Here is a 57,671-nt window from a genome sequence, read left to right as displayed (position 1 = left end):
GAGCGCAGAAAACACAATTTCGCCCGTCTGAAAGCGGGACTTGCCGGAACCGAGGACGCATATATCCTGCCGGTTGCCTGTGAGCATTCCGATCCGAGCTGGTTTGGTTTCCTTCTGACCTGCCAAGAGGGCGTGGATCGGAACAAGGTAGTCAAATATGTCGAGGAAAAGGGCGTGCAGACGCGTATGCTCTTTGCCGGAAACCTGATCAAGCATCCGTGCTTTGATGAGATGCGGAAAGAAAACTGCGGCTACCGCGTAGCCGGAACTCTGGAAAATACCGACCGTATCATGCGCGATACCTTTTGGGTTGGCGTTTATCCGGGCATGACAGATGAAATGATTGATTATATGGCAAAGACACTTCGTGAGGCATGCCGTCAGTAGGGACGGGGACCGCGGCAATTCACAGGCGGGGAGATACTCTGCCTGTAAGAAAATGCCTGTGAAAATGAGCAGCTGTGACAGAGAATGAGCAGTTGCAGGAGAAAATGAGGGGACAACCATCATGAATGAGGAAAAATCAGAGAGCCGCAGGGCGGTCAAACTGCCGCCGTATCCGGGGCTTGAGAAGGTTCACCGGGCGAATCTGCGCCTTTTGAAGGAGATAGACCGGATCTGCCGGAAATACAAGATTTCCTATATGCTGGATTCTGGGACACTTTTGGGCGCAGTGCGTCATGAGGGATTTATCCCGTGGGATGATGATGTCGATCTGGCATTTACACGTGCCAATTATGAGATGTTTTTGAAGGTAGCGCCGCGGGAGCTGCCGGAGGGAATGTCCTTGCTGCGCCCGGAGGAGATCCGGGGTGGCAAGGTGTTTTATGATTTTACAACGCGCGTCATCTATGACAACAGCCGCGTCCATGAGGACAATGAGCAGATGCAGTTTTATGAGGGAAAATTAAACCATCTCTGGGTGGATCTGTTCGTCCTTGACCGCCTGCCGGATAGTAAGGTGGGCGCGTGGAGCGCAAAATTTCTTCAGAAGATTATTTATGGAATGGCGATCGCACACCGTGATCAGATTGATTTCAGCAAATACAGCCTGATGGATAAGCTGCGGGTTGGTGTGCTGGCAGGTGTGGGACACCTTGTCCCGATGCCGGTTTTATTTAAGCTGCAGAGACTTGCAGCGGCGAAGGATCGCAAAAAGAAAACGAAACACTGGTATTACAGCAATTACCAGCCGGATTATCTCTATGTAACGCTGGAGGGCGCATGGTGCGAGCACGCGGTGGATCTGCCGTTTGAGGACACAAAGCTGATGGTGCCGGTGGGCTATGAGCATGTGCTGGAGTGGATTTACGGCGACTATATGACGCTGCCGCCGGTGGAAAAACGGGTTCCGGCACATTCTTCGATAGCGATCGAAATTTTGGATGACCCGGATGCTTAATTGAAAGATGAAATATGAGTAAGAAAGATAAGAAAAAACGGACAGACAGCATGGAAGATAAGAAGAAAAATGAAACCAGACAGTCGACCATGCAGAACAGGATGGAAAATATGAACGGACAGAAACCAAAGACGATCTCGATCGTGATTTCTGTTTACAACGAGGAAAAGGCGCTGCATGAGTTCTATCGGGAGGCAACTCCGGTTTTTGAGGCGCTGCCGTGGAATTACGAACTGATTTTTGTCAACGACGGAAGTGCGGACGCCTCGGGGCAGATTCTGGCAGAACTGGCAGCAGCGGATCCGCGGGTACGTGTGATCAACTTTTCCCGCAACTTTGGCCATGAGGCGGCGATGCTTGCGGGGCTGGATCACAGCATCGGGGAGGGCATCGTGTGTATGGATGCCGATCTGCAGCATCCGCCGGAATGTGTGGCGCAGATAATCGAAAAATTCGAAGAGGGCTATGAGGTTATCAACATGGTCCGGACGAAAAATAAATCGGCTGGATTCATCAAAAACCTGACGTCTTCTGCTTTTTATAAATTTTTGAACAAGATTTCAGATGTGAAGCTGGAAAATAACGCATCCGATTTCTTTGCGCTGACTGCCAATGCGGCGCAGGTGTTAAAGACCAATTACCGGGAAAAAGTGCGTTTCCTGCGCGGCTATGTGCAGAATATCGGATTTAACCGGACGACCATCGAGTATGAGGCGAGAGCCAGGGTGGCGGGCGAGAGCAAGTACAGTATTCGGAAATTATTTAAATTTTCGATCAATACGATTCTCTGCTTTTCGGATCTGCCGCTAAAGCTCGGCATTTACTCGGGAATTATCGTGGGCTTTCTGGGGCTGCTCGTGATGCTGGAAACGATTTATGAGTGGGCGGTCAAAGGAACGCCCAATGGTTACGCGACGATCGTAGTGCTTTTATGCTTTATGTTCGCGATGCTGTTCGTGATTGTGGGAATTATCGGGGAGTATATCGCGATCCTGTTTACAGAATTGAAGGATCGTCCAATTTATATCGTTCATGATACAAAAGGATTTCCGGAAAAGGAAAGCTGACAGGAAGGAATCGTATGAAGAGATTAAGACGTTTACTGATAAGTTTGATGATCACGGCACTGATGGCTGCCGGAATGCCGATGACGGCATTTGCAAAGCCGGACTGGCCCTCGGATACGGGGATCGAGTCGGAGGCAGGCATTGTCATGGATGCGGACTCCGGGGCGGTTTTATTCGGGCAGAACATCCATGTGCAGAAGGCACCGGCAAGTATCACGAAAATATTGACGGCGCTCGTAGTCATTGAGAACAGCAGTCTGGATGATACGGTCACATTTTCCCACGATGCCGTTTACAACGTGGAAGATGGCAGCGGAAACAAGAACGCCATCGAGGAGGGCGACACGCTTTCGGTGCGCGATTGTCTCTACCTGCTGCTGATGCGTTCTTCCAACCAGGCGGCGAATGCGTTGGCGGAGCATGTGGGCGGAAGCCGCGACGGTTTTGTGAAGATGATGAACGAGAAGACGGCGGAGCTTGGCTGTGAGAACAGCCATTTTGCGAATCCGTCCGGTCTGAATGACGACACACAGCTCACTTCGGTGTATGATATGGCGCTGATCGCATCGGCGGCGTATAAAAATGACACGCTTTTAACGATCAGTAAGGATAAGAGCTACCGATTACCGGCGACGAAGAACAATCCGGACGGTGTGACCATCCAGCCGGAGCACAAGCTTCTTATCACGACTGACACAGAGAGTCCGAACTATTATCCATATGCGGTAGCCGGAAAGACCGGTTACACATCGATTGCCGGGCAGACGCTTGTTACCTATGCGATCAAGGATGACAGACGCCAGATTGCGGTCACGATGAAGAGTACGCAGGCGACCCATTATCAGGATACGATTGCATTGCTGGATTTCGGCTTTCTACGGTTTGAAAATGTAAATATTTCGGAAAATGAGACGGCATACACAAGCGGCGATCAGCCGGTGCAGATCGGAGACAATAGCTATCAGCCGTCCGATTTATCGATGGATACGTCGGCAGTCATCACGATCCCGAAGGATGCTTCGTTTGCGGATGCGGAGAAGACGGTGGTAACGGATCTGCCGGAGGATGCACCGCTGGGCGCGGTGGCACTGCTTTCTTACAAATACAACGACCGCAAGATCGGACAGGTGTATCTGATCAGCGCATCGGCGGCAGAAGCGGCAGCAAACGGGGAGACGGCTCCGGATGACGGAAATACGGCATCGGATCCGGCAGCATCCAATACAGGCGCGTCCGGAAAACCGAAGCAGGCGAAATCTTCGTTCCACCTGATCCTGCCGAAACTTCCGAAAGTATCGGTGAGAACGGTGCTGATTGTGGTCGTCAGTGTGCTTCTGGCAGCGGCGTGTGCGGCGCTTGTATGGTTGTTCTACCAGCGTCATCAGGAAGAAAAGAGACGCCAGGAGGAGCGGAGAAAACGGAGAAGACAGCGTCTGCAGGAGATCGGCTGTTCGCGGGAAGAGTTTGAAAAACTGCTTGAAAAGCGGATGGGCGCGTCCTACAGGGCGCCTGGCACAGCGGATGCAGATGAGAGCACAGAGCAGGCGGAGTCTGACATGGATGTGCGATCTGGTTCAGGACAGGTTCCGGCGGCAGATGCAGCCGCGTCCCGGCTGGCAGAGAGTGGAAAAGTAGGAACTGGTTCCACGGAAAAGAAGCCGCTGAAAGAAAAACCTGCACAGAAAGAGGCAGAGGATGCCAAAACACAGCAGGGTGTGCAGGAGGATGACACAGAGCTTACGGTTGAGGATTTGGATTGACAACCTGGATGCGCTAAATGGCGGTAAAATGGTCCAGATGGATTGTTTACGGGAAATTTTGGAAAGTATGAAGATTTTTTGAATTTTTCTAAAATGACTACAAAAACAAAAGGCGATATTATATAATAGCCATGCGGTTCGGGCTGGTTCCGGCTGTGAATGAGTGAATGAAGGGATAGAAGAACACGATGAAAAAACTTCTGATAATGATGGTTGCGTGTATGGCGCTGCTCAGCGGATGCACGGAGAGTACGATTGTAAAACCGACTTCTGAGACGGTAGTCGGAGATCCGAATTTTGAGACCCAGGAAAATGTTGAGATCGACTGGACACAGGTCAGCACGGACGCGGAAGACATGTTTAAGGATACAAGTACCTACGAGTACGGCCGCGATTTCCATTTCTATATGGAGCCGAACAAGAAACAGATCATGCTGATCTGGGTAGTGGCAGATGATCTGCCGGATGATCAGATAGGAACCTATGCGGAAGATTTAATCAAGGGATTCAACGACATTGTCCACACCCAGGACTTCTCGATTGAGATGTCCGGTGAAGATTCCTACGGCGGACTGTGGAAACAGTATGCACTGTCCTACAGCATCGTTCCGGAGAGCGACCAGGATAACGAGGACGCATGGTTTATCAGTGGTTCCTATGAGGCTGGCGCAGATTTCAAACTTCCGGATACCAAAGAGCTGATTTCCAAGGTGAAAGAGAAAGAAGCAGCAGGCGAGTACGATACGACTGAGGCGGAGGAAGAGACAGAGAACGCAGAATAAGAGGTTGTCTGCACAGACACGGGATATTTTCTGTGTATAATTAAGAGAAAAGTGATCAAAAAAGCTGTCATATGAGAAACAGATGAGTGTTCTTCATATGACAGCTTTTATTTACCAGGAACCGAAGTACGTGTTTTCACTCAACAGGTAGTCCGCTGTGATAAGACTCATTCCCCAGTTCAGCCAGAAGCGGCGATAAATCCTGTTTATCTAACGGCATGTTGTCTGTGACGGCGCTGTTTAAAAGCGCATAGACACGGCTGCATTTGTCCAATGTTTCATGGAAGAGATCAACAAACGATGCGGTTGAGACGCGGGTCGGATCCCACGGGTTGCCCCATGCTTCGTGGTTTAGGTTACAGCTGCTCCGGTAGTCGGTTACGGAGTCCGTTACCATTTTCGCGGAAGCAACTGGGTGGTTGACGAAGATGGATTCGACCTGTGCAATGCCGAATTTTTTCTTGCCGTTCTTGTCCGAGAGTGTCCGGCAGCCGAAGCGCAGCGCCCAGATGGAGCGGTGCACCATCGCCGGAGTAACCTGGAAGTTGTTGCGGTAGGTGATCGGATAATAGGTTTCGTTGATGCAGGAAGCCAGGAAATGGGAAATAAACTGGATTTCCTGTCCATTTAGACAGATCGTGGCGGTCTGGTTAAATTCAGACGGCTTCTTTTTTTTATATTTCCAGAGCAGGATCGCGTCGAGCTCATTTTCCAGATGTGCGTGCATCCCGTGATGCATGGAGGTCGGGGCATCCACCGGATAGCCGATGCGCCCGTACACGTAAGGATGACAGATCGAATCGGCAATGTAATGGTTCATAAATCCGGCCAGATAGGAGATGGCTTCCTCCTGCTGCTGGCGCGAGCGGATAGTTCCAATACGGCGCAGACAGCACTCAAAAAAGGCGTTTACCTTGTGTTCGTGCATATAGGAACCGACGTTGCGGTAATCGCGGTGGCGCAGGATCGGGATATTATAGAAAAACATATCCGGTCCCTGCAGACCGAGCTGGTAGAGCCAGCGGTATTTGGCGATCGTGTGTTTTAAGGGTGTGAACGGCATATCGTTGTATGCTTTCATGCCGAATATATAGTGCGTGGTAAAACCTGGCATATTGTTTTCATCCTTTCCAGAAGGACAGAGATTTGGAAATTTGTCCGCCTGTCCGATATGCTTATTGTAGCACTGCCGGTCTGGTTTGTCATGGGGTTTGCGGATGTTTACAGAAAGTGTAAGAAAAGGTGGATGGAAAGAGAGTTCTCGTAAGGCAATATCACGGCTTGGAGAATAAAATATCATAGTAAATCATAAGATTGGTTTGATAGAGTGAAAATAGATATAGAAAGGTGCTCGGATGGAAGCGCTCAGAATCGTACAGAAAATGGTGTGGGGACCGTGGCTTCTGGGACTGTTTCTGGCGGTTGGAGTCCTCTGCATGGTGCGTCTGCGGGGATTTCCGATCCGTCATATCAGAGTCTGGTGGGGAGAGACGGTTGGGAGCGGCGGGAAAGGACAGCTTTTGACGACCTGCACCGCGCTGGCGGCGACGGTCGGAACGGGAAATATCACGGGCGTGGCAGCCGCGTTGGCGATCGGTGGTCCGGGTGCTGTGTTCTGGATGTGGGCGGCGGCATTTCTGGGGATGGCGCTGGCATATACGGAGGTTTATCTGGGAATTTTGTATGGGGGCGGACCTTATGCCTATCTGGAAAATGGGGTTGGAAGCTGTTTCGCTGGAAAATGCTATGCCCTGTTTTGCGTGCTGGCGTCGCTTGGTATGGGATGTATGGTACAGGCGGGGGCGCTGGCGGATAGTCTGCGCTATGCAGCGTCCCTGCCGCCGCTTGGAACCGGTATCATACTGGCAGTTTTGACTGCCGTGGTGCTCTTTGGCGGGGCAAAACGCATCGGATGGACGGCTTCGGTGCTGGTACCGGTATCGGCGGGGCTGTATCTGCTGGCAGGTGGAATCGCCGTGTTCAGCTTTTATGATCAGATACCGGAAGTATTGGGGAACATTGTGGGCGGGGCATTTGGACTGGCAGATAATGCAGGACAGACGGCTGGAAGCAGTATTTTGAATTTTTCAGGAATTTCGGGCGGGATGACCGGGTACGGAATGGCAGCGGCGATCCGGAGCGGGGTATCGCGCGGTGTGTTTTCCAATGAGGCGGGCCTGGGGAGTCTGGCGGTGCTACATGGGATGAGTGAGGGAAAGGGGAGGCTAAGACAGAGGCAGGAAGCGCAGAAACAGGGAATGTGGGCGATTTTCGAGGTGTTTTTCGATACAATCATAGGGTGCAGTCTGACCGCTTTTTTACTGCTCTGTGTATTTCCACACAATCTGACCGAGAAGATCGATTCCCTGGGCGGCAGCGGCGCGGTGGCGGCGGCTCTGGCAGCCCGTTTTGGAAATGCAGGCGGCATAGTGACGGCGGCGTGTATGGTGCTGTTTGCCTTTGCCACGATCCTTGCCTGGTTTTACATCGGCGATCAGGCACTTGGATGGCTGATGCGGGGTGTCCCACAGAAGCGTGCCGACAAAATATGTATTTTGTATCACGGAGGTTATCTTGCCTCAGTCTTTCTCGGCTGCGTCAACCGGATGGAAGCCGTCTGGGCGGTATCTGATATTTTCAATGGGCTGATGGCGGTGCCAAATCTTGCAGCGCTGGTGCTGCTTGGCAGGAAGGTACGAAGACCGGAACGGTGAGAGAGTTGAGAAATTCAGATACAACAAAAGACCTCTCCAGCAGTGAGAGGTCTTTTGGTATTGAAAAAGGGAGGAGAGCTGATATAAACTCAGCTCGGTATTATGAAAAAAATTTGTAAGCATTGCTTGTTGCTATGGTTATAGTATAGGGAAAAATCGTGAAGAAACCATGTTAATTGTGTAAAAGGTTTTTTAATGAAGTGTGAACGAAATATGAACGCGGAACATGGATTCTATGATTACGATAAATATATCTTATGTTCGGAGGATCGAAAATGGCAGCCTGGGCAGGAAGCGCAGATATTTTGCGTGCTTCGTCTGTCAAGACTGCCATAAAAAATACGGGTATAAAGTGTGTCAACAATCCTTATTCCGCTTTTTTAACTGATAAAACGGTTCCGCTGAATGCATCCACTTCACTGACGGTTCCCGTATACGTTACGGTAACTTTATCCCCATCTTTTACATCAGAAAGCCCGTCCGGTTTCTGATCCTGCTCGAAGCTGAATTCATAATCGGTTCCGTCGGCGGTGATCGTAAACATAAAGTCTTTGATGTCGCTGATCGTACCAGTCATTGTGGACTGTTTTGCATCGGCAGTTCCTTCGGATGGAAGAACGGCGTCTTTGGCGTCTTCTTTTAAATCATCCATCGGGCTGCTTTCGTCCATGCCATTCGAGCTGGACTCGGAGGAGGCGGACTGGGACGATTCATTAGCAGTCGGTTCATTCACGTTTTTGGAAGAGCAGGCGGTTGCGAGCGAGAGGATCGCAGCCGCGCCCAGGATAGCAAAATATGTTTTTTTCATAGTACATTACCAACCTTTCTTTTGACTTAGTTTGCTCACAGATGTATGATGCAGGACAGATGATGATTCCTGAGCGCAACATTCATCTTTTCGCATAGAATGTCCATTTCGACATTGTGCTATACATCTTAAGCCATAAATGTGAACGAATTGTGAGGAGAAACTTACGAAATGTAAAGAAAATGGACAAATATGGAACGAAAAACAGTCGATTTTCGAACGTTCTTATGGTATAATGTGACCACTTAATGAGGTATTTTTTAAAATTCAGGAGGAAACATACATGAAAAATCCAGTTGTTACCATTGAGATGGAAAATGGTGATATCATGAAGGCAGAGCTCTACCCAGAGATTGCGCCGAACACAGTCAACAACTTTATCAGCCTGATCAAGAAGGGCTTTTATGATGGTCTGATCTTCCACCGTGTCATCAAGGGCTTTATGATTCAGGGCGGATGCCCGAATGGAAACGGTATGGGCGGTCCAGGGTATACCATCAAGGGTGAGTTCAGCCAGAATGGGTTTACGAACAATTTCAAGCACACCAAGGGCGTTCTCTCTATGGCGCGTGCGATGGACCCGAACTCCGCAGGTTCCCAGTTCTTCATCATGCATGAGACTTCCCCGCATCTGGATGGTCAGTATGCATCCTTCGGGAAGGTAGTTGAAGGTCTGGATATCGTGGACAAGATTGCCGGTGTCCGCACCGACTGGGGCGATCGTCCGCTGAAGGAGCAGAAGATCAAAAAGATGACCGTTGACACCTTTGGCGAGGAGTACCCGGAGCCGGAAAAAGGAAAAGAAAGATAATCTATGACAATCGAACGAGAAGTAACCATTGCGGGACAGACATACCCGGTGATTCTCTCCGATGAAAACGAAGCTCTTCAGGCTGCGAAAGCAGCCGGGAGAGCTATTGTTGGCTTATGGAGGGAAAATGAGGAAAAACAGCCGACCGACTATTCATTTTGCCTTTACCTTATTACAGACCCTGAAGACGCCGATGAAACATTCCTGGAACGCGTCGTCCGCCGCCATCTGGCTCTCCCGTGGTTCATCGCGGAAACCGACCGCCTCATCATTCGTGAATTTTCCCAGGACGATCCGTTGGAACCGGCATCCGCTGAGGATGCCGACGGAACTTTTTCTGATTGGAACAAACGCGAGGAATACCGGAAACACCAGTACCGCTTTGCCGAGTGCGGTTTGTGGGCGCTGGAACGCCGCGCGGATGGTGTGCTGGTTGGAAAGGCGGGGCTGACGGACGGAGAGCTGGGATATCATATTTATGAACCGTTCCGCCGTCAGGGCTATGCGCTGGAAGCCTGCCGGGCGATTGTGAAATACGGGTTTGAAACGTTGGAGCTGGATAAGATCCGGCTTCGCACGAAGCGTTCCAACACGGCTTCACGGATATTGGCGGAAAAAATGGGATTCATTCAGGTACCTTCATCTTGCAAGGATTCTATTGTATTTTGTATGCAAAAAGGATATAATAGCTTGTATACAAAATAATGAAAAAATACAATCTAGTGTGATTACACTAAGGGAACGATGGGAGGAATGACCGATGATCAGGCATCTGGAGCTGAAAGCATATGGAAAGATCAATCTCGGTCTGGATGTAGTCCGCCGGAGAGAAGACGGCTACCACGAAGTGCGGATGATCATGCAGACGGTGCGCGTGTACGACGCGATCGAACTGAACCGGACGGAGGAAGAGGGAATCCGTCTTTCAACGAACCTTTATTATCTGCCGGACAATGAAAATAACTTAGGTTACCGCGCGGCGAAACTTCTGATGGATGAGTTTGGAATCCGAGACGGTGTGGAGATCAAGATGAAGAAATTTATCCCGGTGGCAGCCGGGATGGCAGGCGGCAGCAGCGATGCGGCCGCAATCCTGTTTGGTGTCAACAAGATGTTCGGACTGGGGCTTTCGAAACAGGAGCTGATGGAGCGCGGCGTCCGTCTGGGGGCGGATGTGCCGTACTGTATCATGCGGGGAACGGCTCTTTCGGAGGGAATCGGGGAGATCCTGACACCGCTTCCGCCGATGCCGCAGTGCCGCGTGCTGATTGCCAAACCGGCGGTCAGCGTTTCAACGAAGCATGTGTACGAGAGCTTAAACCTGCCGTCTCTGGGTGCAGAGGCGCATCCGGATATTGATGCGATGCGGGCGGCGATCGAGAAAAAAGACCTCTCCGGCGTCGTTTCACAGCTTGGAAACGTGCTGGAAACGGTGACGATCCCGGAAAATCCGGTGATTCAGACACTCAAAGATAAGATGATGGAGATGGGCGCGGACGGCTCTCTGATGAGCGGAAGCGGTCCAACCGTATTTGGCTTGTTTACGAACCAGACGGCGGCGCAGGCGGCGTATGAGGAACTCCGCTATGGCAGCAGCCAGGATCTGGCGAAACAGGTATACCTGACTAGTTTTTACAACAGGAAGGGGCACGCAGATGGGGAACAATTTTGAGGTTAAAATGAATGAATATCTCCCACTCAGGGATGTGGTATTCAACACACTCCGCCAGGCAATCTTAAAGGGAGAGCTGGCACCGGGCGAGCGCCTGATGGAGATTCAGCTGGCACAGAAGCTGGGCGTCAGCCGCACCCCGATCCGTGAGGCGATCCGCAAGCTGGAGCTGGAAGGACTCGTTCTGATGATTCCGCGGCGCGGCGCGGAGGTGGCGCGGATTTCGGAAAAAAGCCTGAAAGATGTGCTGGAAGTGCGCCGTTCGCTGGAGGAACTGGCGATTGAGCTGGCGTGCCAGCGCATGACGGAAGAAGATATGCAGGCATTGGAAGAAGCACAGAAAGCATTTAAAGCGGCGATTGATCAGGGCGATGCGATGAAGATCGCGGAGACGGACGAGGCATATCATGACGTGATCTACCATTCGACCCGCAACAAGCGTCTGGTGCAGATTTTGAACAACCTGCGTGAGCAGATGTACCGGTTCCGTCTGGAATACATCAAGGACGAGGATAAACGGCAGATTCTGCAGTTAGAGCATGAAAAAATATTGGCGGCACTGCGTCTGCGCCATATGGCGGAGGCAAAGGCGGTAGCCAGGGGGCACATAGATAACCAGGAAATTACGGTACTTAAGAATTTAAAGGAGCGGAAGGAAGTATGACATTTAAAGAATTGTACCTGTCCGGTCAGATTCCATTTGAGGAAATCGATCGCTACATTTCCCGCTGGAATCGGTCGGATGATGAGCGGACACTGGCAAAATATCTCGGTCTCAACGCCGATGAGGAGGATGTCTGGATCGATGACAGCGACGAGGCGCTGAAAGAGATGCTGGATAAAAGAGAAAGGGTAGCCGGTACGCCGGTTACCCTTGGAAAGACGGATATTATCATCAATAAAAATGGATTTGGCGCGCTGCCAATCCAGCGTATTTCTTTTGATGATGCAAAGGTACTGCTTCGCAAGGCGTATGACGCGGGCGTCCGTTTCTTTGATACGGCACGCTTCTATACGGATAGCGAGGAGAAGATCGGTTATGCATTGAGCGATGTGCGCGAGCATATCTATATTGCGACCAAGACAGCGGTAACGACGGCGGAAGGCTTCTGGAAGGATCTAGAGACGAGTTTACATAACTTAAAAACAGACTACGTGGACATTTACCAGTTCCACAATCCGGCAGTCTGTCCGAAGCCGGGAGACGGAAGCGGTCTTTATGAGGCGATGCTCGAAGCAAAAGAGCAGGGGAAAATCCGTTTCATCGGCATCACGAACCACCGCATGAGCATTGCGGAGGAGGCGATCGAGTCGGGGCTTTACGATACCTTGCAGTTCCCATTTAATTATCTTTCCACCGAGCGGGAGATCGCGTTGGCGAAGGCCTGTGCGGAGCACAAAATGGGATTTATCGCAATGAAGGGTCTGTCGGGCGGTCTGCTGACCAATTCGGCTGCGATCTATGCCTATATGGCACAGTTTGAGAATGTACTGCCGATCTGGGGTGTACAGAAGGAAAGCGAGCTGGACGAATTTTTAAGCTACATCGGCAATCCACCGGAACTGACGGACGAGCTGAAAGCTGTTATTGAAAAAGACCAGAAAGAGCTGGCAGGTGAATTCTGCCGGGGCTGCGGCTACTGTATGCCGTGTCCGGCAGGAATCGAGATCAACAACTGTGCGCGTATGTCCCTGCTTCTGCGCCGTTCTCCGTCAGCGAGATACCTCTCCCCGGAGGGACAGGCGAAGATGAAGAAGATAGAGGACTGCCTGCATTGCGGACACTGCAAGTCGATGTGCCCGTATGGTCTGGATACGCCGAAGCTTTTGGAGGAGAATTATAAGGATTATAAAGAGGTTCTTGCAGGGAAGAGACTGTAAAGAGAGGATAAATGCAAGAGGCATTTTTCCGTTACTGGGCACGTATGCGTGAACAGTAACTAGAAATGTGGTGAAATAGACCAGGGAGGCGGAAACAATGGATATAAATCAGAAACAGAAAGAACGTCTGGAGCAGCAGTTTGCATTTATCCGGGAGATAGATAAGGAGAAATTTATCGGTCGCCAGACGTATCTGACAGACGGCGAGCGGAAGGAAAATGACGCGGAGCACGCATGGCATATGGCGATCATGACGGTGCTTCTGGCGGAGTATTCCAATGAGCCGATCGATGTGCTGAAAACGGTTACCATGCTTCTGATTCACGATCTGGTCGAGATCGACGCCGGCGACACATATGCCTATGATGAGGAGGCGAAGAAAACCCAGCGGGAGAGAGAATTAAAGGGTGCAGAGCGCATTTTCGGAATGCTGCCGCCGGATCAGGGCGAAAAACTGCGCGCTCTCTGGGATGAATTTGAAGCCGGGGAGACGCCGGAAGCACGGTTTGCGCATACGATGGACAACATCCAGCCGACGATGCTCAATGATGCTTCCAAGGGAAAGGCGTGGGCGACGCGCGGCGTGCACCTGAGCCAGATTCTTGGAAGAAATAAGAATACCGCCAAGGGCTCGGAGACGCTGTGGAACTATTCCTATGAGAATTTCATCACTCCGAGCCTCCGGGAAGGAAAGATAAAAAACGACACGTTACCCGAAGAGTAATCGAATTGTCGGAGGAAGCATGAGCTTTATCCGGCAGACTGCTGTCAGCGGAAACGGCGTGCGTGGCTGTTATTTTTGAGTTCGAAGAAGATTCTGTCGGTTCGGTGGTTATTTTGGAAGCTGAAGCTGTTCCAGAACATTCCGAGTGATTGGAGCAAGTCATCGGGTCAGCTTTAGAGGAAATCAGAGCAGTATCTTTCTTGTTTACATCAAAAATGATATGCTTCTTTTGCGACAGCCAGTTCATATCGTTATCAAAAATCAGAGCGTCAGAGACGGAATCGGCGCTCTGATTTTTTGAGTTTTCTTCCGGCATGACACCTCCGGACAGGGCGGGCGGCGGATAGAGAACACCCCACCAGTTGTCGATCACATGAGTCTGCAGGATCGGCGGGGCGATCGCGTACGCCAGGACTTCCGGCTGAATCTGGTTTCTGGTAAAACTAAGAAGAGGCAGGCAGAAAAGCAGAAATAAGAGCATGGAACATAAGGCGAGATGCGGGAGTGTTCCACCGTATAGATGGGAAGGTTTACAGGAACCGGTGGAAAAATGGCGGCATTTATTGGTGACAGGTGGATGAATCCTGGATGTGGGTGACGGACAATTTTCAGGATGGAACGAAATCATTTGATTTATCATAATGGCTCTCCTTTTACTGAACGAAATGTTACTGTTCACAGGTAGGCACTTTTGGAACCGAAAGTGCCGTAAGAAAACGTGGTGGCAGCAGGAATTTGCCGTATTTAAATGCGAAGCCACGGCAAATTCCGTTACTGGGCACGTATGCGTGAACAGTAACAACGAAATCGAATCTTCTTGTCGCAAGTATTGACAGTTATGGTATAATTTAAACTATATTTTGGAATAGCATTCCGGCGCGTGGTGAAGCAGAAGCTTCCCACACCCGGCAGAAAGGCGGATATTATGAAAAAGAGTGTACTTGTGGTATTTGGCGGACAGTCTTCGGAACATATTGTTTCATGTATGTCGGCAATCAATGTCATTAAAAATATAGATACAGAGCGCTATGATGTAACCCTGATCGGCATTACCGAAGAGGGAAAATGGCTGCTGGTTGACTCGGTCGAGCAGATCGAGGATGAGAGTTGGAGAAAGAACACGACGACCGCGATCCTTTCCCCGGATGCAACGGAGAAATCCGTGATCGTCCTGAAAGATGGTAAGGCGGAAATGATCCGCATTGATGTGGTATTCCCGGTTCTGCATGGACTCTGGGGAGAGGACGGCACCATTCAGGGCATCTTTGAGCTGGCAAAAATCCCGTATGTCGGATGCGGTGTGCTGGCGTCCAGCGTTTCGATGGATAAAGTGTATACAAAACAGATTGTTGACCACACAGGCGTGCGCCAGGCGGCATATGAGCTGGTCATCCGCAAAGAACTTGAAAAGATGGATGAGGTTGTGGCACGCATCGAGAACCGGTTCTCATATCCGGTATTTATCAAGCCGTCCAATGCAGGTTCTTCCAGAGGTGTCAGCAAGGCGTCGGATCGCGAAGAGCTGATTGCAGGCTTAAAGGAGGCGGCGCACCATGACCGCAAGATTCTGGTTGAGGAGACGATCGTCGGCCGTGAGATCGAATGTGCGGTCTTTGGAAATGGCACAGAACCGGTCATCGCTTCCGGTGTTGGCGAGATTCTGGCAGCAGCCGATTTCTATGATTTTGATGCGAAATATTACAACGCAGAGTCCAGAACCGTGGTAAATCCAGAGCTTCCGGGCGATGCGACCGAGCGTGTGCGTCAGGCGGCGAGACGTATTTTCAAGGCGGTAGATGGCTATGGTCTGTCGCGCGTCGATTTCTTTGTGACGAAGGACGGCGAGGTTATCTTCAATGAGATCAATACCATGCCGGGCTTTACCGCGATCAGTATGTACCCGATGCTCTTTGAGGCGGCCGGAATCCCGAAGCCGGAGATGGTGACAAAGCTGATTGAACACGGACTGAAACGCTACGAAGCCTAGAAATAAATAAAAATGTTTCAGAATCCTGAAACAGTGTGAATGAATCTGCTTTTGGACGTTATATGATTCGATATACACAGATGTTCGGGAAAGAATGGAGACATGACCATAAGAATTTTACCGAAAGGAAGGTAAACATGGATAGAAATGCCCCGATCGGAGTTTTTGATTCAGGCATCGGCGGTCTGACGGTAGCCCGTGAGATCATGCGTCAGATGCCGCAGGAGCGCATCGTATACTTTGGAGATACGGCGCGCGTTCCATATGGAAGCAAATCGCAGGAGACGGTGCTGCGCTATTCCCGCCAGATCATCCGTTTTCTGAAAACACAGGGAGTCAAGGCGATCGTGATTGCCTGCAACACGGCCTCGGCGTGTGCACTGGAGACGGTCAAACAGGAATTGGATATCCCGATCATCGGGGTTATCTACGCGGGCGCGCGCACGGCCGCCGAGGCAACCCATAATGGAAAGATTGGCGTGATTGGAACCGAGGCGACCATCCGGAGCGGTATTTATACCAGAGAAATGCAGAAGCTGCGCCCGGATATTGAGGTCATTGGAAAACCGTGTCCGCTCTTTGTGCCGCTGGTGGAGGAAGGACTCTTCCATGATTCGGTAACAGACGAGATTGCCTCCCGGTATCTTTCTTCGCTGAAAGAAAAATACATTGATACGCTGGTTATGGGATGTACGCATTATCCGCTGCTGCGTTCGACGCTGCACCGGCTGATGGGTGACGAGGTGACTTTGGTAAATCCGGCATATGAGACGGCAGTTGAACTTAAAACTCTGCTGCGGGACATGGATCTGACACGCAGTTCGGAGGATCTGGAACGTTTTTCGGAGGAAAACAGCCGCCGCGCTGCTGCCGGGGAGCCGATTCTTGACCAGTATCAGTTCTTTGTCAGCGACCGGGCGGAGAATTTCACGCGTTTTGCCAAGGCGATTCTGCCAAAAGAGGTAAAAGACACGAAAAAGATTAACATTGAGGAGTATTAAAATATGACGAAAGATGTGCTTGTATCCGTGCGCGGTGCCCATATTGCGGACGGGGAGACGAATAACCTGGAGGTTATCATGGCAGGCAGCTATTATTTCAAAAATGGCAAGCATTATATCATCTATGATGAGATACTGGAGGGCGAGGAAGGAAGCATCCGCAATACCATCAAAGCCAATGCGGACAGCGTCGATATGATCAAGGGAGGCGATGCGCGGGCGCATATGATTTTTCAGGAGAACCGTCCGAATGTCAGCTGTTATGTGACTCCATACGGTCAGATGATCGTGGGTGTCACGACCGACCGCATCAAGATCAATGAAGGTCCGGATCATCTGAAAATCCAGATTGATTATACGCTGGAACTCAACTATGAGCAGACCAGCCAGAGCCATATTGAAATTGATGTGAAATCGAAGGCGACGGCGAAATTGAACCTGAAAGAGCAGTAAATATAAAAGAATATAGAAACAAAGAAATAAAATCGATGAATCAAAAATCCCGGAAACGTGCAATCAGTTACATTTCCGGGATTTTAAGATCCATTATTTATTTTTCTTGGACTTGGAAGCTTCTTTCTTTGCTGCCTCTTCTGTATTTTTCTTGAAACGGTCAAAGAATTTTTTCTTCTTCGGCAGCGGCGGGATACCTCCGCGCACGCTCTTGATCTCTGTGATATAAAGACCGCTGATGACAACCTTTGCCTCGGTGCGGAGCGGTAACTGAAGGAATACCTTCTCATCCGCGATCATGGTCACAACCTTCGGTCCGATCTTAGCCTTTACGATCGGGAGCTTCGCCCACTTCATATACCATGGAGTCTGGTCAATAACCATCTTCGGGAGACCGGAATCTCCGATTTTCAGTTTCTTTTTGTCAATCGCCAGAATCGAAACTGTCTGTTTCGAAGCGTCGATCATAGTCTGCTGCTCTGCCTGACGTTTCTGCATCCGGGAACCCAGAATATACAGTACGACAAGAAGGATAGCCAGAATGACGATAATAACTAGCAGTACATTCCAAAATGACATATATATATACCTCCGTTGTAGATAGCGGCGGGACGCAAATCCAATCCCATTTCGCAGAAATAACGAAAATAGCCGCGCAATTACTATGTATTATAGCATTGGAGAGGGGAAATGGCAAGAAAAATAGACGGGTAACTATGGCTTATTCCAAATCCATCAAAAAACCACTTGACACCCATCAAATCCCATGCTAAGATGGAGAATGCACTATTGTGGAAAACTGTGTTTTCCGGGTATTCGTATGCCCAAATGACAGTGCAGCTCCGTCGGCATGAAACAAGGCTGGTTCGGAGATGGAAAAATGCAAACCATAGAGATAGAAAGAAAACAGGGGTGAAACATCGAATGGAGAAAAGCAGGATGCGTCCGGTAAAAACCGGTAAAGGTGTAAGGATGACCTTCTCAAGACAAAAAGAAGTTCTGGAAATGCCGAATTTGATTGAGATTCAGAAAAACTCGTATCAGTGGTTCCTGGATGAGGGACTGAAAGAAGTGTTTGCTGATATCTCCCCGATCACGGATTTCGCAGGTCACTTGAGTCTGGAATTTGTGGATTTTACACTGTGTAAAAACGATATCAAATATACGATCGAAGAGTGCAAAGAGCGCGATGCGACCTATGCAGCTCCTCTGAAGGTAAAGGTAAGACTTTGCAATAAAGATAAAGATGAGATCAATGAACATGAGATTTTCATGGGTGATCTTCCACTTATGACCGACACCGGCTCCTTCGTTATCAACGGAGCGGAGCGAGTTATCGTCAGCCAGCTTGTTCGTTCCCCTGGTATTTATTATGGAATCGCGCACGATAAGATCGGTACAGAGTTATACAGCTGCACCGTTATCCCGAACCGGGGTGCCTGGCTGGAGTATGAGACAGATTCCAACGACATTTTCTACGTGCGTGTAGACCGGACCAGAAAAGTTCCTGTTACTGTTCTGATCCGTGCTCTTGGTTACGGTACTAACGCCGAGATCATTGACCTGTTCGGCGATGAGCTGAAACTGGAGAAGAGCTTCGAGAAGGATCCGTCCAACAACTACCAGGATGGTCTTCTGGAATTATATAAGAAGATTCGTCCGGGTGAGCCGCTTTCCGTAGACAGCGCAGAGAGCCTGTTAAACAGCATGTTCTTCGATCCGCGCCGCTACGATCTGGCAAAGGTGGGTCGTTATAAATTCAATAAAAAGCTTCACTTTAAGAACCGTATCGTAGGTCACGTTCTGGCTGAGGATGTGGTTGATACAACTACCGGAGAGATTCTGGCGGAGCAGGGAACAAAGGTCACCAAGGAACTTGCTACTGACATCCAGAACGCAGGCGTTCCGTTTGTATGGATTCAGGGTGAGAAGAAGAATCACAAGGTTCTTTCTAACATGATGGTAGATCTGGGCGCTTATGTGAATTTCGATCCGGAAGAAGTAGGCGTCACAGAGTTAGTATTCTATCCGGTTCTCCAGGGTATTCTGGAAGAAAATGCCGGCGCTTCTGATGAGGAGTTAAAAGAGATTATCCGCAGAGATATCCATGACCTGATTCCGAAGCACATTACGAAGGAAGATATCATCGCTTCCATCAACTACAACATGCATCTGGAAGGTGGCATCGGCAATCCAGATGATATCGATCATCTGGGCAACCGTCGTATCCGTGCGGTCGGCGAGCTGCTTCAGAACCAGTACCGTATCGGTCTGTCCCGTATGGAGCGTGTGGTACGTGAGCGTATGACAACACAGGACATGGAAGGTGTTTCTGCCCAGTCCCTGATCAATATCAAGCCGGTTACAGCAGCAGTCAAGGAGTTCTTCGGAAGTTCCCAGCTGTCCCAGTTCATGGATCAGAACAACCCGCTGTCCGAGCTGACCCATAAGAGACGTCTTTCCGCCCTGGGTCCTGGCGGTCTGTCAAGGGACCGTGCCGGATTCGAGGTACGAGATGTACACTACACACACTATGGCCGTATGTGCCCGATCGAGACACCTGAGGGACCGAACATCGGTCTGATCAACTCCCTGGCATCTTACGCACGTGTCAATGAGTACGGTTTCATCGAAGCTCCGTACCGTGTAGTAGATAAAACCGATCCGTCCAACCCGGTTGTTACGGATGAGGTTGTATACCTGACAGCAGACGAGGAAGATAACTTCGTTGTTGCACAGGCAAACGAGCAGTTAGACGAAGAAGGACACTTCGTCCACAATAACGTATCTGGTCGTTTCCGTGAGGAGACCTCCGAGTTCCAGAAGAAGAAAATCGACCTGATGGACGTATCCCCGAAGATGGTATTCTCCGTAGCTACTTCCATGATTCCGTTCCTGCAGAACGACGATGCGAACCGTGCTCTGATGGGATCGAACATGCAGCGTCAGGCGGTACCGCTTCTGACCACCGAGAGAGCCGTTGTCGATACCGGTATTTCCGCGAAGGCAGCTGTTGACTCCGGTGTGTGTGTCGTTGCAAAGAATGCCGGTGTGGTTGAGCGCTCCGCTTCCAACGAGATCATCATCAAGAGAGATTCCGATGGAAACCGCGATGTATACCATCTGACAAAATTCAAGAGAAGTAACCAGTCCAACTGCTACAATCAGAAACCGATTGTATACAAGAATGACCATGTCGAAGCTGGCGAGGTTATCGCAGATGGTCCGTCCACCTGCAACGGTGAGATCGGTCTGGGCAAAAACCCGCTGATCGGCTTCATGACCTGGGAAGGCTACAACTACGAGGATGCCGTTCTTCTGTCTGAGCGTCTGGTTCAGGAGGATGTATATACCTCCGTCCATATCGAGGAATACGAGGCAGAAGCACGTGATACCAAGCTGGGACCGGAAGAGATCACAAGAGATGTTCCGGGTGTCGGCGAGGATGCACTGAAAGATCTGGACGAGCGCGGTATCATCCGCATCGGTGCAGAGGTTCGTGCCGGTGATATCCTGGTAGGTAAGGTTACTCCGAAGGGAGAGACCGAGCTGACCGCAGAAGAGCGCCTGTTACGTGCGATCTTCGGTGAGAAGGCAAGAGAGGTTCGTGATACCTCCCTGAAAGTACCGCATGGTGCATACGGTATCATCATTGATGCGAAGGTATTTACAAGAGAGAACGGCGACGAGCTGGCTCCGGGTGTAAATAAGACCGTTCGTATCTACATTGCACAGAAGAGAAAGATTTCCGTCGGCGATAAGATGGCTGGTCGTCATGGTAACAAGGGTGTCGTTTCCCGTGTGCTTCCGGTTGAGGATATGCCGTTCCTTCCGAATGGCCGTCCGCTCGACATCGTACTGAACCCACTGGGCGTACCGTCCCGTATGAATATCGGACAGGTCCTGGAGATTCATTTAAGCCTTGCTGCCAAAGCACTTGGTTTTGATGTATCCACCCCGATTTTCGACGGTGCAGACGAGAAAGATATTCAGAACACTCTGGAGATGGCAAATGACTATGTCAACACCTCCTGGGAAGAGTTCGAAGCAAAATATAAAGATATTGTAGATCCGGAAGTTATGGAGTATCTGGGTACCCATCTGGAGCACAGAAAACTCTGGAAGGGCGTTCCGATCGGACGCGATGGTAAAGTCCGCCTGAGAGATGGACGTACCGGCGAATACTTCGACAGCCCGGTTACAATCGGACACATGCATTACCTGAAACTGCATCATCTGGTTGATGATAAGATTCATGCACGCTCCACAGGTCCTTACTCCCTCGTTACACAGCAGCCGCTGGGTGGTAAAGCTCAGTTCGGTGGCCAGCGTTTCGGAGAGATGGAGGTTTGGGCACTGGAGGCGTATGGCGCATCCTATACGCTGCAGGAGATCCTGACCGTGAAGTCCGATGATGTGGTAGGTCGTGTGAAGACATACGAGGCAATCATCAAGGGCGAGAATATTCCGGAGCCGGGTATTCCGGAGTCCTTCAAGGTACTCTTAAAAGAGCTTCAGTCCCTGGGTCTGGATGTCAGAGTTCTGGCAGAAGACGGTTCCGAGATCGAGCTCAAGGAGAACATCGACGAAGGCGATACCGATCTTCGTTCCGTCATCGAGGGTGACAGCAAGCGTTACTCTCAGAATGAGTCCTTCGGCAACTACGGTTACCAGGAGCAGGAATTTAAAGATGGTGAGCTGACCGATGTAGAGCATGATGAGTATACAGCAGAGGCAGACGGCTATACAGACGATGACTATGCAGACGTTTCCGATGATAATGGATCTGACGACGAAGAATAATCGATAGGAGGGAGTACCGCTCATGCCAGAGACAAATGAAACATATCAACCATTGACATTTGACGCAATCAAGATCGGTTTGGCATCCCCTGAAAAGATTCTGGAGTGGTCTCACGGCGAGGTTAAAAAGCCGGAGACCATCAACTACAGAACATTAAAGCCGGAGAAAGACGGCCTGTTCTGTGAGAGAATCTTTGGACCGAGCAAGGACTGGGAGTGCCACTGTGGTAAATATAAAAAAATCAGATATAAAGGTGTTATCTGTGACCGCTGCGGCGTTGAGGTTACAAAAGCCAGCGTCCGCCGTGAGCGCATGGGTCATATCGAGCTTGCAGCTCCGGTTTCCCACATCTGGTATTTCAAGGGAATTCCGAGCCGCATGGGTCTGATTCTGGACATTTCTCCGAGAACTCTGGAGAAGGTTCTGTACTTCGCTTCCTATATCGTGCTGGATCCGGGACAGACCGGACTGCAGATGAAGCAGGTTCTGTCTGAGAAGGAGTACCGTGACGAGATCGAAAAATACGGTTACGGTTCTTTCCGTGTCGGCATGGGTGCCGAGGCGATTCAGGAGCTTTTAAAGGCGATCGACCTGGAGAAGGATTCTGAGGATCTGAGAAACCAGTTACAGGATGCAACCGGACAGAAGCGTGCCCGTATCATCAAGCGTCTGGAAGTCGTAGAGGCATTCAGAAATTCCGGCAACAAACCGGAGTGGATGATCATGACCGTTGTCCCGGTTATCCCGCCGGATATCCGTCCGATGGTACAGCTGGATGGCGGACGTTTCGCAACTTCCGACTTAAACGACCTGTACCGCCGTATTATCAACCGTAACAACCGTCTGGCAAGACTTCTGGAGCTCGGCGCACCGGATATCATCGTGCGCAACGAGAAACGTATGCTTCAGGAGGCAGTTGACGCCCTGATCGACAATGGCCGCCGCGGTCGTCCGGTTACCGGTCCTGGCAACCGTGCCCTCAAGTCCCTTTCCGATATGTTAAAGGGTAAACAGGGACGTTTCCGTCAGAACCTGCTGGGTAAACGAGTTGACTATTCCGGACGTTCTGTTATCGTCGTAGGACCGGAGTTAAAGATTTACCAGTGCGGTCTGCCGAAAGAGATGGCGATCGAGCTGTTTAAACCGTTCGTTATGAAAGAGCTGGTTTCCAACGGAACCGCTCATAACATTAAAAATGCAAAGAAGATGGTAGAGCGCCTTCAGCCGGAGGTTTGGGACGTTCTCGAGGATGTAATCAAAGAGCATCCGGTTATGTTAAACCGTGCTCCTACACTGCATCGTCTGGGTATTCAGGCATTCGAGCCGATTCTGGTAGAAGGTAAGGCAATCAAGCTGCATCCGCTTGTTTGTACCGCATTCAACGCCGATTTCGATGGCGACCAGATGGCGGTACATCTTCCGCTTTCCGTGGAGGCACAGGCAGAGTGCCGTTTCCTGCTGCTTTCTCCGAATAACCTGTTAAAACCGTCCGATGGTGGTCCGGTAGCCGTTCCTTCTCAGGATATGGTACTTGGTATTTACTATCTGACCCAGGAACGTCCGGGCGCCAAGGGCGAGGGCATGGCATTCAAGAGCATCAACGAGGCGATTCTTGCATACGAGAACAAGGTTGTTACCCTGCATTCCCGTGTCAAAGTAAGAGTAACCCGCACGATGCCGGATGGCACAACGAAGACTGGTATCATCGAGTCTACCGTTGGACGTTTCATCTTCAACGAGATCATCCCGCAGGATCTGGGCTTCGTAGACCGTTCCCAGAAAGAGAACGAGCTGAAACTGGAAGTTGACTTCCACGTAGGCAAGAAGCAGTTAAAGCAGATTCTGGAGAAGGTTATCAATGTCCATGGTGCAACCCAGACAGCGATCACCCTGGATGATATTAAGGCGATTGGCTACAAGTTCTCTACACGTGCAGCCATGACCGTATCGATTTCCGATATGACCGTACCGGCAAGCAAGCCGAAGCTGATTGCTGACGCGCAGGCAACGGTTGACCATATCGCAAAGAACTTCCGCCGTGGTCTTATCACAGAGGAAGAGCGTTACAAAGAAGTTATCGAGACCTGGAAGGCAACCGATGATCAGCTGACTCACGACCTGCTGACAGGACTTGACAAATATAACAACATCTTCATGATGGCTGACTCCGGTGCGCGAGGATCGGATAAGCAGATTAAACAGCTTGCTGGTATGCGAGGACTGATGGCAGATACGACCGGTCATACGATTGAACTTCCTATCAAGTCCAACTTCCGTGAGGGTCTGGACGTACTGGAGTACTTCATCTCCGCACACGGAGCTCGAAAAGGTATGTCCGATACGGCTCTGCGTACTGCCGACTCTGGTTACCTGACCAGACGTCTGGTAGACGTATCCCAGGATCTGATCGTCCGCGAGGAGGACTGCTGCTGGGATAAGCCGGAGATTCCGTATATGGAGATCAAGGCATTCATGGATGGTCAGGAGACCATCGAGACATTGCAGGAGCGTATCACAGGACGTTTCATCGCTGAGACAATCACAGACCCGGATACAGGTGAAGTGGTGATTGAGAAGAATCATATGTGTACGCCGAAGCGTGCAGCGGCTGTTATGGCAGCATTGAAGAAACAGGGCAGAGATTCCATCAAGATCCGTACCGTCCTGACCTGTAAATCCCATATCGGTGTGTGTGCGAAGTGCTACGGTGCCAACATGGCAACCGGTCAGCCGGTCCAGGTCGGTGAGGCAGTCGGCATCATCGCGGCACAGTCTATCGGTGAGCCTGGTACACAGCTGACCATGCGTACGTTCCACTCGGGCGGCGTTGCCGGTGGCGATATCACACAGGGTCTTCCGCGTGTCGAGGAGCTTTTCGAGGCACGTAAGCCGAAGGGACTTGCTATCATCGCTGAGTTCGGCGGTGTGGCAACCATCAAAGATACCAAGAAGAAACGTGAGATCATTATCACGGATAATGAGACGGGCAATTCCAAGACATACCTGATTCCTTACGGCTCCCGTATCAAGATTCAGGACGGCGCGGTTCTGGAGGCTGGTGACGAGCTGACCGAAGGTAGCGTGAACCCGCACGATATTCTGAAGATCAAGGGCGTTCGCGCCGTACAGGATTACATGATCCAGGAAGTACAGCGTGTATACCGCTTACAGGGTGTAGAAATCAACGATAAGCATATCGAGATGATCGTACACCAGATGTTAAAGAAGATTAAGATTGAGGAAAGTGGAGATTCCGACGTACTGCCGGGCGTATCCATGGATGTACTCGATTTCAACGAGATGAACGAGGCGCTGGAAGCCGAGGGCAAAGAGCCGGCGATCGGACGTCAGGTTATGCTGGGTATCACCAAGGCATCTCTGGCAACCGACTCCTTCTTATCCGCTGCATCCTTCCAGGAGACAACCAAGGTTCTGACCGAGGCTGCCATCAACGGAAAGGTAGATAAGCTGATTGGTCTGAAGGAGAACGTTCTGATTGGTAAGCTGATTCCGGCTGGTACCGGTATGAAGCGTTACCGCTCCATCAAGCTGAACACAGATGTTGAGGAAGAGGATGATATCGATCTGGCAGAGGACGACTTCAACGAGCCGGCTGAACTGGACGAGGCAGACAAGATTGTACTCAACGAGGATGAGCTGAGTGAAGAATAATTAAAAATGAAAAACGGAATCGTTTTTTGGAGATCGCCGCAGAGATGCGGCGGTCTTTTTTTGTGCCAATGATGCGCACTCGCGCGAAGCTGTAGGTTGTCGCAAGCGACCGCGCGAGACGCCCGAATGTGCCAAGGCACATTCGTTCCTGCCATATCATAGACAGAAAACCGTAAGAAATAGAAGCGCGGGATTGGTTGAATCGAAGGGGAAAATCCGTTATACTTATAAAGGAAATGTTTAAAATCCAAAGTAATGTGATTAAATTGTATAAATTTAAAGAACAAATTTAACGATTTTAGACTTTCAAAACAGAAACAATTATTTTAAAAATAGAGACATTGGAAGGAGATTATATAGATGAAGAGACACAATTGGCTCAAAAAACACACACTGGGACTGGCGGCGGCTCTGCTGATGACAGCCGGTATGTCGCAGATCGCGCTGGCAGGTGACTCGGTGTATGTCAATACGTCTTCCCTGCGCTACCGGACATCGGCGCAGATCAAGGACAATAATATCGCGGGCAATCTGTCCTACGGTCAGAAGCTGGAGCGCGTGGGAACCAGCGGGCAGTGGACGATGATTCTTTTGAATGGAAAGAAGTATTACGTTTCATCCGCCTATGTGACAAGCAAAAAACCGGCATCTGCAGGTGCTGTCCAGACAACCAGCCAGACAGCAGCGGGAGCGCAGACATCCGGCGGCACGGCGATCGCACTTTCTTCTAATTATAAATACGCAAATTATTCAAAGATCAACAGCGGAACTGCGACCCTGTACCGCTCGACTGCTTCCAACAAGAAAAATAAAGTGGTCTGTGTCAATGCCGGACATGGAACAAACGGTGGCGGAAGCGTCAAGACCCAGTGTCATCCGGATGGAAGTGCGAAAGTAACCGGCGGCACAACCGGAGCCGGTGCTACCTCAGCAGTGGCAGTTTCCAGCGGTATGACCTTTGCAGATGGAACAGCAGAGAGCAAGGTAACACTTGCTATGGCAAAGGTGCTTAAGACAAAACTTCTGAATGCAGGCTATGATGTACTGATGATCCGTGAATCAGATGATGTACAGCTGGATAATATAGCTCGTACGGTCATTGCGAATAACAACGCGGACTGTCATATAGCCTTGCACTGGGATTCAACCAGCAGCAACAAGGGTGCCTTTTTCATGAGCGTTCCAAGCAATGCAACCTACCGTGCGATGGAGCCGGTTGCCTCTCATTGGAAGCAGCACAACCAACTGGGCGAGTCGCTGATCAGCGGCTTAAAGAGCGCGGGTGTGAAGATTTATTCTAAAGGCAGCATGGAGATGGATTTGACCCAGACTTCCTATTCAACGATTCCGAGTGTGGATATTGAGCTGGGAGATAAGGCGTCCGATCATTCGGGTGCGACGCTTGAGACTCTGGCGAACGGACTGCTGGCTGGCGTGAATATATTCTTCGGACAGTAAAAACTGAAAGGAGGAAAGCGTATGGGATTGGTGGCGTTTATTATGGCATATGCATTATTTGCGTTTATCTTTTATATTCTGCAGGTAATTGCATACTGGAAGATCTTTACAAAAGCCGGGGAAGAAGGATGGAAATCCATCATTCCGATTTACAATGGCTATGTACAGTACCGGCTGACCTGGGATGTGCAGTATTTCTGGGTGGCACTCGGACTGGCGGTCGGCGGAGGTATTTTAAATTCCTTCGGCGGAATCGTGGGAGTTATCGGTTCGCTTGCGCTTCTGGGAACAGCACTCATGAATGTGGTGGCACTCTATAAGCTGGCGTGTGCCTATGGTCACGGGATAGGATTTACGATTGGTTTATTTTTCCTGAATCCGCTTTTTATGCTGATTCTTGGTTTTGGTGATTCGGAGTACATGGGACCGCAGGAGTAGCGGAAATGAAGTTCCGGGATATTTAAGATATTTTCCAGAAAAAAAGAGTCAGATGAGACAATAGAGGGTTTTGCACTGTACCTGTCTACAGCGCAAAACCCTTGTTACTGCTCACAGGTAGGCACTTTTGGAACCGAAAGTGCCGTAAGAAAACGTGGTGGCAGCAGGAATTTGCCGTATTTAAATGCGAAGCCACGGCAAATTCCGTTACTGGGCACGTATGCGTGAACAGTAACAAACCCTTTATTTTACGGGAAAAATTTGCATTTTATACCTTGACAGTGCAACTCAAACTAGCTATAATAAGTAAGCGTGCAAAATTCAAGGAATTTCTGCGCGGAAATACAAGCTTAAAAAAGCAACCACAGACAATATCACAGGAGGTGAAAAGGATGCCTACATTTAACCAGTTAGTAAGAAAGGGAAGACAGACATCTGAAAAGAAATCAACAGCTCCGGCTCTGCAGAAGGGATACAACTCTTTACAGAAGAAAGCTATCAACGTTTCTGCACCGCAGAAGAGAGGCGTGTGTACAGCCGTTAAGACTGCAACACCTAAAAAGCCTAACTCTGCTCTTAGAAAAATCGCCAGAGTTCGTCTTTCCAACGGTATCGAAGTAACAAGCTACATCCCGGGTGAGGGACACAACTTACAGGAGCACAGCGTTGTTCTGATTCGTGGTGGTCGTGTAAAAGACTTACCAGGTACCAGATACCACATCATCAGAGGTACTCTTGATACTGCAGGCGTAGCCAACAGAAAACAGGCGCGTTCCAAATACGGCGCTAAGAGACCGAAAGACAAGAAATAATTTTAATTAGGTAGAAGTTCTATTAGATTTAGAATGAATGTGCCGGACTTTGATATTGATCCTGTAGGTTGCAGGGAATCATAGAACCGCGCACGAGACGCAGGTTGAACTTAGAGAGAACCTGCCGAGTAGGAAGAGAGGAAGCACCATGCTCAATGTCGCGCTGAAAGACGCGCTCGTTTCGCAGGTGCGCTTTCACACTAAGCTCGTGAGGAACCTCGCTAAGTGTTCAATGCGAGTACCTAAGATCTAATGAATGGCTCCCGCGGCTCCCCGCCGGAGCAGATATTAAGGAGGGAAGTAACGTGCCACGTAAAGGACATACTCAGAAAAGAGACGTATTAGCGGATCCGCTGTACAACAACAAGGTTGTTACTAAATTAATCAACAACATCATGCTGGACGGCAAAAAGGGCGTTGCTCAGAAGATCGTATACGGCGCGTTTGATCGTGTCGCTGCAGAATCCGGTAAGGAAGCTGTAGAGGTTTTCGAAGAGGCAATGAACAACATCATGCCGGTTCTGGAAGTTAAGGCAAAACGTATCGGTGGTGCTACCTATCAGGTACCGATCGAGGTTAAGCCGGAAAGAAGACAGGCTCTTGCACTTCGCTGGATCACTCTGTACTCCCGTAAGAGAGGCGAGAAGACTCAGGAAGAGAGACTGGCAAAAGAGATTCTGGATGCAGCTAACAACACTGGTGCATCTGTGAAGAAGAAAGAAGATATGCATAAGATGGCAGAGGCTAACAAGGCATTTGCTCATTACAGATTCTAATAGGAGGAAAAAGCTTTGGCTGGAAGAGAATATCCGTTAGAGAGAACCAGAAATATTGGTATTATGGCTCATATCGATGCTGGTAAGACTACCACTACTGAGCGTATTCTGTATTATACTGGTGTTAACTATAAGATCGGTGATACTCATGAAGGTACTGCTACCATGGACTGGATGGCTCAGGAGCAGGAGAGAGGTATTACCATCACTTCTGCAGCGACAACCTGTCACTGGACTCTGCAGGAAAACTGCAAACCGAAACCAGGCGCTCTGGAGCATCGTATCAACATCATCGATACTCCAGGACACGTTGACTTCACGGTTGAGGTTGAGCGTTCCCTGCGTGTACTGGACGGTGCTGTAGGTGTATTCTGTGCTAAGGGTGGTGTAGAGCCGCAGTCTGAGAACGTATGGCGTCAGGCTGATACCTACAATGTACCGCGTATGGCATTCATCAACAAGATGGATATCCTGGGTGCAAACTTCTATGGCTGTGTAGAGCAGATCAAGACCAGACTTGGTAAGAATGCTATCTGTTTACAGCTTCCGATCGGCAAGGAAGATGATTTCAAGGGAATTATCGACCTGTTCGAGATGAAAGCATACATCTACAATGATGATAAGGGTGAGGACATTAGCATCCTTGATATCCCGGAGGATATGAAGGATGACGCTGAGCTTTACCACACCGAGCTGGTAGAGAAGATCTGCGAGCTGGACGACGATCTGATGATGGCTTACCTTGAGGGTGAAGAGCCGTCTGTAGATGAGTTAAAGAAAGTATTAAGAAAAGCAACCTGCGAGTGTCAGGCAATCCCGGTATGCTGTGGTACTGCATACAGAAATAAGGGTGTTCAGAAGCTCCTGGATGCAATCATCGAGTTCATGCCGTCTCCGCTTGACATCCCGCCGATCAAGGGTGTTGACCTGGATGGCAACGAGACTGTAAGACATTCTTCCGACGAAGAGCCGTTCTCCGCTCTTGTATTCAAGATCATGACCGACCCGTTCGTAGGTAAGCTGGCTTACTTCCGTGTGTACTCAGGTGTTATGAACTCCGGTTCATATGTACTGAATGCAACAAAGGACAAAAAAGAGCGTGTTGGACGTATCCTTCAGATGCATGCCAACAAGCGTCACGAGCTGGAAAAGGTTTACTCCGGTGATATCGCAGCAGCGATCGGATTCAAGTTCTCCACCACAGGTGATACTATCTGTGATGAGCAGCATCCGGTAATCCTGGAGTCCATGGAGTTCCCGGAGCCGGTTATCGACATCGCTATCGAGCCGAAGACCAAAGCTGGTCAGGACAAGATGGGCGAGGCTCTTGCAAAACTGGCAGAGGAGGATCCGACCTTCCGTGCTTATACAAACAAAGAGACTGGTCAGACAATCATCGCTGGTATGGGCGAGCTCCATCTGGAGATTATCGTAGACCGTCTGCTTCGTGAGTTCCACGTTGAAGCTAACGTAGGTGCTCCGCAGGTAGCTTACAAAGAGACCTTCACAAAGGCTGTAGATGTAGACAGCAAGTATGCAAAACAGTCTGGTGGTCGTGGTCAGTACGGTCACTGTAAGGTACACTTCACTCCGATGGATCCGAACGGCGAAGAGACCTTCAAGTTTGAGTCCAGCGTTGTCGGCGGTGCTATCCCGAAAGAGTACATCCCGGCTGTAGGCGAAGGTATCGAAGAGGCTGCTAAGGCAGGTATCCTCGGCGGATTCCCGGTACTCGGCGTTCACGCTGACGTATACGATGGTTCCTACCATGAGGTCGACTCTTCTGAGATGGCTTTCCATATCGCAGGTTCCATGGCATTCAAGGATGCTATGCGTAAAGGTAACCCGGTACTGCTTGAGCCGATCATGAAGGTTGAGGTAACCATGCCGGAAGAGTATATGGGTGATATCATCGGTGATATCAATTCTCGTCGTGGTCGTATCGAGGGTATGGAAGACATCGGCGGCGGCAAGCTGGTTAAGGCTTATGTTCCGCTGGCAGAGATGTTCGGTTATTCTACCGACCTTCGTTCCAGAACTCAGGGACGTGGTAACTACTCCATGTTCTTTGAGAAATATGAGCAGGTTCCGAAGAGCGTTCAGGAGAAAGTTCTTGCTGGAAAAGCTGAGAAATAATTAAAAATGTAACTATATTGCCTTTTCCGGGCAGATAACTGCCCGGAAAAGCAATATTAGGCTTGAAAAAACGGCTCTAATCGAATATAATTAGAGTCAGCCTAACATAAATTGAGATACCCGTATTGGGTGTAAATTAAGGAGGACGTCTTAAAATGGCAAAAGCAAAGTTTGAAAGAACTAAACCGCATTGTAACATTGGTACTATCGGACACGTAGACCATGGTAAAACAACCCTGACAGCAGCTATCACAAAAGTTCTGGCTGCAAGAGTAGCTGGTAACACAGCTGAGAACTTCGAGGATATCGATAAAGCTCCGGAAGAGAGAGAGCGTGGTATTACTATCTCTACTGCACACGTTGAGTATCAGACAGAGAAGAGACATTACGCACACGTTGACTGCCCAGGACATGCTGACTACGTTAAGAACATGATCACTGGTGCTGCTCAGATGGATGGCGCTATTCTGGTTGTAGCTGCTACCGATGGTGTTATGGCTCAGACAAGAGAGCACATCCTGCTTTCCCGTCAGGTAGGCGTACCGTACATCGTAGTATTCATGAACAAGTGCGATATGGTAGACGATCCGGAGCTGCTTGAGCTGGTTGAGATGGAGATCAGAGACCTGCTGAACGAGTACGAGTTCCCGGGCGATGACACACCGATCATCCAGGGTTCTGCTCTGAAGGCTCTTGAAGATCCGAACGGCGAGTGGGGCGACAAGATCATGGAGCTCATGGACGCTGTAGATTCCTACATTCCGGATCCGGTACGTGCTACTGATAAGCCGTTCCTGATGCCAATCGAGGACGTATTCACCATCACAGGTCGTGGTACTGTTGCTACCGGCCGTGTTGAGCGTGGTACTCTGAAACTGAACGATGAGGTTGAGATCGTTGGTATTCACGAGGAGACTCGTAAGACTGTTGTAACTGGTATCGAGATGTTCCGTAAGCTGCTTGATCAGGCTGAGGCTGGTGATAACATCGGTGCTCTGCTTCGTGGTGTTCAGAGAACTGACATCCAGCGTGGTCAGTGTCTGGTTAAACCGGGCTCTGTAAAATGCCATAAGAAATTTACTGCTCAGGTTTACGTTCTGACAAAAGACGAGGGTGGTCGTCATACTCCGTTCTTCAACAACTATCGTCCGCAGTTCTACTTCAGAACCACTGACGTAACAGGCGTTTGTGAGTTACCGGCTGGTACCGAGATGTGTATGCCGGGCGACAACGTAGAGATGACTGTAGAGCTGATTCATCCGGTAGCTATGGAGCAGGGTCTTCGTTTCGCTATCCGTGAGGGCGGCCGTACAGTAGGATCTGGTAGAGTTGCTACTATCATCGAGTAATCAATGAATTAAACAAAGGTGCTTCTTGTATGCGCAGCAGGCAAGAAGATGTACCGTATATATATTATAAAGTCGCTTCCAGGAAGCGCATTGTGTCCAGACGTAAGAGATACCCCGGAACCGTAAGGTTTCCGGGGTTTTTCTGTTGTTTCATAGGAAATTGCGTTCTATGAAACAACAAACGCTCCGCGAGGATGCGTACTCGCGCGAAGCAGAAACATGTCGCAAGCGACCGCGCGAGACGCCCGAATGTGTCAAGGTACATTCTTTTTCACAGAATTTCAGCCTTTTACGCATTGTCGGTTGCCAGAAGTCCGGCGGCACGCAGGTTGGCAAGAAGTTCATTGAAGCGTTCAACGACATCTTCAGCACTTGTTGCATCTGCGACGGGAGCAGCGGCGGTAACGGTGGCGGCGGGACCGGTAGGACCTGTAGCGCCGGTAGGACCCGTTGCGCCGGTAGCTCCTGTAGAGCCGTTTATTTATGCACAACATTAACTTTTGTTTTGCGGTGAGTAGAAAGCCCGTCATATCGCCTTGCTCTCGATCACCGTAATGATGTTGTGGTTGTTCTCGATGTAATCAATAATTCGCTGGTACTCGTCGGCAAAATTGAAGTCAACCGTTATTTCCCCGTTCTCATGCACCCAAACCGCTTTGATAAGTTCAACTACAATTCCCCGGTTTAGGCTCTGAATGTTTTTGTATTTCAGAAAGGCGGTTAGATACGGGTCGTCGGCTCCGATACCGTCAGCCATGATTTGCATTTCCTCTTTCAGATAAGAGATATTTGCTTCAAGCTGCTGTATCTGTTCTGCAATCTTGCCTTTCAAGCGGCGGTATTCCTCTTTTGTGATTTCGCCGCTTTTCCAATCGAGGTACAAGCTGTCGGAAGCGTCATTGTGCTGTTTTAGTTGCTTTTCTGCCTGTTTCAATGAATAGGATAACCGTTTGTTTTCCCTGTTGATTACAGGCGCATTGTTGATACGTTCAATTTCTTCTGCAAGCTGATCTACAAGGGCAATTTGCATTTGCAAAGCTGCCAAAACCGCGTTTTCCAATTTATCCTGCCGGATAGAATGTTTGCTGCAAATCTTTTTGTCTGTGTAGCTGCGGCAAGAATAGTAGGCAATATTGCGGGCGGTTTTTCGCCGCATGGCTTTTTGACAGTCCGCACAACGGACAAAGCCGGACATTAAATAGACTTCCTGTTTGCCCGGTGCCGTTCTTGTATCGCGCTTATGTAGGGCTTGCGCTTTCTCAAATGTTTCTCGGTCAATGATCGCTTCGTGTGTGTTGGGGACGACAAACCATTCATCTTCCGGGACGCTGATCTGCTTGTGTACTTTGTAGCTGATAACGCGGTGTCTGCCCTGTACCATTACGCCCGTATAGATTTCGTTCTGCAATATCCTTGCAATCGTGCTGGCAGACCACAACCCGTCATTTTTGCCGGAATTAGGATTGTTGTACTTCAATCCTTTTTTCTTTTTGTAGGCTTCGGGGTTAGGCTCTCCCATTTGATTAAGCCTTTTGGCAATCCCCATTTTGCTGTACCCCTCATTCACAAACCAATGATAAATGCTTTTCACAACTTCCGCTGCTTCTTCATCTACCAATAGGCTGTTTTTGTCGTTCGGGTCTTTTTTATAACCATAGGTGGCAAATGCACCGATGAACTCGCCGCGCTCCCGTTTCATCTTGAAAGTTTTGCGGATTTCTTCGGAAGTGGTGGCGGCAAACTGTTCATTGAACATTCCCCTTATAGGTACTTCAAGCCCGCTTGCCGAATGGGGGTTAGCGTAGGTATCAATAAATGGCGTGCCTGTGCAAATAAACCTTGCGCCGTTAATCGGTATGAACTCCTCCAAAAACTTCTGCTGGTCGGCAAGGTTGCGGAAACCGCGTGCAAGGGATTTGATAATCATGCAGTTTACTTCTTTACGGACAATGCAGCCTTCAAGCCGCTTAAAGTTTGGTCGCGCTGTGTCTGTGCCTGTCAATCCGTCGTCGGCAAACACGTCTACAATGACAAAAGTACCCGGCTCAAAATAGCTGTCTACAAAGTCGCGGAGTATCTTTTCTTGATTGATAACACTCTCGCTTTCGTCCTCGTTATCGTCCTCTTTGGATAGTCGAATGTATAGCCCGATTTTCCAAAACGGCTCGGCGTAGCTGCGTGCCGTTTTGTCTTTGCGTATGCGGGGCATAATACCTCCTTTCCCCCTATAATTACGGGTTTATTATACCATTTTAGCCCCATAATCACAAGGTCTTTACCCTTTGGGGTAGGGAAAGTAGGCAAGTCATTTCAGACTTAAAAAGTAGTCGCACAATGATTGTTTCAATGTTTTATCCTCTGCCACAAACCGTATTTTTACGGGTGTGTCGCCGCAAAGAAAACAGTAAGGATTTACGATCTGCTCAAAGTAATTTTGCATTTTCTTTGCCGCTGGCAAAGAACTGTCGATATGGATATTCCGAATGTCAACCAAAGTGCTGCGGTCTACCTGTGTTATATCAACGCTTCTCATTTGTTGAAGCTGCACCTTGTTAATCATCTTCTTTCCCTCCCGGTATAGCGACATAATACAGAATATGCGCTCCGGCTTGTACGATATGAGAAATAAGGCAGAAACGAACGGCTGTCAGCGGCAGCACCGCGGGAGTTTCACCCCTGCTCATTTAAGGCAGCTTTACCCAATGCCTGCGACGCTCTTAACGCTCGGACTATGGCTATAAAGGCGTTTCGTCCCGCCTATATGTCGTCGCCCACAAGCTGCTAAACCTGTTTTGCAGCGCGGTATTTCTCGCTCGGCTTTCCCTGTGTGAAAAGCTGTCCTGGCGTACACGCTGTTCGGCTCGATATAAGCGGTATGTATTCGTTTGCCTGTTATACTGCGCCGCCGTTATCTTGCGGGCTTTCTTTGACAAGGAACAATAGGCTTTGTCGGCCTGTAACAGTACACCGTTTCCGATGTGCTGTTACGGAACGACAAATAGCCCATAACGGGAAGCGTGGAAAGGGGACACGCTCCCCGCATGGGCTAAAAGATTATCCTACATGAAAAGCAAGGGTGCGGGTAATAAGGCGCACTTGCAGCCTGTTACGCATTTCCTCGTCCACATAGGAATAGGTATTGCCCGCGTCGTCTTTCAGCGTGCGGGTACAAAGTTTCGCTATGTAACCCTCGTAATGCTTCAAGATCGCGCACATGGCGGTTGTGTCGCCGTTTGCCGCTGCGGAAATGACAGGGAACGGCAACAGATTTTCAGATTTCCTAACGGTATTCATCATCTGCTTTTCCCTCCAAATACTGTTTGATTTTCGCAAGCGCGGATTTCCTGTGCCGGAAAACCGTCGTGCGTACAACATTCAGCAGTTCAGCAATTTCCGCGTCGCTCATGTCCAAGAAGTAGGACAAAAGGATAATGTCGCGTTTCCTTTCGGGCAAAGCGTTAAGGGCTTCGGCAAGCAGTTCATTTTTGACGAGTACATCAAAGCCGGACACTTGAAAACGGAAATAATCGCTTTTGTATTCGTCCGTTGTGAAAAGCTGCGCGAGTTCGCTTTCGCTCAAATCCGAAAAAGGTACTTCGCGTGCTGCGCGTTTCGCAAGAGTGCGGCGGTGGCTTTTCGCTTCGCCAACCAAAGTTTTCTTTGCTAATGCGTCGTACTGATGTTGTATTCTTTCCTTGTCGGAAGAAGATAGCTCCATAGAGTTCACCTCCTTCCCGCGTGGAGTAGAGGACGGGAGTTAAGGGCTTGTCCTCTCTGCCCCTTTCGCTCCGTACCCGTTCGGGAGATGGCTCTTGAGTGCGTTTTTCAGAAAAAAGTTGAAAAAAGCAAAATGCGCCCGTCCGCAAGACGCGGACGAGCGCAAAGGAAATGTAAGAAGTATTTAGATGTATTGACAGTTCATACTCATAGCCGGAATATCCCGCTTGCGGAGCATAGCTTTTTTTGACCGCAAAGCATTAGGCGGGTTACAGTAAATAAAAATGGACACGGCGATACCTCCCCGATACCGCCGTATCCTTAAAAAAGGGCGACTTTAATACACTACCCGCAATCCATTCTATAATAGGGAACAGCGGCTTTTGCGCAATATTAAATAAAAAAGCCGATAACACATAGGTTTTTTGACCTAATGCGTTATCGGCTCTGCGTCTATGCGTCTGGCACTTTTAATCATTTTTTTTTGAATTTATTATATGTGTTAGCTAACTGTCCACAAGCCGCGTTAATCTCTCTGCCATGAGAAACTCTCATAGTAACTTCAAGTCCTGCTTGCTCTAATTGATGTTTGAATGCAACTATTTCCCGTTTCTGTGGTGCTTTAATTCTTGAATTGCTTGTTGGGTTGTATTGTAACACGTTAATCATAACTTTTTTGCCCCGAAACCATTTTGCAAGTTGTCTTACATCTGAGGGCCGGTCATTTATACCCGGTAAAAGCAAATACGCAAAGACAATTTTGCGATTATGCCTTTCAGAATAGGATAAGGCTTGCTTAACAACATCTTCAATAGCATATATGCGCATGTGAGGAATAATACGATTTCTTGCAGATTGTGTTGCTGCGTGTAAAGATATTGTCAACTGAATTTTAAGATGTTCCTCGCGCAATTTTTTTAATTGATCGACCGGACCAACTGTTGATATGGTAATGCCGTCGGTTGGAAAGTTGAGCCCATATCTATCTCGGAGAATATGGATTGCTTTTATCAAGTTGTCATAATTGAATAAAGGCTCTCCCATACCCATAAAAACGATACGGTTTACTTTTCGACGCAACAATATAATCTGTTGTACGATTTCTGACGATGTTAGATTACGAACAAAGCCATTTCGCCCGGACTCACAAAAAATACAACCAACAGGACAACCGACTTGTGTGCTCACGCAAACAGTTCCACCATCTCGCCGCTTGATAAAAACCGTTTCAATGTATTTGTTGTCTTTCAGTTCGTAAACATACTTTTCAGTATCACTGCTTTTGCAAATATTTTTTACCAACATTGATAGATTTTTTTTGCGTGGTAATTGCTTATATAATTCTTCATATAAGGCTTTTGCTTCATTCTCGCCAATAACTTCCGACATTTCTTTGTAAGTAAATCCGTATGGATCATTCCGTACTTCCGCAGGCGTATATTTAGGTAAACGTTTCATTTTTATATCCTTTCTTCTAAATAATAAAAGTTTGTTTTTCTGTATTTTTGATTACAATCTCTAATTTTTCTACATCAATGATATGCGTCAATTTGCATTTAGGGCAGAAAAGAGGAAAATCTTTTAATACAGTATTATGAAATACTTGAACTCTCGTCTTTCCGTTACAAATCGGACATTTTATCCAATATTTTTTAAGCATTATATTTCACTCGTCCTTTTTACACAAAAAAATGCAGGTCAATCCTCAACATGAGCATTGACCTGCATTTATAATGCACAGAGCAGTACAACAAAACTAAGGCATAGCTTGCACTATGTCTATACTATATCTATACGTCGTTAGTTTTTTGTATAGCATCCGCAAAATAAGCATGACAAAAAAGCCCATGTTGAAAATGGGAAAATCCTTTTTTTCAATGCTTATCTAATACGCATGCTATGCAACATAAACGCCGCCTCCTTTTACATAAATTTTATTTTATCAGAAAATCAGTCTACTGTCAATACACAACAGGAAGTATTTAACCTAATGATATGAATTGTGTGGACATATCCAAAAAGAAAGGTGAACTGTAAAATGTAACAGGGTGAATGAAAATGGCAAAAAGACCCGTACCATTGTACGACTTTAAGGCTTTCGGGGCAGCTATAAAAGCCGCGAGAAATGAATACGGCGAGAGCCGCAAAAAGGTAAGCGACGAGTTATATATTTCCCCGCGCTACCTTGCGAATATCGAGAACAAGGGACAACAGCCGAGTTTACAGGTATTCTATGACCTTGTAACCCGGTATCATATTTCGGTAGATCAATTATTCTTCCCGAACAGCAATGCGGAGAAATCCACCGGGCGGCGGCAGCTTGACGCGCTGCTGGACGGTATGAGCGATAAAGGCATACGGATTGTAACCGCAACAGCAAGGGAGATAACGGAAGTCGAAAAAGCAGAGGATTAACCTCACAATATGAGAAATCGGGAGATTGCAGCGCATGGCGGCTGCAATCTTTTTTTGCGTCCAAAATCAAAGGAACGCGCAACAAATACCGCCTTTCGGTGGGGGTATGGAGTAGATAGCAAGCACAGCAAACGAGTACCCGTTTGCGGAAAATGCTTGTTGGGATAATCCCAAACCCTTATACCGAAAGGCGGTGCGGAAATGGAAAACCGAAAGAGAAATATACAGATGAAGTTTTACGTTACGGAAGAAGAAAAGCGGCTGATCGACGAGAAGATGAAGCAGCTTCCCATAAAGCAGTATGGGGCATACTTCCGTAAAATGGCGATAGACGGGTATATTCTTGTCGTTGACCGAAGCGACACAAAAGCATATATCCGGGAACTGCAAGCGGTGAGCCGGAACATCAACCAAATTGCAAAACGCGCCAATGCGACGGGGACGGTTTACAGGCAGGATATAGAGGACATTAAAAAGGCGGTGGACGAGATATGGCGGTTACAAAGACGCACCCTATTAAATCAACCTTAAAGGCTGCGATAGACTATATCTTAAATCCCGAAAAGACAGACGGGAAGCTGCTTGCGTCCTCTTTCGGCTGCGGGCTGGAAACCGCCGATATTGAGTTTGCATGGACGCGGGAAGCTGCCGGAGATCGCGGCACACATTTAGGGCGGCACTTGATACAATCCTTTGCGGTGGGAGAAACCACACCGGAAGAAGCGCACAAAATCGGCATGGAACTTGCCGGGGCGGTATTAGGCGGCAAGTATGAGTTTGTTTTGACAACTCACGTCGATAAAGACCATCTGCATAATCACTTGATTTTCAACGCGGTTAGCTTCGTTGACTACAAAAAGTACCATTCCAACAAGCAAAGCTATCACTTTATCCGGCGCACCAGCGACAGGATATGTAAAGAGCATGGGCTATCCGTCGTCGTACCGGGACAGGACAAGGGAAAAAGCTATGCAGAATACACCGCCGAAAAGCAAGGGACAAGCTACAAAGCAAAGCTGAAAACGGCGATAGATACTCTCATTCCCCAAGTGAAAGATTTTGACGAACTGCTGCGCCGCTTGCAGGAAATGGGGTATGAAATCAAACAGGGCAAATACATTTCCTTTCGCGCTGCCGGACAGGAACGGTTTACCCGCACAAAGACGCTCGGCGCGGCCTATACGGAAGAAGCGATAAAGGAGCGTATCAAGGGCGTGTATGTTGCCAAAACAAAAACGCTGCGGGAAGATAAGAAAATCCGGCTTGTCGTCGATCTTGAAAACAGTATCAAAGCCCAACAGTCGGCGGGCTATGAACGGTGGGCAAAAATCCATAATCTGAAACAGGCTGCTAAAAGCATGAACTTCCTAACCGAAAACAAGATTGAGTATTATAGCGAACTTGAAAGCAAGATAGCCGATATTATGACCGCTCATGACGCGGCGGCAAAGGCGGTTAAGGAAGTGGAACAGCGTATGTCTGATTTGTCGCTGCTTATCAAGCACACCACCACATACCGACAGTTAAAACCGATTTACGATGAATACCGAAAATCGCCGGACAAGGAAAAGTATCTGCGGGGGCATGAAAGCGAAATTATCCTGTTTGAAGCTGCGGCAAGGGCATTAAAGGAAATGCAGATAAAGAAGCTGCCCGATCTCGCCGCGCTGCGTAAGGAGTATAGCAGCTTAAACGACAGGAAAAGCAAATTGTATGAGGATTATCGGCAAGCCAAGAAGCAAATGCAGGAATACGGCGTTGTCAAAAAGAACGTTGACAGTATTCTATATCCGTCCCAAAGCAGGGCGAAAGAACAGGAACGGGGCTAATAGATTTTTTCACAAAAACCTGTTACAATCAAACTGTATTCAAAGAACAAAGGAAGTGTATATATGGGCTATTTAGCGGCGGCGGGAGCCTATTTAATAATCGGTCTTGTAGTTAGCTTTATCCTTATGGTAGTGGGGCTTTTTATCGGGCATATCATTGTTTTTGACAGTATCGCCCTCGGTATTATATCCGGCGTGTGCTGCAATCACTTTTTCACGCTGCACCCTGCATTATGCGTGCTGATCGGCGCTGCTGTATTCGCGCTGCTGCTGTTTCTCCAAAAAACACGCTTTGGATTTTGGGTAATCGGGGTGCTGCTGTCCGCTGCCTGGGCGGTTATTTTCGGGCTGCTGGCGTTTATTATCTCCAATGCAGATCAACTTTGGTTTTATGTGGTCTGCGGGCTTGCTTTTATCATCATGCTGCTTCTCCATATCAAGGCAAGAGATAAAGCATAAAACAAGGGTAGCAAGTGGAACGTTAAGGGCTGAAAATGGCTGTATTTCTGCGGCTTCCAGAGCGCGAAAACGGCATAGACGATACTTTATACTCAAACCTCAAAAAGTGCCTTTCTAATGTTCCACGAAAACGCAAAAAAGAATGGGGCGCGGTGCCAACAATCGGCAGCCGCGCCCCCGTTTCGTTAAGGCTTATTCGTCGTCGGTGAGAGTAAAGACAGTTTCGGAAAATGCGCTGTCCGTCATAGCTTGCAGCTTATTTACCGCTGCGGCGGCAAGCTGGCGCATATCCTCGTCCATGTAGGGCATGGCAGAGTTGATATTATCAATCGTCCTTTCCCGGCTGTCCTCGGCGTAAATCGCAATTATGTTTTCTTCCTCAATGGTAAAGCGGATATTCATACTATCAAACCTCCAAATCCTTTTTCTGCTCTTTCTGCTTGTCTTTCGGCTGCTGCGCCGCCTGTTTCTTGTACTCGTCCAGCTTCTTCAAAATGGACGGTTTCTTTTGCGGCTGCTCCCGTTTCTCGGCTTTTACCGCTTTCGCAAGGTCGGTAACGGAAATCGCTTCGCCCGCCTTTGCCCGCTGCTCCAAATCCGCGACGGTGGGCGTTTGCGGCGTATTATTGATAATCCCGTCAAAGTTGTTGTCGTTCTGCTCTACAATGTCCTCAACGTGCTTTAAGGGATTATCCCGCTGCGGCTGCTCGGCGGCTATGGCATAAGCCTGTGTGCCATTTCCCATAATGAGATACTTCCCGTCCTCCGACGCATGATGAAAACCAAAGCCCGCCGCTTCGATCTGTTCGCGGCTCATGTCGGTAATGTAAAAGTTCCCTCGCGGCGTTCTGACGGTTTCGCCCGTCATAAGGCTTTCGGGGGTCGCTTCCGGCTGCTGCTTTTCAAGCTGCCCGCCCTTGTAGGAATACCCTTGCGCCGCGATTGCTTCAAGGGTCTTGCCCGTAACGTCGCCATAAATCCGCTTGTCTGCGTCTACAAGCAGTTGCAGCGTATCTTTTACGGTATCGGATAGGGCTTGCTGCTGTTCGGGAGATAGCTTATCAAATACGGGGGTCTGCTGCGCTTGCTCCTGTAAAAACTCCGGCACCTGCTGAAAACCTATGCTGTCTACATAATGGGCGGTGTTCTCGCCGTTCTGATGAAGCACAACAATGTCGGAAACGGAAAGGCTATGCCCCTTGAAGTCGGCGGGGCGGTCGATATTAAACTTTTCCCAAATGCCGCCAAGCGTCATATCCTTTGTAAGCGGTGCGGTATAGACGAGTTCATAATTTGCCCGGTCAACGAAATGCCCCGTTGCTTGCAGACGGTCGAAAGGCTCAAAGCGCAAATCCATAGTTTCCTCTCTGCGGGCTAACTGATAAATCCCGTAGCTGTCCTCCTTGCCGTTGAGAAGCAAGGTTTCTTTTGTTTTCGCTTCCTGCTCCTGCTCGGCTTGCCGCTGCTGCTGCAATTCGGTAAAATGCCCCTCGATCTCGGTAATGAGTTCCTTTGCGGTTGCCTGTATCGTTTCAAGGGACGCTTTTAATTCGGTCATTTCCTTGCCGCTGCTCCACCCGGCAACATACCCGAAAGAGTAATCCGACGTATCAAGCCCGAAATGCTGACACACCGTATAGGCAACGCTTTCAGCCTGTACCTCGCGGCTGCGGCGGTCAACGCGGTTTTGTTCCTCCAGCGGGGCGGTTAAGTCCACGTCATGCAGCTTCGCATGGGCGATTTCGTGAATGGCGGTCTTAACCGCTTGCAGCTCACTCACACCCTCTTTGATAGCAATTCGCTTATCGGTCAAACTGAAATATCCGTTTGCGCCGTTTGTGATCTGCTCAAAAGCAATCGGAACGGGGGACGCTTTTTCAAGGGCAGCGAAAAAGTCCTCGTACTGTTCCACATCGGCAAGCAGCGGTTTGACGGAGAGGTCGGGAAACTCCTTGCCCTCGGTCTGCGAAATGTCAAAGACGGTTACAACCTTAAAGGCGGGAACGGTAACTTCCTTTTCTTCCTTAACCGTCTTTCCCTCGCTGTCAAGTATGGGCTTTCTTGTGTCGGGGTCGATTTTATCCACCAGCTTTTTTACCTTGTAGGGGGCGGGGGCAAAGATTTTAATACCTTTCTCGCCGCTTTTCACATGGCGGTCAAACTCTTTCTGCCATTGTGAATAGCCCTTTACCAAATTGCCGCCCTGCATGGCAATTAGGATAGTGTTATTCAAGCTGTAATCGTGAAACTTTGACATAGCCGTTAAAAACTCTTTGTAGCGGTCGCTGTCAAAAATTGCTTGTATGCCCTGTTCCAGACGGGCGGTGATCTCCTTTACCTTGTCGCCGGGTTTTTCAGAAGAAAGGATAATCGGTACGACGGGGCGGGGCTGCTGCGGCTCGGTGGGCGGTGTTTCTGTCTGCTGCGCTTCGGCTGCGTCCATAAAGACTTTATCCTGTTCGCCGCGCTCCGGCTGCGGGTAACTCATAATGCGGTATTCCTCCGGCACTTCGCGCCCTTCAAACTGACGCTCCCACTCGTCGCCGCTTTCGACGATATAGCCGTATTCGGTAAACGCGCCCTTTTCCTGCTCGGCGGCGTTCTTGCCAAAAGCGGTAAGGTCAATCCCGCCTTTCCATTCTTCGGGCATTTGTACCATGCCGGATTGATTTAAGTAGTAGTCGCCCAAATCGCGGTAGGTATGTACTTCGGGAATATGGACGTAAAAATCCACGTTGTAGGTGAAGTCGATTACCTGTCCGATGTTCTCAAAGCCGTTTTTCTGCTGCAAAGCTGCGTTCAGCTTGCCGATCTCGGCGGGGTCCAGCTGCTCAATCCGCGCCGCAAGAAAATTGAGTTCGTCCACGTTGGCAGCGCATACCATGTCATAAGGCAAGGCAATATGTTTTTCCGGGTCGTCGGAAAAGCCGCGAATGGAAAAATCCTGCGGGTTGTCGGCGGTAATGCCGACGCTCTGCATAGCTTCGTGAAGCTGCTCCTTTGTGGCGGGCATATCCAGCCAATAACCGACGGGGTCGCCCGCTTCAAAACGGCTGCGGTTGCCAATCATAATAGAAAACTGTTCGCTCATGTGTTCACGCTCCTTTTGCTGCCCGGTGGTTTCGGGGATAGCTGCCGCCTGTGGCTGCTGCTGCGGGGGTTCCTCGCCCTCAATGGTATAGCCCGGTAAAAGCATACCGTTTACTTTGAAATGCTCGGCGTACTCCTGCGGGATAAGCGGGGAGATTTCCGTAAACAGACGGTCGTATGCTTTGATACGTCCATTCAGATACTTTTCCATAGCCGCCTTGTCGGAAAAAACTTTTCTGTCCTGTCCGGCAATCTTCGCTTGCCCGTTCCTGTTCGGGCTGTTGGTATAAACGCCCCATGTGAGAGAATAGGAGTAAGGGACGCTTTGCTGCTTCTCCCTGTCGTAACGGGTGTTTTCGTAAATGTGGTAGTTCATCTGATATACCCGGTTGCTGCGGGTATATCGGTCATATTCGCCTTTCTGCCACTCGTTAGAAGTGTGCTGCACAACGGTTGTCCTTGTGTATTCAATCGCTTTGTCAAGCAAAAGCGTTTTGCCCGCCTGTTCCTCCCATGCGGCGGCGCGGCTTGAGAGATCGTTAAAAATCGCCTGTTCCGCTGCCGCGCTTTCCTCGCGCATGGCGTGTAGCTGTTCCAGCGGCAAAGAAACATAGGGGGCAATCTCCCCGTCCTTTGCTTCAAAATATATCCGGCGTTCTATCCGCATGGTTTCGGCGGTTTCCAATTTGTCATGGTCGTATGAAGAATACGGCATATTGTTTCATCACGTCCTTTCTCGATTTTTAAGGGTTTGGGACTATCCCAACAAGCAAAATGCCCGCGCTTCCCATAGAGCAGCGCGGGCATTTCTCGCAAACGGGTACTCGTTTGCTGTGCTTGCTATGTAGTTGTTCTTATCCGTAAACGCCTGTTTCTCTCGCTTTCCGCTTTCTGTCTGCGGCGTATCTTTGCCGCGCAATCGGGACAGTATTTCGCCCGGTTGCTGCCCGCCGCAAACGTGCTGCCGCATACCGCGCAACGCTTCAAATCGGTTTCCCCGCTGCGGGTGATCTGTTCGCATAGCTGCCTGTCTGCGGGTAAAACCGCTTCGCGGAAATAACGGCATAGCAGCGAATAGCTGATACTCTGCACACAAACGCAAGTTTCCCCGTCGTCCAATAGCAGACAATTCCCGCAATCATTATTTGCACAAGCGGCGCGGGTCATTTTCTTTACAGCGCGGTATTGTTTTTCATCAAGCCTAATCATTTTCGGTTCTGCTCGACGCGGAAGTTTACATACTTGCCGCCTGTGTCGGCAAGCAGCACAACCCCGTCAAAGGTCTTTCCCGTTTTGGTGGAGTACATACCCTTGATTTTTACCTTTCCGTCTTTCAAAAGGGCGGCGGCAATCGCCTTTGTGAAAGTCTTTTTGCGCTGCTGAAAGAACAAGTCATTTTTCCACATGACAAAGCTGCAAGCCCTGTCGGAACAGTAGTAGTTTTTCTTGCCCTCGTAAACTGCCGCGCCGCAACGGGGGCAAGTGCCGATTGCTTCCCGCTGCGGGGTAAACAGCTTCGCTTTATCTTCGGAAATCGCGGAATAGGTTTTGACAAGCCCCGCTGTCATTTCCTCAATCCCGCGCATGAAATCGTCCGGGCTGTCGCTGCCTTTGGCAATCCCGGTAAGGCGGGTTTCCCATTCTGCCGTAAGCTGCGGGGACGTAAGGATTTCGGGCAGAATAGCGGCAAGGTTATACCCGTCCTTTGTGGGGATTAGCTTTTTGCCCTTGCGCTCGGCAAAGCCCGCGCTAATGAGTTTTTCAATGATACCCGCCCGCGTTGCGGTAGTGCCTAACCCTTTGCGCTCTGCGTCCTCCGGCGCTTCTTCCTTGCCCGCGTTCTCCATAGCGGACAGAAGCGTATCTTCGGTATATGCTTTCGGGGGCTGTGTGTAACGCTCGGAGATCTCCGCTGCCGGATTGTCAAAGGTCTGCCCCTCGGCAAGCGGCGGCAAAACGGTTTCCGGCTCTGCGTCCTCGTCCTGTTCCTCGGACGCGGCGCGGGACAGTTTTTCAATCTCACGCCACCCCTCGCAAAGCGTCGTCTTTCCCTTTGCGGTAAAGGTATAGCCGCCGCAAGAGATAACCGCCGTAACCGCTTCATATTCATAGGGCGCGGCTGCGGCGCAAAGCAGCTTCGCGCACACAAGGGTCATAAGTTTTGTTTCGCTGTCGGCAAGGGAAGAAAAGCCCGCTTTCAAAAACTCGGCTGTCGGCAAAATAGCGTGGTGGTCGGTTACTTTGCTGTTGTCGCAAACCCTTGTAAGGTCTGCTTGCAGCTTCACGTCCTGCATAAAGGGAAGCAGCGAACAAAGCCCGGTAATGAGTTCCTTTGTGCTGCTCTGCATATCGGAAGTGATATATTTGCTGTCGGTGCGGGGATAGGTCAAAAGCCGTTTTTCATAGAGGGCTTGCGCATAATCAAGGGTCTGTTTCGCCGTAAATCCATACAGGCGGTTGGCTTCGCGCTGCAACGCGGTAAGATCAAACAGCTTCCGCGGGGAAACAGTCTTTTTCTCTTTTTTGAGGTAAGTACAAACGGCTTGCGATTTCTCGCAAGCCGCTTTCATTTGCTGCGCTGCCGCTTCGTCGTTCAGCCTTTCGGACAAAGCCGAAACACCGCCCGCGTTCAGACGGACAACATGATATTTTTCTTTCTTAAAGCTGCTGATTGCATAGTCGCGGTTTACCAGCATAGCAAGGGTGGGCGTTTGCACTCTGCCGACATTCAATGTTTTATGGTAGAGGATAGAGAAAAGGCGGGTCGCGTTAATACCAATGAGCCAATCGGCCTTTGCTCTGCAAAGCGCGGATTGATAGAGGTTATCATAGCCGCGCCCGTCTTTGAGGTTTGAAAAGCCCTCGCGGATTGCACTTGCTTCCATGCTGCTAATCCAAAGGCGGGAAAAGGGCTTTTTGCAATTCGCCTGTTCATAGACAAAGCGGAAAATGAGTTCTCCCTCGCGCCCGCTGTCGCAAGCGTTGACAATCTCGGTAACGTCGCTGCGGTGCATAAGGTCTTTGAGAATAGAAAACTGCTGCTCCTTGCCGCTGGCAACGATAAACCGCCACTCCTGCGGGACAATGGGGAGATCGTCGTACTTCCATTTACGGTACTGCTCGTTGTAGGTCGCCGCGTCTGCAAGGCTAATCAAATGCCCGATACACCACGACACAAGGTAGCCGCCGCCCTCAAAATATCCGCTGCGCTTTTCATTCGCGCCAATAACGGCGGCAATCGCCGCCCCGACGCTCGGTTTTTCTGCAATTACAAGTTTCATAGATTGTCGTCCTCCTGCTCGGTCTGTTCGGTTTCTACTTCTTCCGTTTCCTCGTCGTCCTCGTCAAAATCAAGGTCGTCAAGGTTGCTGTTGCCTTTTGCCGCGTCCTTTTTGGGCTTCATAATCTTAAAGTAATAGAACGCGCCGCCGCCCGCTGCGGCAAGAAGCAGCACCACAAGCAGAATAGCACCGCCCATGCCGCCGCCTTTATCTTCCACCGGCTCCGGCTGCTCGGTTTCTTCCGGCTCCGGATCGGCTTCCTTGCCCGCGCACTCGCTCATGTTGACGCTGCAAACGGGACAATCGGTGTTGACGCTTCCGGCAACGCATTTTTCAGTACAGCTACAAACGGGGGCTTCGGTCTGTTCGTCCTCCATAAGCTGCAAAAGGTCTTTTTCATCAACTTGATTGAGGAAATGGACGGTGTTTTCTCCGTCCTCGGCGCGGTCAATGATGATGTAAAAATAGTTTCCGTTTTTCGTAACGACGGTAATAAACTGCTTATCGCCGGACGCTTCGCCCGTTATGTCGTCCACAAGGCTCATGTTGCCCTCCGGCGTTAAGGGCTGCGGCTCATAGCCGCCCGTCGTTTCTTCCGGCTCGGTTTCGGTTACGGGGGTAGGCGGCTCGTCGCTCACATCACCGCCGCCCGCAAAAGCGGTAACAGAAAAGCCGCCCATGAGTACAAGGGCGGCAAGCAAAGCGGTAACGCTGCGGAACAGTTTTTTATGCTTCATCTTCGGTTTCCTCCTGTTCGTCGGTGTAGTCTGCGTCCGGCTGTGGCAAGGCAATTTCGCCGCTGGCGTAAGCGGAGAGGAACGCGGCAAGCTGCGCCCCGTCAAGGTGTACCGCTTTCACCATTTGAACGATCTGCGCGTTTTCTTCCTCGATTTTCTGCGCTTCAAGGTCTTTCAGCCTTTTTTGGTATTCAAGGATTTTCGCCCTCGTTTTCTCAATATCCCTTTCGATACGGTCAAGTTTCGTGTTTGCCATAGAAATAAACTCCTTTCAAAGTCAGTTGTAATGTAGCCGCCCATAGGCGTAAAAATGGGATTGCCAATAGCTTGTATCAAGTTTTGCGTATTGTATCGGGTCGCCACAATGCAGCATGACGGGGCTTCCGTCCCCGTCCTCGCCAACGTAGATACCCACATGAGATACCCCCGGCGTGTCGTATGTACCCGTAAAGAAAACCAAATCCCCCGGCTGCGGGTTGGAAACGCGGGTTGAAATGTTGTAAAGCCCTTGCGCCCCAAGTCTGCCCGTATTGTATAGGCCGCTGTTCGTCAATACATAACTCACAAAGCCGCTGCAATCAAAAGAGGTTTCCGGGGTGCTGCCGCCCCACACATAGGGAAAGCCGACGTATTTATCCGCTTCCTCTATGAGCCGCGCAAACTGTTCATCGGAATTAAGCAGCGCGGCGGGTACTTCATAATCGGCGGGCGGGTTTTCATAGTATTTAGACACATAGCCGGACGACGGGAACAAATCGGGGCGGTTTCCCAGCGACGACATATACATAGCGTACATGGATAGCTGTTCCTCGCCCATGATGTAGACGGGGACATGGGAAAGGTTGAAGTTTTCCAAATCCACATGGAGAATGTAATAGTTGTAGGGTACTTCAACCTCATATTCGTTGCCCTCGCTGTCCGTCCTCGTTTCGGTGCGGTATCGTACCTGTACTTCTTCCTCAACGGTCAAGATATACTGTTTCTCAAAGAGCATTTCAAGGGTGCTTTGCGCTTCATCAAGGGTAAACACGCCCTCATGCAGCGCGGAAAGGATAGAGATTAGCACATAGGGGTCATGCTCGATCTCGTCCGCGTTCACCCGGTATTCGTCATAGCCGGGGTATTCGCGCTCGATATTATTCAGCATATCTTGTAACTCGGCTTCCATAGCGGCATACGCGCTTTCCGCGCCTGTAATATCCGCGTCCTCGGAAAGATAGGACGACGCAATTAAGCCGCTGCCGCTGTTGCCGCCAAAGAGGGAGCAAGAGGACAAGCCGCCGAAAAGCAGAAGCACGATAAAGGCAATCCCGCCCACAAGCAAGCAGCCTTTCCAGTGCCGGACGACAAAGAACGTCGCCCGTTTGGTTTCCTGCGCGGTTTTCTTCGCCGCCTTTGCGGTGGCTTCGGCGGTCTTTTTCACTTTGCCGCCCGCTTTCAGCGTCTTTGCATACTGCTTTTTAATGCGCTGCTTCTGCCAAAAACGGGAAATCGGGTTTGAGTGCGCAAGGGCGGGGTTATCGTGCAGCGCCTTTTGATAGAGGAAATCGGCGTTTGCCTTTACCGCCTTTCTCTCGGCTGCCGCCGCTGCCCGGTAGGGTTTCAGCTTGTGGCTGCGTATGCCGCGCTTTACCGTCCGCGCCGCCATACCGCCCGCTTTCTCGCCCGCAAGTTCTACCCTGTGCCCGCTTTCCACACCGACATTTTCTTTCTCAACCTCGTAGATTTTCCCATGTACGGTGCTGTTCAACTCCTGCGCCGGACGGGACAAGGGGTTATGCCGCAACTTGCCGTTTGGGGGCTTATCCGTCTTTTCAAAGGAAAGGCGCGTCTTTGCCTTGCCTTTCGCTTCGTCAAAAACGCGCTCTTTCTTGATTTTGGTCTGCTTGGGGATAGCCGCCCGCGCTGCGTCTAAACGGTCTGCCGCTTTCTCGGATTTACGGATAGATTTCTGCAATTCCGGCGTTGCCCGTTCCGCTTCGGAAAACTGCAAGCGGGAAGTATGGGTTTTTAGCTGCGCCGCGTCAAGGGCTTTTTTCCCTGCGCCCTTTGCCGCTTGCCGTTCAACCTCTGCGCCGATACGGTCAACAGCCTTTTCTGCCGCTGCGGTAGGGGCTTGGGAATAGTTTTCCTCCTGCGGCCTTTCGCTGATACTCGTTGTTTCGCCCGTCGTGAGGTTTTCCGCAACCGCCCCGTCGCGGGTCATTTTCTGCGTTACCTTGTCGGGGGCTTTCCATTCCTTGCTCAATCTTCATCACCTCCAATCCGCTGTTTTGCAAGGGTGCAATAGTCGGGGTTTAACTCAATGCCGATATAGCGGCGGGAAAGGTGCTTTGCCGCCGCTGCGGTGGTGCCGCTGCCTAAAAACGGATCAAGGACAATCCCGCCCACGGGACAGCCCGCCAAAATGCACGTTTCCGCAAGTTTGGGCGGGTATGCTGCGAAATGCCCGCCATGATACGCGACATTGTTGATCTGCCAAACGTTGCGACGGCTGCGGACGGGACAAATCAACTCGTCGGCGTATGCGCCCTTTTCGCGGGGGCGGTTGATTTTCTGCGGCTGGTTTTGCCCCGGAACAGTAACGTTATACTTGTTTCCTTTGCTAACTCCGCTTTTCAGCCGCCCCGCCGTTGTGGGGGCTATCGGCTCGGCTACTGCTTGCCAATTGTAGTAATACTTCTTTGACTTGGTAAGCAGAAACACATATTCATAGCAGCGGGTCGGCCTGTCCCGCGTGCTTTCTGGCATGGGGTTTGTTTTGTGCCAAATGATAGAACTGCGCAAATACCAACCGTCGCCCCGCAAGGCAAGGGCTACAAGCCACGGAATACCGATTAAATCTTTGGGCTTACAGCCGGGGGCGCGGTGGTTGAACGCCACTTGCTGCCCGTTCCTGCCTTTGGGATATTTGGGGTCTTGGTGGTCGGCTTTGCTGCCTGTGCCGCAATAAGTGTCCGCGATATTCAGCCAACAAGTCCCCTCCGGCGTAAGCACCCGCTTTACCTCATGGAATACCGCCGTAATGCGGGAAACATATTCTTCCGGCGTTGCTTCCCGTCCGATCTGCCCGTCTGCGCCATAGTCCCGCAAGGCATAGTAGGGCGGGGACGTTACGCAACAATCAACTGCGTTTTCCGGCAAGGTTTGAAGCACCTGCAAGCTGTCGCCGCAATAGATTTTGTCCGTTTCTATCCTCATGCCGACACCTCGCCGGGTTTGGTCGTCATGACGCGGTACAGTTCCGTATCCTGCGGGAAACGGTCAATAAAGGGCAAAATCACGTTGCCGTAGAAAATAAGCCCCTCGCCCGCGTCGGAATGGGTTACATAGGTCATTTGCTGCTGCGAAATGTTAAGCTGCTTTGCAAGGATTTCCCTGTCGCCCTGTGCTTGGTTGAGCATATAGACAAAATCGCTGTTTTCAAAAACGTTTGAAACTTCTCTGCTCGTCAAAAGGTCTTTGACGTTCTGCGTGATACCTGTCGGAATACCGCCCCACTTCCTAAAACGCTTCCAAATCTCGACGCTGTATGCTGCGGTCTGTTCCTCTTTCAAGAGTAAATGAAATTCGTCGATGTAATACCGCGTCGCCTTGCCCTCGCTGCGGTTTACCGTTACTCTGTTCCATACTTGGTCTTGGACGATAAGCATACCGACTTTTTTAAGCTGCGTACCGAGTTCCTTAATATCAAAGCAGACAAGGCGATTATGAATGTCAACGTTTGTCCTGTGGTTAAAAATGTTCAAGCTGCCGTTTACATAGAGTTCCAATGCCGCCGCGATACGCTGCGCTTCCTTTTCCGGCTGCTTCTTGATCTCGTCGTAGAGGTCGCCCAAAATCGGCATATTCTCCGGCTTCGGGTCGGCAAGGTAGTTGCGGTACACGCTGATAACAGCGCGGTCAATCAAGGTCTTTTCGACAGCTTCCAGCCCGTTTTTACCTCCCATAATCAACTCACAAAAGGAAAGGATAAAATCGCTCTTTAAGGCTATGGGCGTGTCGCCCTCGCTGTAATTGAGGTTAATATCCATAGGGTTAATGTACTGCGTGCTGTTCTGCGAAACCTTGATAACCTGTCCTTTCAAACGTCCGACAAGGGGGTAATATTCGGCTTCGGGGTCGCAAATGATAATGTCGTCGGACGTGATAAGAAAAGCGTTTGTGATTTCGCGTTTTGCAGAAAAACTTTTGCCGCTGCCCGGTGTGCCGAGTATCAAGCCGTTGGGATTTTTCAGCTTCTTTCGGTCGCACAAAATCATGTTGTTGGAAAGGGCGTTTAAGCCGTAATACAATGCTTCGCCGCTTTGGAACAGCTCTTGCACCGTAAAGGGAACGAAAACGGCGGTGCTGCTGGTCGTCAAGCCGCGCTGGATATGGATAAGGTTTTCCCCCAACGGGATAGAGGACATAAGCCCCTGTTCCTGCCGGTAGTCAAGGCGGGTCAAAATGCAGTTGTATTTCTGCGCGATTGCCGCCGCTCCAAATACTTCGTTATCCAATTTCTGCTTGGTATCTGCAAGGTTTAAGACAAGCAGCGTAAGCAGAAACATTCTTTCGTTGCGGCTCTGCAAATCGCGGAGTAGGTTTTTTGCTTCCCCGCCGTAGGTGGCAAGGTCGGACGGAATAATATCCATGTCGTAGCCGCTGCGGATTGCTTTTTTCTGTTCCTCGATTTTCATACGGTCAAGGTCGGTAATCTTGCGCTTAATCGTCTTGATTGCTTCGTTGTGGTCGATACTCTGAATGTGCAGATTGACGATAATCCCGTTTTCCGCGTCCATGAAGTCGGCAAGCATACGGTCGGAGAGTTCCGGCGCGACGATCTGCAAAAAGGAAACTACGCCAAACTTGCCGCCCATTTGAAACATTCGCCCGTCGCCAAATCGGAAAGAGGACGGCGCGATAAAGTCTTTGACAGAAAGACCGCTTGCGGGTAGCCATTCCCACGCAAAGTTAAAGCGTTCCCCGTCCGGGTGGAAAATCCCATGCAGCACTTCAAGACGCTGTTTCCCGTCCAATACCCGCGCCGCCGCGCCGATCACCTTAAAATGGTTGAGGGTGTCCGTTTCAATGCGGGCAAGACGCGCCCGCGCCGATCTAATGTCCTTTGCTTCAACGGTAAAGGTGAGAAACTTGGTCTTGATAAGCCCGTTGTTTCCGCGTTCAAGCTGCGTCCTAAGCATTTCGGTGTATTCTGCTCTGATACTGTCGAAGTCATCATTCTGCGGCGCAATCGTGATACTGTTCTTGAAATCGTCCTTGTTCGCATGGCGGCTGATTAGGGAAAGCTGCACGCTGATAGAAGCGTCGAACGAGTTATACATATCGCAAAGGGCTTCAAAAATGGCGGTTTTGTCGTCCGGCTGCGCAAGCTGATAGTTGATGTCCTCAAACTCAATGCACTTGGAATACCGCCCGTTTGCAAGGCGGCAAATCCCGTCCTTATACATTCGCTCAAACGGTATGCTGTCCTGCGCCGTATGGGGCTTCCCGTCGCCCTTTGCCTGTCGGATAAGGGTATCTATCTGTTTTCTTTCCTGTCGGGAAAGTTTACGCTTTTCGTTTTGGGTGTTTTTCTTTTCCTTTGACAATCGCCCGTACCTCCTTATCTAATTGCTCTTGCCGCGCAAGGGCGGCATAAAAATTGTTGGTCTGATAAGGTCGCTCTTTGGGGCGAAGAAACTTCACTTCCACAAATTGCCGAATAATCACTTCCAGCGGTTGCCCGTTTTTCTCGTACATGGCAAGCAAAAACATAGGCAGCATGGCAAGCACCATGCACAATGCCGCTGTGGTTGTTCCAACGCTGTCTTTTACCAAAAAGAACAGCGGCAGTCCGATTGCTACCGCCGCGCTGAAACAAATTAGCTGTCGTTTCGTAAGGTTGAACATTACCTTGCTTTTGATTTTTGTTAAGTCCTTTGGGACGGTTACATACGCCATTTCAAACCTCCTTTCTGCCCGGAATGTAATCTTCAAAACGGGGGACAGCATAGAAAAGCCGTTTGTTATTTACCCACCGTTGCAAATGGCGGGTAACAGGCGGGGCGGTTGGACGCTCGTAAATCATCACATACGGGTCAAAGCCCATAGCCCGCAAGGTGTTCACGCGGTATAAATCCTGTTCGTGAGTGCTGCCGTAGTTGGTAAGAACATACACGCGCCGCTGGCGGCTGCTCTTAATGGCGGTCAAATCCAAAAAACGTTGGAAATACCCGGTTAAGTCCTCGTCGGGATTATCCCATGCAAAATGTACCGCTTTTATCCGTACCCGATTTAACAGGCTGACATTATCCCTGTTCACAAGGCGAATATCCAGCCCTTGCGAAAAATCCACCCATGCGCGGCTTCGTATAAGCTGCTCAATGAGATTTTCATGGTCGGGACAGGCAAGCAGATTAGCGTCCATGATTTTTATTTCCGGCTGCCATTTCCAAAACTCGGACAAATCCGCAACCTTAACACTTTTGCGTCCCTCTTTACTGCTGACAATGCAAAACCCGCAATTTCTCGGACAACCCCGGCTTAAAAAGCCGTAGGCAATCCCGAAAAACTGCGGGTAGATAGAATAATCCGGGTAACTGTGTTCCACTTCCGGCGGCAAGCGGTTTTTCGTGTCGTAGCCCGTACCGCCGAAAATAACTTGTTCCGCGTTGGTAACGGTTATCGTGTCTTTGGAATAGGTGTCCGTAAAGACGCGGCTTTTATATACAAGGTCGTACCGCCCCTTTGCGTTCCACCATTCCACCGTATGCCCCTTTGCTTTATGATACGCGGATAGCTTCATCAAGCAGAGGTTGGGGAAATTATGGCTGTCAACGTCGATTAAACCGATTTTCAAATCATAACTCACCCCCTTAATGTGCCGAAAAGACGCTCTTTGCAAGGCTTCCCGTTTTGAAAAGCGTAAAGCACAAGAGGACGGTATAGCCCATGCAAGCCCAGATCGCGCCGGAAATGTCGTCGGTCGCTGCGATTGTTTGTATCAACACCGCATAAATGCCGACACACACCAAGATCAGAAACGCCTGAAAACCAAGCGCAAGCAAAGATTTTAAGTAATTCTGTCCCATGCTGCCCCATTCGTGATTTACCATTGTTGCCATAGGGATAGGGGCAACGCTCGTTACAAGATATATTTCAATCATGCGCCCATACACCACAAGCATAATGCAGATTGACAGGGCTTTCATGGTAAGCCCTACAAAGAGGGATTGAAACCATAACCCCAAAAGACCGCCCACGCTCATAGCGTCGAGTTTTGCTTCAATGTCGGTAATGACGGTGGTAACGTCTATGCTTGTATCGGATATGATAACCCCCGCGCTCTGATTGACGACGCTCTGCGTAACGTCGAAAACTCCCATGACGATGTTCCAAGTGTTTGTTACCAGCAGCACCGCAACAAAGGTCTTAAAAATCCATTTGAAGAAAATCCAAGTGTCGAGATCGTGCAGATTGTTTTTTTCAATTACAAGCTGGATTAGTTCATAACACATGACAAAGGTAATGATAACGCCCGCAATCGGTACAATGACGTTTTCCGAAAGGCTGCGTATCATGTTGAATATGCCCGCGTTCCACCCGGCGGGGGTCGTGCCGACTTGTGTTGCGATTTCTCCAACCTCTGTATTTACGCTGTCAAACAAGCCGGAAAGGTTCGATAAAATCCCGTCTGTCAAAATGCCGCGAAACCAATCTTCAATCATCTGCCATATCAAAAGTTAATCCCTCCTTTCCCGCGCCCTCCCGTTTCCGAGAGGGCGCGGCGGGTGGTATTTGTTTTAGGCATTATCCAAAAAGTTGAGAAAGCAGGGGAACAAGGGTGCCGCCGATCAAAGCGACGCCGCCGCCCGCCATGAGCTGTTTTATCCCCAATTAGGTGTAAAACTCTGCTCGATGGTGGGCGGCGGCGTACAAAAAATCTATATGGTGTTTTTAAGAAAATCGTCCCGGCGGGACAGGTCAGGCAGTGACCTGTTCCACCTCCGGGATGGGTTTGAGATTAAAATGAATTTCGATAGAAATGTGTCTTGTTTTATCTTCGTCAATGCGCTCATGCACGACGATTTCTTTGATTAAGCGGTTAAGGGTGGCTGCGTCCAACTCTGTGATGTTGGCGTATTCCTGAATGGCTTCCACCCATTGTTTTGCATCATTGGCAAGCTGGACTTCATCGGACAGCCGCTTTCTGCCCTCGGATACTCTGGTTTTAAGCTCCGTCTGCTCGGTCTGTGTCTTTTCCAGCATGGTGTTAAAGTTCTGCTCACTGATACGCCCTGCAATCATATCCTCATAAAGCCGCATTACCATTTTGTCCAGAACCTCAATCCGTTCCTCGTCCCTTGTAAGGGAGCGTTCCATTGCTTCCCGCTGTTCCCGCTGCTCGGCTTCACAGGTATTGGTCAGGCGGTCAGCAACCGCTTCTCCGTCCATCAGGGCAGCTCTGGCACATTCCCGGATTTTCCGCAGTACATGGCTGTAAAGGGTGTCATAGTCAATCCGGTGCTGGGTGCAGTGGTTCTTTCCAAAGGCATTGTAGGTCTTGCAGGAGTAAATCTGCTGGGGATGTTTTGCGTTTGTGTAGCGTATCGTCAGTGACTTCCCACACTCGCCGCATTTTATCAGTCCGGCAAACAGGCTGATTTCATTGGTCTGCCCCGGACGCTGGCGGGATTTCAGCTTGTTCTGCACAATGTCAAAGCTCATGCGGTCAATCAGCGGTTCATGCTGTTCCTCCACTACAATCCAGTCCTCCGGCTTCTTTTCCCCAATCGTGCCGATTTTGAAGCGGTAGTCTTTTTTCTGGGAAGCAATCGCCCCGGTGTAGACGGGATTCACCAAAAGGTCTTTGATAACGGAGAAGTCCCACATATACCGCCCGTTTTCCGGGTCTTTCTTTTCCCATTTGGTGCGGGTATTGCGAAGCCCCCGTTCCCGGTTCCACCATGTGGGGCAGGGGATTTTTTCTTCTTCCAGCCGTCTGCGGATATAGTTCGGACCATGACCGTTCAGGGCATATCCGAAAATCAGCCGCACAATCGGGGCGGTTTCCTCGTCAATGAGCAGATGGTTTTTGTCCTCCGGGTCTTTCCGATACCCAAACGGGGCAAGACACCCGGTAAACTGTCCTTTCTGCGCTTTCAGAAGATAAGAGGAATGGACTTTCTTTGAAATATCCTTGCTGTACATCTCGTTCAGGATATTCTTGAACGGGGCAATATCGTTGTTATCCCGCAGGGTGTCGATACCGTCATTCATGGCGATATAGCGGACACCGTTTCTTGGGAAAAAGTCCTCAATCAAATGCCCGGTTTGCAGATAATTACGCCCCAGTCGGCTGAGGTCTTTCGTGATGACAAGGTTGATCTGTTTCCGCTCAATGGCTTTTAACATCCTCTGTAAGTCAGGACGCTCCATGTTAAGACCTGTAAAGCCATCGTCCTGATAGACTGCCACAACCTCCCATCCCTGCTTTTCGCAGTATTTTTCCAGCATATCACGCTGGTTTGCGATACTGGCACTTTCGCCTTGCAGGTCATCGTCCTTTGACAGCCTGCAATAGACCGCTGCACGATAGCCCCCGGCAAGTGCCTTTCCGATTGTTCTGTATTCCATTTCGTTCATCATAGC

Annotated in this window: 50 protein-coding genes and 1 pseudogene (2 of these 51 running past the window's edge); 27 read left to right on the top strand and 24 right to left on the bottom strand. The window is 49.7% G+C overall.

The annotated features are described in order from the left end of the window. The 5 genes from rfbH to C7U56_RS06855 all read left to right on the top strand — a co-directional run. Positions 1 to 387, top strand: the final stretch of a protein-coding gene (rfbH, locus tag C7U56_RS06875) for a lipopolysaccharide biosynthesis protein RfbH (RefSeq protein ID WP_022360072.1). 969 nt of this gene lie to the left of the window's left edge; the window shows 387 of its 1,356 coding nt (coding positions 970-1,356); the start codon falls outside the window, past its left edge; it ends in the stop codon at positions 385 to 387. Between the two features lie 121 nt (positions 388 to 508). Further along, positions 509 to 1,402, top strand: coding sequence for a LicD family protein (locus C7U56_RS06870; protein WP_107000691.1), 894 nt, complete (start codon positions 509 to 511; stop codon positions 1,400 to 1,402). Positions 1,403 to 1,416: 14 nt separating this feature from the next. Next, positions 1,417 to 2,469 (top strand): glycosyltransferase family 2 protein, encoded by a 1,053-nt coding sequence (locus C7U56_RS06865; RefSeq protein WP_353956893.1) that lies wholly within the window; start codon positions 1,417 to 1,419, stop codon positions 2,467 to 2,469. A 14-nt stretch (positions 2,470 to 2,483) separates the two neighbouring features. Further along, complete coding sequence (locus C7U56_RS06860; RefSeq protein WP_107000690.1) at positions 2,484 to 4,229, top strand: D-alanyl-D-alanine carboxypeptidase family protein; 1,746 nt, start codon at positions 2,484 to 2,486, stop codon at positions 4,227 to 4,229. Between the two features lie 188 nt (positions 4,230 to 4,417). Then, positions 4,418 to 5,011 (top strand): hypothetical protein, encoded by a 594-nt coding sequence (locus C7U56_RS06855; protein ID WP_181357194.1) that lies wholly within the window; start codon positions 4,418 to 4,420, stop codon positions 5,009 to 5,011. A gap of 136 nt (positions 5,012 to 5,147) precedes the next feature. On the opposite strand, the gene C7U56_RS06850 is transcribed toward C7U56_RS06855, so the two are convergent. Next, on the bottom strand, positions 5,148 to 6,125 hold the full coding sequence (locus C7U56_RS06850; protein ID WP_107000689.1) for a zinc dependent phospholipase C family protein: 978 nt from the start codon (positions 6,123 to 6,125) through the stop codon (positions 5,148 to 5,150). Between the two features lie 241 nt (positions 6,126 to 6,366). Between C7U56_RS06850 and C7U56_RS06845 the strand changes: the two genes are divergently transcribed. Next, positions 6,367 to 7,725, top strand: a complete 1,359-nt coding sequence (locus C7U56_RS06845; protein WP_107000688.1) for an alanine/glycine:cation symporter family protein — start codon at positions 6,367 to 6,369, stop codon at positions 7,723 to 7,725. 367 nt (positions 7,726 to 8,092) lie between these two features. On the opposite strand, the gene C7U56_RS06840 is transcribed toward C7U56_RS06845, so the two are convergent. Continuing rightward, a complete protein-coding gene (locus tag C7U56_RS06840) occupies positions 8,093 to 8,533 on the bottom strand; it encodes a hypothetical protein (protein ID WP_107000687.1) in 441 nt (146 codons plus the stop codon). Between the two features lie 283 nt (positions 8,534 to 8,816). On the opposite strand from C7U56_RS06840, the gene C7U56_RS06835 reads away from it, so the two are divergent. From C7U56_RS06835 to C7U56_RS06810, 6 genes are all read left to right on the top strand, one after another. After that, on the top strand, positions 8,817 to 9,344 hold the full coding sequence (locus C7U56_RS06835) for a peptidylprolyl isomerase (protein ID WP_107000686.1): 528 nt from the start codon (positions 8,817 to 8,819) through the stop codon (positions 9,342 to 9,344). Between the two features lie 3 nt (positions 9,345 to 9,347). Further along, positions 9,348 to 10,049, top strand: a complete 702-nt coding sequence (locus C7U56_RS06830; protein ID WP_107000685.1) for a GNAT family N-acetyltransferase — start codon at positions 9,348 to 9,350, stop codon at positions 10,047 to 10,049. 55 nt (positions 10,050 to 10,104) lie between these two features. Further along, the gene (gene ispE, locus C7U56_RS06825; protein ID WP_107000684.1) at positions 10,105 to 11,016 is read left to right on the top strand and encodes a 4-(cytidine 5'-diphospho)-2-C-methyl-D-erythritol kinase; all 912 of its coding nucleotides are present in this window, start codon (positions 10,105 to 10,107) and stop codon (positions 11,014 to 11,016) included. After that, positions 11,000 to 11,680: a GntR family transcriptional regulator gene (locus C7U56_RS06820; protein WP_107000683.1), complete on the top strand. Its 681-nt coding sequence runs from the start codon at positions 11,000 to 11,002 to the stop codon at positions 11,678 to 11,680. Before ispE ends, C7U56_RS06820 begins: the two co-directional genes overlap by 17 nt. Then, positions 11,677 to 12,897 carry an aldo/keto reductase gene (locus C7U56_RS06815; RefSeq protein WP_107000682.1) on the top strand — a complete coding sequence of 407 codons (1,221 nt, stop codon included), beginning with the start codon at positions 11,677 to 11,679 and terminating at the stop codon, positions 12,895 to 12,897. The genes C7U56_RS06820 and C7U56_RS06815 overlap by 4 nt, the downstream gene beginning before the upstream one ends. 97 nt (positions 12,898 to 12,994) lie before the next feature. Next, entirely contained in the window at positions 12,995 to 13,621 is a 627-nt protein-coding gene (locus C7U56_RS06810) for an HD domain-containing protein (protein WP_107000681.1), read from the top strand. Here the strand turns inward: C7U56_RS06810 and C7U56_RS15750 are convergent. Continuing rightward, positions 13,566 to 14,261: a hypothetical protein gene (locus C7U56_RS15750; protein ID WP_146143913.1), complete on the bottom strand. Its 696-nt coding sequence runs from the start codon at positions 14,259 to 14,261 to the stop codon at positions 13,566 to 13,568. The two genes, C7U56_RS06810 and C7U56_RS15750, sit on opposite strands and share 56 nt — an antisense overlap. Before the next feature lie 282 nt (positions 14,262 to 14,543). Between C7U56_RS15750 and C7U56_RS06800 the strand changes: the two genes are divergently transcribed. The 3 genes from C7U56_RS06800 (at position 14,544) to C7U56_RS06790 (ending at position 17,062) form a co-directional block, all read left to right on the top strand. After that, positions 14,544 to 15,608 carry a D-alanine--D-alanine ligase family protein gene (locus C7U56_RS06800; RefSeq protein ID WP_107001003.1) on the top strand — a complete coding sequence of 355 codons (1,065 nt, stop codon included), beginning with the start codon at positions 14,544 to 14,546 and terminating at the stop codon, positions 15,606 to 15,608. A 137-nt stretch (positions 15,609 to 15,745) separates the two neighbouring features. Beyond that, the gene (gene murI / locus C7U56_RS06795; protein WP_107000679.1) at positions 15,746 to 16,609 is read left to right on the top strand and encodes a glutamate racemase; all 864 of its coding nucleotides are present in this window, start codon (positions 15,746 to 15,748) and stop codon (positions 16,607 to 16,609) included. Positions 16,610 to 16,612: 3 nt separating this feature from the next. Next, the gene (locus C7U56_RS06790; protein WP_107000678.1) at positions 16,613 to 17,062 is read left to right on the top strand and encodes a YwiB family protein; all 450 of its coding nucleotides are present in this window, start codon (positions 16,613 to 16,615) and stop codon (positions 17,060 to 17,062) included. A 93-nt stretch (positions 17,063 to 17,155) separates the two neighbouring features. Here C7U56_RS06790 and C7U56_RS06785 read toward each other — a convergent pair whose 3' ends face one another. Further along, positions 17,156 to 17,641, bottom strand: a complete 486-nt coding sequence (locus C7U56_RS06785; protein WP_022360091.1) for a hypothetical protein — start codon at positions 17,639 to 17,641, stop codon at positions 17,156 to 17,158. Between the two features lie 345 nt (positions 17,642 to 17,986). Here C7U56_RS06785 and rpoB point away from each other — a divergent pair, with 345 nt between their 5' ends. The 8 genes from rpoB (at position 17,987) to tuf (ending at position 32,507) form a co-directional block, all read left to right on the top strand. Then, positions 17,987 to 21,865 (top strand): DNA-directed RNA polymerase subunit beta, encoded by a 3,879-nt coding sequence (rpoB, locus tag C7U56_RS06780; RefSeq protein WP_107000677.1) that lies wholly within the window; start codon positions 17,987 to 17,989, stop codon positions 21,863 to 21,865. 22 nt (positions 21,866 to 21,887) lie between these two features. Next, positions 21,888 to 25,538, top strand: a complete 3,651-nt coding sequence (gene rpoC, locus C7U56_RS06775) for a DNA-directed RNA polymerase subunit beta' (RefSeq protein ID WP_107000676.1) — start codon at positions 21,888 to 21,890, stop codon at positions 25,536 to 25,538. A gap of 360 nt (positions 25,539 to 25,898) precedes the next feature. Next, a complete protein-coding gene (locus C7U56_RS06770) occupies positions 25,899 to 26,996 on the top strand; it encodes an N-acetylmuramoyl-L-alanine amidase (RefSeq protein ID WP_107000675.1) in 1,098 nt (365 codons plus the stop codon). Between the two features lie 21 nt (positions 26,997 to 27,017). Beyond that, a complete protein-coding gene (locus C7U56_RS06765; protein WP_022358471.1) occupies positions 27,018 to 27,434 on the top strand; it encodes a DUF5684 domain-containing protein in 417 nt (138 codons plus the stop codon). Between the two features lie 392 nt (positions 27,435 to 27,826). After that, entirely contained in the window at positions 27,827 to 28,246 is a 420-nt protein-coding gene (rpsL, locus tag C7U56_RS06760) for a 30S ribosomal protein S12 (protein ID WP_022358472.1), read from the top strand. 305 nt (positions 28,247 to 28,551) lie between these two features. Beyond that, positions 28,552 to 29,022 carry a 30S ribosomal protein S7 gene (gene rpsG, locus C7U56_RS06755; RefSeq protein WP_022358473.1) on the top strand — a complete coding sequence of 157 codons (471 nt, stop codon included), beginning with the start codon at positions 28,552 to 28,554 and terminating at the stop codon, positions 29,020 to 29,022. A gap of 15 nt (positions 29,023 to 29,037) precedes the next feature. After that, positions 29,038 to 31,158 carry an elongation factor G gene (fusA, locus tag C7U56_RS06750; protein ID WP_107000673.1) on the top strand — a complete coding sequence of 707 codons (2,121 nt, stop codon included), beginning with the start codon at positions 29,038 to 29,040 and terminating at the stop codon, positions 31,156 to 31,158. Between the two features lie 155 nt (positions 31,159 to 31,313). Then, positions 31,314 to 32,507, top strand: a complete 1,194-nt coding sequence (tuf, locus tag C7U56_RS06745; protein WP_107000672.1) for an elongation factor Tu — start codon at positions 31,314 to 31,316, stop codon at positions 32,505 to 32,507. Between the two features lie 526 nt (positions 32,508 to 33,033). Here the strand turns inward: tuf and C7U56_RS06735 are convergent. From C7U56_RS06735 to C7U56_RS06705, 6 genes are all read right to left on the bottom strand, one after another. Next, a complete protein-coding gene (locus C7U56_RS06735) occupies positions 33,034 to 34,716 on the bottom strand; it encodes a recombinase family protein (RefSeq protein WP_107000670.1) in 1,683 nt (560 codons plus the stop codon). Positions 34,717 to 34,812: 96 nt separating this feature from the next. Beyond that, positions 34,813 to 35,067, bottom strand: a complete 255-nt coding sequence (locus tag C7U56_RS06730) for a DUF6870 family protein (protein ID WP_003431297.1) — start codon at positions 35,065 to 35,067, stop codon at positions 34,813 to 34,815. 494 nt (positions 35,068 to 35,561) lie between these two features. Continuing rightward, positions 35,562 to 35,804, bottom strand: coding sequence for a helix-turn-helix domain-containing protein (locus C7U56_RS06720; protein WP_002604473.1), 243 nt, complete (start codon positions 35,802 to 35,804; stop codon positions 35,562 to 35,564). Continuing rightward, positions 35,788 to 36,225 carry a sigma-70 family RNA polymerase sigma factor gene (locus tag C7U56_RS06715; RefSeq protein WP_003502131.1) on the bottom strand — a complete coding sequence of 146 codons (438 nt, stop codon included), beginning with the start codon at positions 36,223 to 36,225 and terminating at the stop codon, positions 35,788 to 35,790. Before C7U56_RS06715 ends, C7U56_RS06720 begins: the two co-directional genes overlap by 17 nt. Before the next feature lie 473 nt (positions 36,226 to 36,698). Continuing rightward, complete coding sequence (rlmN, locus tag C7U56_RS06710; RefSeq protein ID WP_002584956.1) at positions 36,699 to 37,682, bottom strand: 23S rRNA (adenine(2503)-C(2))-methyltransferase RlmN; 984 nt, start codon at positions 37,680 to 37,682, stop codon at positions 36,699 to 36,701. Positions 37,683 to 37,698: 16 nt separating this feature from the next. Then, on the bottom strand, positions 37,699 to 37,884 hold the full coding sequence (locus C7U56_RS06705) for a cysteine-rich KTR domain-containing protein (protein ID WP_003431289.1): 186 nt from the start codon (positions 37,882 to 37,884) through the stop codon (positions 37,699 to 37,701). A gap of 398 nt (positions 37,885 to 38,282) precedes the next feature. Between C7U56_RS06705 and C7U56_RS06700 the strand changes: the two genes are divergently transcribed. From C7U56_RS06700 to C7U56_RS06685, 4 genes are all read left to right on the top strand, one after another. Further along, positions 38,283 to 38,639: a helix-turn-helix transcriptional regulator gene (locus tag C7U56_RS06700; RefSeq protein ID WP_107001002.1), complete on the top strand. Its 357-nt coding sequence runs from the start codon at positions 38,283 to 38,285 to the stop codon at positions 38,637 to 38,639. Positions 38,640 to 38,840: 201 nt separating this feature from the next. Then, positions 38,841 to 39,170 (top strand): plasmid mobilization protein, encoded by a 330-nt coding sequence (locus C7U56_RS06695; RefSeq protein WP_002584958.1) that lies wholly within the window; start codon positions 38,841 to 38,843, stop codon positions 39,168 to 39,170. Continuing rightward, entirely contained in the window at positions 39,131 to 40,468 is a 1,338-nt protein-coding gene (locus tag C7U56_RS06690; RefSeq protein ID WP_107000669.1) for a relaxase/mobilization nuclease domain-containing protein, read from the top strand. Before C7U56_RS06695 ends, C7U56_RS06690 begins: the two co-directional genes overlap by 40 nt. 63 nt (positions 40,469 to 40,531) lie before the next feature. Then, entirely contained in the window at positions 40,532 to 40,927 is a 396-nt protein-coding gene (locus tag C7U56_RS06685) for a hypothetical protein (protein ID WP_007709549.1), read from the top strand. Between the two features lie 192 nt (positions 40,928 to 41,119). Here the strand turns inward: C7U56_RS06685 and C7U56_RS06680 are convergent, their stop codons facing one another. The 14 genes and pseudogenes from C7U56_RS06680 to C7U56_RS06615 all read right to left on the bottom strand — a co-directional run. Next, positions 41,120 to 41,329 (bottom strand): transposon-transfer assisting family protein, encoded by a 210-nt coding sequence (locus tag C7U56_RS06680; protein ID WP_071705128.1) that lies wholly within the window; start codon positions 41,327 to 41,329, stop codon positions 41,120 to 41,122. 4 nt (positions 41,330 to 41,333) lie between these two features. Continuing rightward, on the bottom strand, positions 41,334 to 44,732 hold the full coding sequence (locus C7U56_RS06675; protein WP_107000668.1) for a YodL domain-containing protein: 3,399 nt from the start codon (positions 44,730 to 44,732) through the stop codon (positions 41,334 to 41,336). A gap of 125 nt (positions 44,733 to 44,857) precedes the next feature. Next, positions 44,858 to 45,184: a cysteine-rich VLP protein gene (locus C7U56_RS06670; protein ID WP_477100005.1), complete on the bottom strand. Its 327-nt coding sequence runs from the start codon at positions 45,182 to 45,184 to the stop codon at positions 44,858 to 44,860. Positions 45,185 to 45,222: 38 nt separating this feature from the next. Beyond that, complete coding sequence (locus C7U56_RS06665; RefSeq protein WP_107000667.1) at positions 45,223 to 47,298, bottom strand: type IA DNA topoisomerase; 2,076 nt, start codon at positions 47,296 to 47,298, stop codon at positions 45,223 to 45,225. Beyond that, positions 47,295 to 48,035, bottom strand: a complete 741-nt coding sequence (locus C7U56_RS06660; RefSeq protein ID WP_107000666.1) for a DUF4366 domain-containing protein — start codon at positions 48,033 to 48,035, stop codon at positions 47,295 to 47,297. The genes C7U56_RS06665 and C7U56_RS06660 overlap by 4 nt, the downstream gene beginning before the upstream one ends. Beyond that, positions 48,025 to 48,291, bottom strand: coding sequence for a DUF4315 family protein (locus C7U56_RS06655; protein WP_003508256.1), 267 nt, complete (start codon positions 48,289 to 48,291; stop codon positions 48,025 to 48,027). The genes C7U56_RS06660 and C7U56_RS06655 overlap by 11 nt, the downstream gene beginning before the upstream one ends. Positions 48,292 to 48,312: 21 nt before the next feature. After that, positions 48,313 to 50,241 carry a C40 family peptidase gene (locus C7U56_RS06650; protein WP_431603105.1) on the bottom strand — a complete coding sequence of 643 codons (1,929 nt, stop codon included), beginning with the start codon at positions 50,239 to 50,241 and terminating at the stop codon, positions 48,313 to 48,315. Between the two features lie 38 nt (positions 50,242 to 50,279). Next, positions 50,280 to 51,236 (bottom strand): DNA-methyltransferase, encoded by a 957-nt coding sequence (locus C7U56_RS06645; protein WP_055143064.1) that lies wholly within the window; start codon positions 51,234 to 51,236, stop codon positions 50,280 to 50,282. Next, on the bottom strand, positions 51,233 to 53,629 hold the full coding sequence (locus C7U56_RS06640) for a VirB4-like conjugal transfer ATPase, CD1110 family (protein WP_055143062.1): 2,397 nt from the start codon (positions 53,627 to 53,629) through the stop codon (positions 51,233 to 51,235). Before C7U56_RS06640 ends, C7U56_RS06645 begins: the two co-directional genes overlap by 4 nt. Then, positions 53,589 to 53,981 (bottom strand): PrgI family protein, encoded by a 393-nt coding sequence (locus tag C7U56_RS06635; protein WP_007860207.1) that lies wholly within the window; start codon positions 53,979 to 53,981, stop codon positions 53,589 to 53,591. Before C7U56_RS06635 ends, C7U56_RS06640 begins: the two co-directional genes overlap by 41 nt. A 1-nt stretch (position 53,982) precedes the next feature. Further along, positions 53,983 to 54,891, bottom strand: a complete 909-nt coding sequence (locus C7U56_RS06630) for a radical SAM protein (protein ID WP_040415648.1) — start codon at positions 54,889 to 54,891, stop codon at positions 53,983 to 53,985. A gap of 4 nt (positions 54,892 to 54,895) precedes the next feature. Beyond that, a complete protein-coding gene (locus C7U56_RS06625; protein ID WP_007860210.1) occupies positions 54,896 to 55,759 on the bottom strand; it encodes a VirB6/TrbL-like conjugal transfer protein, CD1112 family in 864 nt (287 codons plus the stop codon). 70 nt (positions 55,760 to 55,829) lie between these two features. Then, a pseudogene (locus tag C7U56_RS06620) lies at positions 55,830 to 55,913 on the bottom strand (Maff2 family mobile element protein); the annotation flags it as partial. Between the two features lie 90 nt (positions 55,914 to 56,003). Continuing rightward, positions 56,004 to 57,671, bottom strand: partial view of a recombinase family protein gene (locus tag C7U56_RS06615; protein ID WP_002592120.1) — the 3' portion only. The gene runs 3 nt beyond the window's last position; 1,668 of the gene's 1,671 nt are visible here — the last part of the coding sequence; its start codon lies off the right edge, out of view — the gene reads right to left on this strand; its stop codon occupies positions 56,004 to 56,006.

This window comes from Clostridium fessum, from assembly GCF_003024715.1.
Classification (GTDB): domain Bacteria; phylum Bacillota; class Clostridia; order Lachnospirales; family Lachnospiraceae; genus Otoolea; species Otoolea fessa.
The sequence above is the reverse complement of the archived record's forward strand: the minus strand, read 5'-3'. Positions and strand labels throughout refer to the sequence as shown.

What these genes read in the sequence shown, in the direction of transcription:
- C7U56_RS06870 (WP_107000691.1), top strand. Translation starts at nt 509, where the DNA reads ATGAATGAGGAAAAATCAGAGAGCCGCAGGGCGGTCAAACTGCCGCCG.
- C7U56_RS06865 (WP_353956893.1), top strand. Translation starts at nt 1,417, where the DNA reads ATGAGTAAGAAAGATAAGAAAAAACGGACAGACAGCATGGAAGATAAG.
- C7U56_RS06860 (WP_107000690.1), top strand. Translation starts at nt 2,484, where the DNA reads ATGAAGAGATTAAGACGTTTACTGATAAGTTTGATGATCACGGCACTG.
- C7U56_RS06855 (WP_181357194.1), top strand. Translation starts at nt 4,418, where the DNA reads ATGAAAAAACTTCTGATAATGATGGTTGCGTGTATGGCGCTGCTCAGC.
- C7U56_RS06850 (WP_107000689.1), bottom strand. Translation starts at nt 6,125, where the DNA reads ATGCCAGGTTTTACCACGCACTATATATTCGGCATGAAAGCATACAAC.
- C7U56_RS06845 (WP_107000688.1), top strand. Translation starts at nt 6,367, where the DNA reads ATGGAAGCGCTCAGAATCGTACAGAAAATGGTGTGGGGACCGTGGCTT.
- C7U56_RS06840 (WP_107000687.1), bottom strand. Translation starts at nt 8,533, where the DNA reads ATGAAAAAAACATATTTTGCTATCCTGGGCGCGGCTGCGATCCTCTCG.
- C7U56_RS06835 (WP_107000686.1), top strand. Translation starts at nt 8,817, where the DNA reads ATGAAAAATCCAGTTGTTACCATTGAGATGGAAAATGGTGATATCATG.
- C7U56_RS06830 (WP_107000685.1), top strand. Translation starts at nt 9,348, where the DNA reads ATGACAATCGAACGAGAAGTAACCATTGCGGGACAGACATACCCGGTG.
- ispE (WP_107000684.1), top strand. Translation starts at nt 10,105, where the DNA reads ATGATCAGGCATCTGGAGCTGAAAGCATATGGAAAGATCAATCTCGGT.
- C7U56_RS06820 (WP_107000683.1), top strand. Translation starts at nt 11,000, where the DNA reads ATGGGGAACAATTTTGAGGTTAAAATGAATGAATATCTCCCACTCAGG.
- C7U56_RS06815 (WP_107000682.1), top strand. Translation starts at nt 11,677, where the DNA reads ATGACATTTAAAGAATTGTACCTGTCCGGTCAGATTCCATTTGAGGAA.
- C7U56_RS06810 (WP_107000681.1), top strand. Translation starts at nt 12,995, where the DNA reads ATGGATATAAATCAGAAACAGAAAGAACGTCTGGAGCAGCAGTTTGCA.
- C7U56_RS15750 (WP_146143913.1), bottom strand. Translation starts at nt 14,261, where the DNA reads ATGATAAATCAAATGATTTCGTTCCATCCTGAAAATTGTCCGTCACCC.
- murI (WP_107000679.1), top strand. Translation starts at nt 15,746, where the DNA reads ATGGATAGAAATGCCCCGATCGGAGTTTTTGATTCAGGCATCGGCGGT.
- C7U56_RS06790 (WP_107000678.1), top strand. Translation starts at nt 16,613, where the DNA reads ATGACGAAAGATGTGCTTGTATCCGTGCGCGGTGCCCATATTGCGGAC.
- C7U56_RS06785 (WP_022360091.1), bottom strand. Translation starts at nt 17,641, where the DNA reads ATGTCATTTTGGAATGTACTGCTAGTTATTATCGTCATTCTGGCTATC.
- rpoB (WP_107000677.1), top strand. Translation starts at nt 17,987, where the DNA reads ATGGAGAAAAGCAGGATGCGTCCGGTAAAAACCGGTAAAGGTGTAAGG.
- rpoC (WP_107000676.1), top strand. Translation starts at nt 21,888, where the DNA reads ATGCCAGAGACAAATGAAACATATCAACCATTGACATTTGACGCAATC.
- C7U56_RS06770 (WP_107000675.1), top strand. Translation starts at nt 25,899, where the DNA reads ATGAAGAGACACAATTGGCTCAAAAAACACACACTGGGACTGGCGGCG.
- C7U56_RS06765 (WP_022358471.1), top strand. Translation starts at nt 27,018, where the DNA reads ATGGGATTGGTGGCGTTTATTATGGCATATGCATTATTTGCGTTTATC.
- rpsL (WP_022358472.1), top strand. Translation starts at nt 27,827, where the DNA reads ATGCCTACATTTAACCAGTTAGTAAGAAAGGGAAGACAGACATCTGAA.
- tuf (WP_107000672.1), top strand. Translation starts at nt 31,314, where the DNA reads ATGGCAAAAGCAAAGTTTGAAAGAACTAAACCGCATTGTAACATTGGT.
- C7U56_RS06735 (WP_107000670.1), bottom strand. Translation starts at nt 34,716, where the DNA reads ATGCCCCGCATACGCAAAGACAAAACGGCACGCAGCTACGCCGAGCCG.
- C7U56_RS06730 (WP_003431297.1), bottom strand. Translation starts at nt 35,067, where the DNA reads ATGATTAACAAGGTGCAGCTTCAACAAATGAGAAGCGTTGATATAACA.
- C7U56_RS06720 (WP_002604473.1), bottom strand. Translation starts at nt 35,804, where the DNA reads ATGATGAATACCGTTAGGAAATCTGAAAATCTGTTGCCGTTCCCTGTC.
- C7U56_RS06715 (WP_003502131.1), bottom strand. Translation starts at nt 36,225, where the DNA reads ATGGAGCTATCTTCTTCCGACAAGGAAAGAATACAACATCAGTACGAC.
- rlmN (WP_002584956.1), bottom strand. Translation starts at nt 37,682, where the DNA reads ATGAAACGTTTACCTAAATATACGCCTGCGGAAGTACGGAATGATCCA.
- C7U56_RS06705 (WP_003431289.1), bottom strand. Translation starts at nt 37,884, where the DNA reads ATGCTTAAAAAATATTGGATAAAATGTCCGATTTGTAACGGAAAGACG.
- C7U56_RS06700 (WP_107001002.1), top strand. Translation starts at nt 38,283, where the DNA reads ATGGCAAAAAGACCCGTACCATTGTACGACTTTAAGGCTTTCGGGGCA.
- C7U56_RS06695 (WP_002584958.1), top strand. Translation starts at nt 38,841, where the DNA reads ATGGAAAACCGAAAGAGAAATATACAGATGAAGTTTTACGTTACGGAA.
- C7U56_RS06690 (WP_107000669.1), top strand. Translation starts at nt 39,131, where the DNA reads ATGGCGGTTACAAAGACGCACCCTATTAAATCAACCTTAAAGGCTGCG.
- C7U56_RS06685 (WP_007709549.1), top strand. Translation starts at nt 40,532, where the DNA reads ATGGGCTATTTAGCGGCGGCGGGAGCCTATTTAATAATCGGTCTTGTA.
- C7U56_RS06680 (WP_071705128.1), bottom strand. Translation starts at nt 41,329, where the DNA reads ATGAATATCCGCTTTACCATTGAGGAAGAAAACATAATTGCGATTTAC.
- C7U56_RS06675 (WP_107000668.1), bottom strand. Translation starts at nt 44,732, where the DNA reads ATGCCGTATTCTTCATACGACCATGACAAATTGGAAACCGCCGAAACC.
- C7U56_RS06670 (WP_477100005.1), bottom strand. Translation starts at nt 45,184, where the DNA reads ATGACCCGCGCCGCTTGTGCAAATAATGATTGCGGGAATTGTCTGCTA.
- C7U56_RS06665 (WP_107000667.1), bottom strand. Translation starts at nt 47,298, where the DNA reads ATGAAACTTGTAATTGCAGAAAAACCGAGCGTCGGGGCGGCGATTGCC.
- C7U56_RS06660 (WP_107000666.1), bottom strand. Translation starts at nt 48,035, where the DNA reads ATGAAGCATAAAAAACTGTTCCGCAGCGTTACCGCTTTGCTTGCCGCC.
- C7U56_RS06655 (WP_003508256.1), bottom strand. Translation starts at nt 48,291, where the DNA reads ATGGCAAACACGAAACTTGACCGTATCGAAAGGGATATTGAGAAAACG.
- C7U56_RS06650 (WP_431603105.1), bottom strand. Translation starts at nt 50,241, where the DNA reads ATGACCCGCGACGGGGCGGTTGCGGAAAACCTCACGACGGGCGAAACA.
- C7U56_RS06645 (WP_055143064.1), bottom strand. Translation starts at nt 51,236, where the DNA reads ATGAGGATAGAAACGGACAAAATCTATTGCGGCGACAGCTTGCAGGTG.
- C7U56_RS06635 (WP_007860207.1), bottom strand. Translation starts at nt 53,981, where the DNA reads ATGGCGTATGTAACCGTCCCAAAGGACTTAACAAAAATCAAAAGCAAG.